56 protein-coding genes (2 of these 56 only partly in view) are annotated in these 55738 nt (G+C 60.6%); 29 read left to right on the forward strand and 27 right to left on the reverse strand.

The features are described 5' to 3' along the window. The 3 genes in view from paoC to paoA are tightly spaced (each overlapping or abutting the next) and all read right to left on the reverse strand, a layout consistent with a single transcriptional unit that may run on beyond the window. A protein-coding gene (gene paoC / locus AC3ZVB_RS19960; RefSeq protein ID WP_490147517.1) for an aldehyde oxidoreductase molybdenum-binding subunit PaoC crosses the window boundary here: on the reverse strand, positions 1 to 76 show its beginning. The gene continues 2123 nt to the left of window position 1, outside the view; 76 of the gene's 2199 nt are visible here — the first part of the coding sequence; it begins with the start codon at positions 74 to 76; its stop codon lies beyond the left edge, outside the window. Next, positions 73 to 1029 (reverse strand): FAD binding domain-containing protein, encoded by a 957-nt coding sequence (locus tag AC3ZVB_RS19965; RefSeq protein WP_490147518.1) that lies wholly within the window; start codon positions 1027 to 1029, stop codon positions 73 to 75. Before AC3ZVB_RS19965 ends, paoC begins: the two co-directional genes overlap by 4 nt. Continuing rightward, complete coding sequence (paoA, locus tag AC3ZVB_RS19970) at positions 1026 to 1667, reverse strand: aldehyde dehydrogenase iron-sulfur subunit PaoA (protein ID WP_490147519.1); 642 nt, start codon at positions 1665 to 1667, stop codon at positions 1026 to 1028. The genes AC3ZVB_RS19965 and paoA overlap by 4 nt, the downstream gene beginning before the upstream one ends. 520 nt (positions 1668 to 2187) lie before the next feature. Between paoA and AC3ZVB_RS19975 the strand changes: the two genes are divergently transcribed. Then, a complete protein-coding gene (locus AC3ZVB_RS19975) occupies positions 2188 to 2880 on the forward strand; it encodes a GNAT family N-acetyltransferase (protein ID WP_490147520.1) in 693 nt (230 codons plus the stop codon). Between the two features lie 145 nt (positions 2881 to 3025). On the opposite strand, the gene AC3ZVB_RS19980 is transcribed toward AC3ZVB_RS19975, so the two are convergent. Next, positions 3026 to 4330 (reverse strand): ATP-binding protein, encoded by a 1305-nt coding sequence (locus tag AC3ZVB_RS19980; protein ID WP_490147521.1) that lies wholly within the window; start codon positions 4328 to 4330, stop codon positions 3026 to 3028. Beyond that, positions 4327 to 5067 carry a response regulator gene (locus tag AC3ZVB_RS19985; RefSeq protein ID WP_162439511.1) on the reverse strand — a complete coding sequence of 247 codons (741 nt, stop codon included), beginning with the start codon at positions 5065 to 5067 and terminating at the stop codon, positions 4327 to 4329. Before AC3ZVB_RS19985 ends, AC3ZVB_RS19980 begins: the two co-directional genes overlap by 4 nt. Before the next feature lie 306 nt (positions 5068 to 5373). Between AC3ZVB_RS19985 and AC3ZVB_RS19990 the strand changes: the two genes are divergently transcribed. The 3 genes from AC3ZVB_RS19990 (at position 5374) to AC3ZVB_RS20000 (ending at position 7356) form a co-directional block, all read left to right on the forward strand. After that, entirely contained in the window at positions 5374 to 5637 is a 264-nt protein-coding gene (locus AC3ZVB_RS19990; RefSeq protein WP_490147522.1) for a DUF2790 domain-containing protein, read from the forward strand. A 43-nt stretch (positions 5638 to 5680) separates the two neighbouring features. Then, positions 5681 to 5977: a hypothetical protein gene (locus AC3ZVB_RS19995; RefSeq protein WP_490147523.1), complete on the forward strand. Its 297-nt coding sequence runs from the start codon at positions 5681 to 5683 to the stop codon at positions 5975 to 5977. A 167-nt stretch (positions 5978 to 6144) separates the two neighbouring features. Then, positions 6145 to 7356 (forward strand): cytochrome c biogenesis protein DipZ, encoded by a 1212-nt coding sequence (locus tag AC3ZVB_RS20000; RefSeq protein ID WP_490147524.1) that lies wholly within the window; start codon positions 6145 to 6147, stop codon positions 7354 to 7356. A gap of 136 nt (positions 7357 to 7492) precedes the next feature. Here AC3ZVB_RS20000 and AC3ZVB_RS20005 read toward each other — a convergent pair whose 3' ends face one another. Beyond that, positions 7493 to 7954, reverse strand: a complete 462-nt coding sequence (locus tag AC3ZVB_RS20005; RefSeq protein WP_490147525.1) for a GNAT family N-acetyltransferase — start codon at positions 7952 to 7954, stop codon at positions 7493 to 7495. A gap of 117 nt (positions 7955 to 8071) precedes the next feature. Beyond that, positions 8072 to 9046: an AraC family transcriptional regulator gene (locus AC3ZVB_RS20010; RefSeq protein ID WP_162439516.1), complete on the reverse strand. Its 975-nt coding sequence runs from the start codon at positions 9044 to 9046 to the stop codon at positions 8072 to 8074. Positions 9047 to 9236: 190 nt separating this feature from the next. Here AC3ZVB_RS20010 and AC3ZVB_RS20015 point away from each other — a divergent pair, with 190 nt between their 5' ends. Together AC3ZVB_RS20015 and AC3ZVB_RS20020 are read left to right on the forward strand one after the other, a co-directional pair. Continuing rightward, positions 9237 to 9506, forward strand: coding sequence for a DUF4242 domain-containing protein (locus AC3ZVB_RS20015; RefSeq protein WP_162439517.1), 270 nt, complete (start codon positions 9237 to 9239; stop codon positions 9504 to 9506). A gap of 35 nt (positions 9507 to 9541) precedes the next feature. Then, positions 9542 to 10354, forward strand: coding sequence for a class I SAM-dependent methyltransferase (locus AC3ZVB_RS20020; protein ID WP_490147526.1), 813 nt, complete (start codon positions 9542 to 9544; stop codon positions 10352 to 10354). A gap of 142 nt (positions 10355 to 10496) precedes the next feature. Here the strand turns inward: AC3ZVB_RS20020 and pcsA are convergent, their stop codons facing one another. Beyond that, the gene (gene pcsA, locus AC3ZVB_RS20025; protein WP_162439519.1) at positions 10497 to 11219 is read right to left on the reverse strand and encodes a phosphatidylcholine synthase; all 723 of its coding nucleotides are present in this window, start codon (positions 11217 to 11219) and stop codon (positions 10497 to 10499) included. A 298-nt stretch (positions 11220 to 11517) separates the two neighbouring features. On the opposite strand from pcsA, the gene AC3ZVB_RS20030 reads away from it, so the two are divergent. The 4 genes from AC3ZVB_RS20030 to ligD all read left to right on the forward strand — a co-directional run bounded on the left by AC3ZVB_RS20030 (position 11518) and on the right by ligD (position 17720). Next, entirely contained in the window at positions 11518 to 12243 is a 726-nt protein-coding gene (locus tag AC3ZVB_RS20030; protein WP_490147527.1) for a tellurite resistance TerB family protein, read from the forward strand. A 415-nt stretch (positions 12244 to 12658) separates the two neighbouring features. Next, complete coding sequence (locus AC3ZVB_RS20035) at positions 12659 to 14041, forward strand: iron-containing redox enzyme family protein (protein WP_490147528.1); 1383 nt, start codon at positions 12659 to 12661, stop codon at positions 14039 to 14041. A 10-nt stretch (positions 14042 to 14051) separates the two neighbouring features. Continuing rightward, positions 14052 to 15044, forward strand: a complete 993-nt coding sequence (locus AC3ZVB_RS20040) for a methyltransferase (RefSeq protein WP_490147529.1) — start codon at positions 14052 to 14054, stop codon at positions 15042 to 15044. Positions 15045 to 15047: 3 nt separating this feature from the next. Beyond that, positions 15048 to 17720 carry a DNA ligase D gene (gene ligD, locus AC3ZVB_RS20045; protein ID WP_490147530.1) on the forward strand — a complete coding sequence of 891 codons (2673 nt, stop codon included), beginning with the start codon at positions 15048 to 15050 and terminating at the stop codon, positions 17718 to 17720. Positions 17721 to 17722: 2 nt separating this feature from the next. Here ligD and AC3ZVB_RS20050 read toward each other — a convergent pair whose 3' ends face one another. After that, the gene (locus AC3ZVB_RS20050; RefSeq protein WP_490147568.1) at positions 17723 to 18508 is read right to left on the reverse strand and encodes a transporter; all 786 of its coding nucleotides are present in this window, start codon (positions 18506 to 18508) and stop codon (positions 17723 to 17725) included. A gap of 171 nt (positions 18509 to 18679) precedes the next feature. Between AC3ZVB_RS20050 and AC3ZVB_RS20055 the strand changes: the two genes are divergently transcribed. Next, on the forward strand, positions 18680 to 19942 hold the full coding sequence (locus AC3ZVB_RS20055; RefSeq protein ID WP_490147531.1) for an OmpP1/FadL family transporter: 1263 nt from the start codon (positions 18680 to 18682) through the stop codon (positions 19940 to 19942). A gap of 88 nt (positions 19943 to 20030) precedes the next feature. On the opposite strand, the gene AC3ZVB_RS20060 is transcribed toward AC3ZVB_RS20055, so the two are convergent. The 3 genes from AC3ZVB_RS20060 to potE all read right to left on the reverse strand — a co-directional run bounded on the left by AC3ZVB_RS20060 (position 20031) and on the right by potE (position 24284). Next, entirely contained in the window at positions 20031 to 20432 is a 402-nt protein-coding gene (locus AC3ZVB_RS20060; protein ID WP_162439526.1) for a hypothetical protein, read from the reverse strand. 160 nt (positions 20433 to 20592) lie between these two features. Then, complete coding sequence (locus AC3ZVB_RS20065) at positions 20593 to 22878, reverse strand: Orn/Lys/Arg family decarboxylase (RefSeq protein WP_490147532.1); 2286 nt, start codon at positions 22876 to 22878, stop codon at positions 20593 to 20595. Then, entirely contained in the window at positions 22878 to 24284 is a 1407-nt protein-coding gene (gene potE, locus AC3ZVB_RS20070; protein WP_490147533.1) for a putrescine-ornithine antiporter, read from the reverse strand. Before potE ends, AC3ZVB_RS20065 begins: the two co-directional genes overlap by 1 nt. 185 nt (positions 24285 to 24469) lie before the next feature. On the opposite strand from potE, the gene AC3ZVB_RS20075 reads away from it, so the two are divergent. Then, positions 24470 to 24799, forward strand: a complete 330-nt coding sequence (locus AC3ZVB_RS20075) for a hypothetical protein (protein ID WP_162439529.1) — start codon at positions 24470 to 24472, stop codon at positions 24797 to 24799. Between the two features lie 84 nt (positions 24800 to 24883). Here AC3ZVB_RS20075 and AC3ZVB_RS20080 read toward each other — a convergent pair whose 3' ends face one another. Next, on the reverse strand, positions 24884 to 25402 hold the full coding sequence (locus tag AC3ZVB_RS20080) for a carboxymuconolactone decarboxylase family protein (RefSeq protein ID WP_490147534.1): 519 nt from the start codon (positions 25400 to 25402) through the stop codon (positions 24884 to 24886). Positions 25403 to 25534: 132 nt separating this feature from the next. On the opposite strand from AC3ZVB_RS20080, the gene AC3ZVB_RS20085 reads away from it, so the two are divergent. Together AC3ZVB_RS20085 and AC3ZVB_RS20090 are read left to right on the forward strand one after the other, a co-directional pair. Next, positions 25535 to 26356, forward strand: a complete 822-nt coding sequence (locus AC3ZVB_RS20085) for an AraC family transcriptional regulator (protein WP_162439531.1) — start codon at positions 25535 to 25537, stop codon at positions 26354 to 26356. Positions 26357 to 26469: 113 nt separating this feature from the next. Next, on the forward strand, positions 26470 to 27123 hold the full coding sequence (locus AC3ZVB_RS20090) for a peroxiredoxin (RefSeq protein WP_490147535.1): 654 nt from the start codon (positions 26470 to 26472) through the stop codon (positions 27121 to 27123). 104 nt (positions 27124 to 27227) lie between these two features. On the opposite strand, the gene AC3ZVB_RS20095 is transcribed toward AC3ZVB_RS20090, so the two are convergent. The 6 genes from AC3ZVB_RS20095 to AC3ZVB_RS20120 all read right to left on the reverse strand — a co-directional run bounded on the left by AC3ZVB_RS20095 (position 27228) and on the right by AC3ZVB_RS20120 (position 32613). Beyond that, positions 27228 to 27749, reverse strand: a complete 522-nt coding sequence (locus tag AC3ZVB_RS20095; protein ID WP_162439533.1) for a cytochrome c — start codon at positions 27747 to 27749, stop codon at positions 27228 to 27230. 288 nt (positions 27750 to 28037) lie between these two features. Beyond that, positions 28038 to 28559 (reverse strand): methylamine dehydrogenase light chain, encoded by a 522-nt coding sequence (locus AC3ZVB_RS20100; protein ID WP_490147536.1) that lies wholly within the window; start codon positions 28557 to 28559, stop codon positions 28038 to 28040. A gap of 18 nt (positions 28560 to 28577) precedes the next feature. Beyond that, on the reverse strand, positions 28578 to 29204 hold the full coding sequence (gene mauD / locus AC3ZVB_RS20105) for a methylamine dehydrogenase accessory protein MauD (RefSeq protein WP_162439535.1): 627 nt from the start codon (positions 29202 to 29204) through the stop codon (positions 28578 to 28580). 3 nt (positions 29205 to 29207) lie between these two features. Further along, on the reverse strand, positions 29208 to 29747 hold the full coding sequence (locus AC3ZVB_RS20110) for a MauE/DoxX family redox-associated membrane protein (RefSeq protein ID WP_490147537.1): 540 nt from the start codon (positions 29745 to 29747) through the stop codon (positions 29208 to 29210). Between the two features lie 12 nt (positions 29748 to 29759). Further along, on the reverse strand, positions 29760 to 30908 hold the full coding sequence (locus AC3ZVB_RS20115; RefSeq protein ID WP_490147538.1) for an amine dehydrogenase large subunit: 1149 nt from the start codon (positions 30906 to 30908) through the stop codon (positions 29760 to 29762). Between the two features lie 226 nt (positions 30909 to 31134). Continuing rightward, entirely contained in the window at positions 31135 to 32613 is a 1479-nt protein-coding gene (locus AC3ZVB_RS20120) for an ATP-binding protein (protein WP_490147539.1), read from the reverse strand. Positions 32614 to 32967: 354 nt separating this feature from the next. Between AC3ZVB_RS20120 and AC3ZVB_RS20125 the strand changes: the two genes are divergently transcribed. The 9 genes from AC3ZVB_RS20125 (at position 32968) to feaR (ending at position 40870) form a co-directional block, all read left to right on the forward strand. Next, positions 32968 to 34131 (forward strand): acyl-CoA dehydrogenase family protein, encoded by a 1164-nt coding sequence (locus AC3ZVB_RS20125; protein ID WP_490147540.1) that lies wholly within the window; start codon positions 32968 to 32970, stop codon positions 34129 to 34131. Positions 34132 to 34156: 25 nt separating this feature from the next. Further along, a complete protein-coding gene (locus AC3ZVB_RS20130) occupies positions 34157 to 34528 on the forward strand; it encodes a hypothetical protein (protein ID WP_162441144.1) in 372 nt (123 codons plus the stop codon). Between the two features lie 3 nt (positions 34529 to 34531). Further along, positions 34532 to 35002, forward strand: coding sequence for a nuclear transport factor 2 family protein (locus tag AC3ZVB_RS20135; protein ID WP_490147541.1), 471 nt, complete (start codon positions 34532 to 34534; stop codon positions 35000 to 35002). After that, a complete protein-coding gene (locus AC3ZVB_RS20140) occupies positions 34999 to 36144 on the forward strand; it encodes an amidase (RefSeq protein ID WP_490147542.1) in 1146 nt (381 codons plus the stop codon). Before AC3ZVB_RS20135 ends, AC3ZVB_RS20140 begins: the two co-directional genes overlap by 4 nt. A gap of 23 nt (positions 36145 to 36167) precedes the next feature. Further along, positions 36168 to 37451: an aromatic ring-hydroxylating oxygenase subunit alpha gene (locus tag AC3ZVB_RS20145; protein WP_194693460.1), complete on the forward strand. Its 1284-nt coding sequence runs from the start codon at positions 36168 to 36170 to the stop codon at positions 37449 to 37451. After that, positions 37448 to 37948, forward strand: coding sequence for an aromatic-ring-hydroxylating dioxygenase subunit beta (locus tag AC3ZVB_RS20150; RefSeq protein WP_194693459.1), 501 nt, complete (start codon positions 37448 to 37450; stop codon positions 37946 to 37948). Before AC3ZVB_RS20145 ends, AC3ZVB_RS20150 begins: the two co-directional genes overlap by 4 nt. A 10-nt stretch (positions 37949 to 37958) precedes the next feature. After that, a complete protein-coding gene (locus tag AC3ZVB_RS20155) occupies positions 37959 to 38699 on the forward strand; it encodes an SDR family NAD(P)-dependent oxidoreductase (protein ID WP_490147543.1) in 741 nt (246 codons plus the stop codon). Positions 38700 to 38847: 148 nt separating this feature from the next. Next, positions 38848 to 39798, forward strand: coding sequence for a PDR/VanB family oxidoreductase (locus AC3ZVB_RS20160; protein ID WP_490147544.1), 951 nt, complete (start codon positions 38848 to 38850; stop codon positions 39796 to 39798). 151 nt (positions 39799 to 39949) lie between these two features. Then, on the forward strand, positions 39950 to 40870 hold the full coding sequence (gene feaR / locus AC3ZVB_RS20165) for a transcriptional regulator FeaR (RefSeq protein ID WP_490147545.1): 921 nt from the start codon (positions 39950 to 39952) through the stop codon (positions 40868 to 40870). A gap of 196 nt (positions 40871 to 41066) precedes the next feature. Here feaR and AC3ZVB_RS20170 read toward each other — a convergent pair whose 3' ends face one another. Next, positions 41067 to 41696, reverse strand: a complete 630-nt coding sequence (locus tag AC3ZVB_RS20170) for a response regulator transcription factor (protein WP_162440369.1) — start codon at positions 41694 to 41696, stop codon at positions 41067 to 41069. Between the two features lie 259 nt (positions 41697 to 41955). Here AC3ZVB_RS20170 and hpaC point away from each other — a divergent pair, with 259 nt between their 5' ends. Further along, positions 41956 to 42468, forward strand: a complete 513-nt coding sequence (gene hpaC, locus AC3ZVB_RS20175; protein WP_162440370.1) for a 4-hydroxyphenylacetate 3-monooxygenase, reductase component — start codon at positions 41956 to 41958, stop codon at positions 42466 to 42468. Between the two features lie 609 nt (positions 42469 to 43077). Next, positions 43078 to 43392 (forward strand): DUF6124 family protein, encoded by a 315-nt coding sequence (locus AC3ZVB_RS20180; RefSeq protein WP_490147546.1) that lies wholly within the window; start codon positions 43078 to 43080, stop codon positions 43390 to 43392. A 257-nt stretch (positions 43393 to 43649) separates the two neighbouring features. On the opposite strand, the gene AC3ZVB_RS20185 is transcribed toward AC3ZVB_RS20180, so the two are convergent. Beyond that, a complete protein-coding gene (locus AC3ZVB_RS20185) occupies positions 43650 to 44972 on the reverse strand; it encodes an alginate export family protein (protein WP_490147547.1) in 1323 nt (440 codons plus the stop codon). 281 nt (positions 44973 to 45253) lie between these two features. Here AC3ZVB_RS20185 and AC3ZVB_RS20190 point away from each other — a divergent pair, with 281 nt between their 5' ends. The 4 genes from AC3ZVB_RS20190 to AC3ZVB_RS20205 all read left to right on the forward strand — a co-directional run bounded on the left by AC3ZVB_RS20190 (position 45254) and on the right by AC3ZVB_RS20205 (position 49098). Further along, on the forward strand, positions 45254 to 45643 hold the full coding sequence (locus tag AC3ZVB_RS20190; RefSeq protein WP_162440373.1) for a c-type cytochrome: 390 nt from the start codon (positions 45254 to 45256) through the stop codon (positions 45641 to 45643). A gap of 47 nt (positions 45644 to 45690) precedes the next feature. Beyond that, positions 45691 to 47181, forward strand: a complete 1491-nt coding sequence (locus tag AC3ZVB_RS20195) for an aldehyde dehydrogenase family protein (protein WP_490147548.1) — start codon at positions 45691 to 45693, stop codon at positions 47179 to 47181. Between the two features lie 278 nt (positions 47182 to 47459). Beyond that, a complete protein-coding gene (locus AC3ZVB_RS20200; protein WP_490147549.1) occupies positions 47460 to 48611 on the forward strand; it encodes an alkaline phosphatase family protein in 1152 nt (383 codons plus the stop codon). A 265-nt stretch (positions 48612 to 48876) separates the two neighbouring features. Further along, positions 48877 to 49098 (forward strand): hypothetical protein, encoded by a 222-nt coding sequence (locus AC3ZVB_RS20205; protein ID WP_194693447.1) that lies wholly within the window; start codon positions 48877 to 48879, stop codon positions 49096 to 49098. Positions 49099 to 49111: 13 nt separating this feature from the next. Here the strand turns inward: AC3ZVB_RS20205 and AC3ZVB_RS20210 are convergent, their stop codons facing one another. The 6 genes from AC3ZVB_RS20210 to AC3ZVB_RS20235 all read right to left on the reverse strand — a co-directional run. After that, on the reverse strand, positions 49112 to 49489 hold the full coding sequence (locus tag AC3ZVB_RS20210) for a RidA family protein (RefSeq protein WP_490147550.1): 378 nt from the start codon (positions 49487 to 49489) through the stop codon (positions 49112 to 49114). 34 nt (positions 49490 to 49523) lie between these two features. Further along, positions 49524 to 50225: a DUF3726 domain-containing protein gene (locus AC3ZVB_RS20215; RefSeq protein ID WP_490147551.1), complete on the reverse strand. Its 702-nt coding sequence runs from the start codon at positions 50223 to 50225 to the stop codon at positions 49524 to 49526. Beyond that, the gene (locus AC3ZVB_RS20220; RefSeq protein WP_490147552.1) at positions 50225 to 51931 is read right to left on the reverse strand and encodes a hypothetical protein; all 1707 of its coding nucleotides are present in this window, start codon (positions 51929 to 51931) and stop codon (positions 50225 to 50227) included. The genes AC3ZVB_RS20215 and AC3ZVB_RS20220 overlap by 1 nt, the downstream gene beginning before the upstream one ends. A gap of 26 nt (positions 51932 to 51957) precedes the next feature. Continuing rightward, positions 51958 to 53511 (reverse strand): BCCT family transporter, encoded by a 1554-nt coding sequence (locus AC3ZVB_RS20225; RefSeq protein WP_162440380.1) that lies wholly within the window; start codon positions 53509 to 53511, stop codon positions 51958 to 51960. A 106-nt stretch (positions 53512 to 53617) separates the two neighbouring features. Further along, complete coding sequence (locus AC3ZVB_RS20230; RefSeq protein WP_490147553.1) at positions 53618 to 54604, reverse strand: dipeptidase; 987 nt, start codon at positions 54602 to 54604, stop codon at positions 53618 to 53620. A 13-nt stretch (positions 54605 to 54617) separates the two neighbouring features. After that, positions 54618 to 55738: the 3' portion of an aldehyde dehydrogenase family protein gene (locus AC3ZVB_RS20235; RefSeq protein WP_490147554.1), read on the reverse strand. 322 nt of this gene lie beyond the right edge of the window; 1121 of the gene's 1443 nt are visible here — the last part of the coding sequence; the start codon falls outside the window, past its right edge; it ends in the stop codon at positions 54618 to 54620.

Genomic DNA, 55738 nt, shown 5'->3' on the forward strand with positions numbered 1-55738 from the left:
CGATGCGCGTCGTGGGCTTGCCGACCACGTTCATCTGGTCGATGGGATTGGTGGTGGCGGGGGTATCGAATTTCATGCGTGAGCCCTCGCTTGGGCCATCACCGAGGCGAGCGTGCGCTCGACCAGTGTCAGCTTGAATGCATTTTGCTCGGTGGGCGTAGCGCCTGCGAGCAATTGATCGGTGACGGCTTTTGCGCCTTGGGACATCAGCGATTCGGCCGCTTCCACGCGCCACGGCTTGTGCGCGACACCGCCGAGTGCGACACGCCCCGAACCGTCCGCTTGAATCACTACGCCGACCGACACCAGCGCGAAGGCGTAGGACGCGCGGTCACGAACCTTCTGATAAATGTGCGTGCCGCCCAGTGGCGCCGGCAGCGTGACCGCCGTAATCAGCTCGTGGGCGGCCAGTGAGGTTTCGATGTTGGGCGTATTACCGGGCAACCGATGAAAGTCGGCCATCGCGATGACGCGGGTGGTGCCGTCGGGGCGGACGGTTTCCACCTGGGCATCGAGGGCGCGCATGGCCACGGCCATGTCGCTGGGGTGCGTGGCGATGCAGGCCTCACTGACACCGATGATGCCGAGCGGGCGACTGAAGCCTGCGATGGCGGCACAGCCACTGCCGGGTTGGCGTTTGTTGCACGCCTGGTGGGTGTCATAGAAGTAAGGGCAGCGGGTGCGCTGCAACAGGTTGCCAGCGGTGGTCGCCATGTTGCGCAATTGGCCGGAGGCGCCGGCGAGCAGGGCGCGGGACAGCAGCCCGTAGTCCTTTCTGATCCGCGAGTCGGCGGCGAGGTCGGTGTTCCTGACCAATGCGCCGATCCTCAATCCGCCTTCGGGCGTGGCGTCGATTTTGTCGAGGGCCAGGCCGTTGACGTCGATCAGGTGCGTGGGTGTTTCGATGTCCAGTTTCATCAGGTCCAGCAGATTGGTACCGCCGGCGATGAAACGTGAACCGTCCACTTGTGCCGCCAGCGCGGCGGCTTCTGCGGGGGACTTGGCGCGTAGATAGGTAAAGGGCCTCATGCGCTGGCCTCCGCGACTTCGATGATCGCGTCGATAATGTTGGAGTACGCGCCGCAGCGGCAGATGTTGCCGCTCATGCGTTCCTGGAATTCACTGGCGATCAGTTGCGGTTTATCCGTGAGACTCGGGCTGGCATGGCTGGGTATACCGTCGCGAATTTCACCCAGTACCGCGACCGCCGAACAGATCTGCCCAGGCGTGCAGTACCCGCACTGGTAACCGTCGTGCTTGATGAAAGCAGCCTGCATCGGGTGCAGTTTGTCGGGGGTGCCAAGGCCTTCGATGGTGGTGATGTTCGAACCTTCGTGCATCACCGCCAGCGTCAGGCAGGAGTTGATGCGCCGGCCATCGGCAATCACCGTACAGGCGCCGCACTGGCCGTGATCGCAGCCTTTCTTGGTGCCTGCCAGTTGCAGGTGTTCGCGTAACGTATCGAGCAATGTGGTGCGGGTATCGAGGTCGAGCTTTCTTAGCTGGCCATTGACAGTGAGGGACACCGTCGACTTGATCGGGCGCGCCGCGTTGGCGGCGCTGGCCTCGGCGCAGATGAAGGGCGGGAGCGCGAGTGCCGTGGCCGATACGGCGCCGACAATCAGGAACGTGCGTCTGGATATCGAATGCGGGTCACGGTCGTCCATTGGTTCGATTCCTAAGGTTTGTCGTCGTCGAGGCTCACAAGAAAGAGTGACACCTTCAGTGGCTGAAGGTTTTGCGTATTTCGGCTATAGAGTTATGCGTGTGATTCATGAATCGAGCAAAGCACTTGATTGGACACCCTGGTCTGATGTTGTGACGGGCGGCCCCATCGCGAGCAAGCTCGCTCCCACAGGTAATGCTGTTCACTTAAGCCCGGACTGTAACTGTGGCGAGGGAGCTTGCTCCCGCTGGGTCGCGAAGCGGCCCCAAATGAGGGGCTGCTGCGCAGCCAGCGGGAGAAAGCTCCCTCGCCACGGGTTTCAATTCAGCTCGAAATTTCTTAAGTGAACAGCATTACGCTCCCACAGGGGTTTCCGTATGACGCAGATCCCTGTGGGAGCGGGCTTGCTCGCGAAGAGGCCATCCGATACCGCTGAGATTCTCTGCTGACCCACCACCCACGCCCAGCGCGTTATGATAGGCACCCCCAGCGAACACGCCCGCCCCAGAGTCAACACCACAATGCCCCAGATCACCCATTTCAAAACCCCGTGCCCCGAGCACTTCAACAGTCAGATCCTGCAGATGGTCGTCGACAACCTGACCGACATCAGCATGATCGCCATCCCCCCCAGCAACCTGCTGTACAACGTCTACCAGTACGCGATCGGCTTTGAGGTTCATCTGTACCTGGAGGCGTTGAACGGGGCGAAGGGGATTGCGGTGGAGTTACTCGTTGCCACCGACGAGGACGATCCGCAACAGGTCATTGGCTTCCTGTTGTACCTGCCGATCCAGGACGATCCCGAGGCGTGCGGCGTGGCTTACATGGCGGTTCACGCTAACCATCGGCGCCAGGGTGTGGCCCGGCGGATGCTGCGCGAAATGGTCGGCCGTTACCCGCACGCCGAGCTGACGTGCGCCGTGGCGAAAGTGCCGTGGTTCGAGTCCATGGGCTTTCAGGTGGTGGGTGTGCGCGGCACCCAGGTGCTGATGAACACCCGTGACCATAGCAGTGACGGGTTGATGGGGTTGCTGGATGTGGGACCGATCTACAGTTCGCTGGAGGTGCGGCAGATCCACACCTACCTGCTGCAACTGCACGGCAAGCGGGCGATGGTTGACGCGGAGAAACAGCGTGATCGACATCTGGATCAGCTGACGTACAAGGCCAACGAGTTTGTTCGCGGGCGTAATGCGAAACCCCAGGGCTGACACCCTTGTGGCGAGGGGATTTAGCGAAACGTCGCACCGCCCCGTTCGGCTGCGTAGCAGTCGTAAATTTTGGGGCCGCTTCGCGACCCAACGGGGATAAATCCCCTCGCCACAGCTTCGCCAGCTGCTACAGGGGGTGTGAGGTTCACTGACCCGTCGGGAGCCGAAGCTCCGCACACAATCCACCCCCTTCACGATTACTCAAGGTCAGCGACCCACCCAATGCCAGCGCCAGTTGCTGGGCAATCGCCAGGCCCAGGCCCGTGCCACCGGTGCTGCGATTGCGCGAGTTTTCCACGCGGTAGAACGGTTCCAGCACGTGGGCGAGTTCTGCCTCGGCGATGCCCGGCCCCCGGTCCATGACTTTCACCGACAGGCTGCCATCCACTTGCGCTTGCACCTCCAGCTGCGCCGCACCGGCAAACTTCAGGGCGTTGTCCGTCAGATTGACCAGCACCCGCCGCAGCGCGTGGGGGCGGGTGTTGATCACTGCAGCGCTTTTGCCGTCCAGTGACACGTCCTTGCCCATGTCCTGATAGTCGAACACCAGGCTGTCGAGGAACGAATCCAGGTTGGTCCGGCAGATTTCTTCGGTAGCGCCATGCACGCTGCGCGCATAAGCGACGCCTTCGCGCACCAGATGCTCGATCTCGCCGAGGTCGTTCCAGAGCTTGTCCTTCTCGCTGGAATCGTCCATGAATTCGGCGCGCAATTTCATCCGCGTGATCGGGGTTTGCAGGTCGTGGGAAATGGCCGCCAGCAGCTGCATGCGTTCTTTCAGATAAGCCGCGATGCGCGCCTGCATGGCGTTGAACGCCTTGGCGGCATGGGCAACTTCGGTCGGACCTTTTTCGTCCAGATGGACCGGGCGAGCGTTGGGGTCGAGGGTTTCGACTGCTTCCGAGAGGCGGGTGAGGGGACGAATGGCGATCCTCACGGCCAGCCACGTGCACAAAATCAGCAGCGCCAGTTGCCCCGTCAGCACCATCGGCAGCCACGGCGACAACGGCACCATCGCCGGTCGCACGTCGATGGTCACCGGGTTGCCATCCGCCAGCTTCAGGTGCACCTGAAAGTGTTTTTGCGGGCCGGGAATATCGCTGTAAGTCATCGGGTAATCCTTGCCGATGGCTTCCTTGATCGAGGTCATGGCCATCGGCGAGTCGTGCATCGGTTCGCCCGTCGAGCCTTCATTGAGCAGGTATTGGTAATTGCGCCGATTCAGTTGTTGCAACCAGCTGGCACGCTCGTCGGCGGGCAGGCGGTCGAGAATCGCGATGGAGGTCGACACGTCGGTTTCCAGGTTGCCGAGCATGGTGGTTTTCGCGGTTTGATAACGCTCGTAGTACTGCGCACCAAAAGACAGCCCCTGCGCCAGGATCAACCCGATCAGAAAGATCAGCGAGAGTCGCGAGGCGAGGGTGCGGGGCCAACGCATCGACAGGCTCATGCGGGCGCCCCGATGATTTCGACCGGCAGGGAGAACACATAGCCTTCACTGCGCACAGTCTTGATGTAGGCCGGTTCACGGGCATCGTCCAGCAGGCGCTGGCGCAAGCGGCTGACCAGCAAGTCGATGGAGCGGTCGAACAGGTCGGCGTCGCGACCCTGGGTCAGGTTCAGCAATTGATCCCGGTTGAGCACGCGCTGGGGATGATCGAGGAACACCCGAAGCAAGCGGTACTCCGCGCCACTGAGCGCGACCATGGTGCCGTCCTCATCCAGCAGATGCCGGGCCGAGGTGTCCAGGCGCCAGCGTCCGAAGGCCAGCAGGCGACCACTTTCAGTCACCACCAGGTTCGGCGGCAGCATTCGCGTGCGGCGCAGCACGGCGCTGATTCGCGCGAGCAACTCACGGGCGGCGAACGGTTTGACCAGGTAATCGTCGGCGCCCATTTCCAGACCAATGATGCGGTCGGTTTCATCGTTGCGGGCGGTGAGCATCAGCACCGGAGTGGCCTTGTGTTTACCGGCGCGCAATTCGCGGCACAGCGTCAGGCCGTCGTCGCCCGGCATCATGATGTCGAGCACGATCAGGTCCACCGGCGTGGACTCGAGGAACGAGCGCATCTGCCGGCCATCGGCGACGACGGTGGTGCGCAGGCCGTTCTTCTTCAGGTAGTTGCCGACCAGCTCGCGAATCTCGCGGTCGTCGTCGACGATCAGAATGTGATCAACGTGTTCCATGGGGCCAGGCCTCTGTGAATAGGGAATATCGCGCAGTCTATCGAGCCTTCGCGCGCGCGACTTCTGCCCTTTGTATTGCAGTGTATCTGGCCTTTGGACGGATACACGCGGACGTAAAAATCCCGATTTTCAGGGGGTTTGTATCGCTGTGTATCAAGAGGCGGTTCAGATACGTAGCGATTAATCCACGCCGGTTTTCGACACAGAGGGGATACCTCACGCGCTTTTAATGGGTTCCATCGAGGCAAACCAAACCGCCTCGGCTCAATAGAACGATTGACCCATTGAAGCCTTGAGGAAACCGCCATGAACACCAAAGCCATCTACGTCGCTTGCCTGTTTGCCGCCCTGAACATCTGCACCCTGTCGGCCCGTGCCGAAACTGATGTCACCCCTGAAACTTACACCTACGGCACCCACCTGGACATCAAGAAAGTGATCTCGATGAAGCAGGACGCCACGCCTTCCTGCGGGATCGTCAACGCCCAACTGACCTACCTGGATTCTCAAGGCAAAACCAAGGTCCTGGACTACCGCAAATTTGCTGACGGCTGCCAGGAAGACAACTGAGTCTCGCGATCACCCATTACCCTTTTTCAACAGGAAGAACGCCATGAACAACGTCACCCGCTATTTGACCGCATTCGCCTTTTCCGTCGCCGGCGCGGCCGCTCACGCCAACGCGTCGGTTGAACAAAACACCTGTGGCAGTGCCACCTGCTTTCAACTGACGCCAGTGGCGGAGAAGGGCGGTAGCGCCTTGCTGGCCGCAGATGGTTCGAGCCGTACGCCACAAGGGCAGATGGTGGCCGCAGATGGTTCGAGCCGTACGCCGCAAGGCCAGATGGTGGCGGAGAACGGCGGGAGCCGGACACCTCAGGGGCAATTGCTGGACAGCCAGATGGCTTAGGCCCGACTCATTTATGCAGCCCACACCGACCACTGTGGGAGCGAGCTTGCTCGCGATGGCGGCTTATCAGCCAACGTTGATGTCGACTGACACGGCGCAATCGCGAGCAGGCTCACTCCCACAGGGGAATGTGTTAACCCGACTCGCTCAGTTCCAAGGTGACTCCCATGTTCCTCATCGCTTTCCTGGGCGGCATTCTGACCGTCCTCAGCCCCTGCATCCTCCCGGTCGTGCCGTTCCTGTTTGCCGGTGTCGAACGCACACGCTCCTCGATCCTGCTCACCCTCGGCGGCATGGTCCTGACCTTCGCCCTGATCTCCAGCCTGGCGGTGGTCAGCAGCGAATGGGTAATCCAGGCCAACAACACCGGTCGCCAGGTGGCACTCGTGGTGATGGCGCTGTTCGCCCTGTCGCTGATTTCCGCCCGCGTCGGCGGATGGCTGGCCCGACCTTTTGTGCTGCTGGGTAACCGTCTCGACCCCAACACCCGAAAAATGTCCGGACCGCTGGGCTCGATCATGATCGGCGTTGCGACCGGCCTGCTGTGGGCACCCTGCGCCGGCCCGATACTCGGCGTGATTCTCACCGGCGCCATGCTGCAAGGCGCCAACGCCGGCACCAGTCTGTTGCTGGTGGCCTACGGCTTGGGCAGCGCCTTGTCGCTGGGAACATTGATCTTCGCCGGTCGCGGCCTGGTTAACCGCCTCAAAGCGTCGATTCCAGTCACCGGCTGGCTACGCCGAGGTGCCGGTGTGGCCGTGCTGGCCGCTGCCGCAGTGATCTCCACCGGCGCGGACAAAACATTGCTGGCGGGCACCTCGTCCGAAGGTGTCGCCAGCGTCGAAAAAAGCGTGCTGGAAACGGTGCCAAAGGTTGTCGATTACTTCGTCAGCAAGGTCAAGGCCGACGCGACGATGGACAACGCCAAAGGCGCCATGCCATCGCTTTCCGGCGCAGTGGAATGGCTCAACTCGCCTGCACTGACCACCGACTCCTTGAAAGGCAAAGTGGTGCTGGTGGACTTCTGGACCTACGACTGCATCAACTGCCAGCACACCTTGCCGTACGTGAAGGACTGGGCGAAGAAATACGAGAAGGATGGCCTGGTGGTGATCGGCGTGCACACCCCTGAATACGGCTTCGAACGCATCATCGACAATGTCAGGGATCAGGTAAAAAAACTCGGCATCACCTACCCGGTAGCGATCGACAACAACTACGCCATCTGGCGCAACTTCGACAACCAGTACTGGCCGGCGCACTACCTGATCGACGCCAAGGGCCAGGTGCGCTACACCCACTTTGGTGAAGGTCGCTACGAGACGCAGGAACAGATGATTCAACAGTTGCTGCAAGAGGCAAAAGCACCCGCCCAGTAACCCTGCATATGCAACCCTGTAGGAGCTGCCGAGTGAAACGAGGCTGCGATCTTTTGATCTTTGGTAAAGGTTAAAAAGATCAAAAGATCGTCCGAACGCGGCCCGAGCCTTCGGCAGCTCCTACAGGGTTCGGTGTTTACAGCTCCCGCGCCATAAGCCATTGTTGTTTTTCCCATGCCTCAAAGCTTTCCAGCACCGTCCACCCGCGTTTGCCGTAGTAGTCGCGCTTGTCCTGGGTGTGCAGATAAATCCTCGTCACGCCATTCGCCTTTGCCTGCGCACAAATGCCCTCGATCAAACCTTCCGCCAATCCCTGGCCGCGCGCTTCAGGCGTAACGAAAACGCAGGCGAGCCATGGCCCGAGCTCCGGCCGGTGCGCGAGATCCGCCTTGGCCAGCGCCGCGCCGCCCAGCAGTTGATCGTTGTCCAGTGCGATCAGGCAATTCCAGTCACCATTTGCTTGGCCATCGGCAAACTCCCGTTGCCAGTCGGGCAGGGGCTGCTCGGCGTATTCATAGTGGAACTGCTGGTGGATCCAGGCGGCGTAGGTGTCGCTGTGGTGCGGGTGGTGGATGAGCCAGTCAAGGGTTGGTTGCACGGGGTGAGTCCTTTCCAGAGTCGTGGGCCCATCACAGCGCATTAGTCCACTGGCGGCAATCCCCGGGAGATCGTTGATAGCGACTCTCGGCACGAATGCTGGCGAAATTCTCGTTACTCAATGCCGTTGCTGCAACGCGGCAGCCTGGCACCGGCGCCACGCCGCTGGCGGCGATCCGAACTCACGTCTGAAGGCTCGACTGAAGGCGGTGTCCGTCTGATAACCCACCTCTTCGGCGATACGGGCCAGCGAGGTATTGCTGCGGCTCAACAGATTGGCCGCCAACAACATCCGCCATTGCGTCAGGTACTGCATCGGCGAGCTGCCCACCAGTAGCTGAAAACGTTCGGCCAGTACCGACCTTGAGGTGCCGGCCGTGCGCGCCAGCTCTTCCAGGGTCCAGGCGTCTGCGGGGCGTTTGTGCAAGGCATTCAGGGCTGCGCCGACGATGCGGTCACTGACCCCCGCCAGCCATCCGGTGCGGCCTTCGCCATGTTCGTTCATGTACAGGCGCAGCACTTCGATGAACAACACTTCGGCCAGCTTCGCCAGCACACCTTCGCCGCCGGGCCTGGGCGAACGGGCTTCTGCCAGCGCATAGCGAACCGAGGATTCGAGCCAGATGCCGGCGTTCGAGCCGCGCACATTGACCCTGACCACTGCCGGCAACCCGGTCAGCAGCATGCCCGCCAGTCGCGTATCGCACGCCAGGTACCCACACACCAGACGCGTGACGGCGCCGCCTCCGCCGTAACTCAATTGCCGCGGGCGGCGCGCCAGGACCGCATCCAGCCGCGCGCCACTTGCGGGTGGAAGGCCTGGTCGGGAGCTCATGCGATGGGCATCGCCCTGGGGGAAAACCACCACGTCGCCTGCGGTCAGCAGCAGCGGTGGGTCATCACCGAGCTCGACGTAACACTCGCCTTCGGTGATCAGGTGGAAGATCACCACCCGCTCGGCACTGGGTTCAAGAAAGGGCGCAGCGGTATCGGCGCTCGGCGACTGATAGCACCAAGGCGCGGTGAACCTGGCGTTGATGAAAATCGCGCCGACCAGGCGGACGACGCGCAGGGTCTGGGACAGGGCGTCCATGGTGAGTTTCTCGTTAAAGCGCCCATGCACGAAGGGTGGTTTAAGTGTGGCCCCCTCACCGCGCAATGCGAATTCTCCGGACGATCGGACAAGCCTGGCCGACGATCGGGCAGGACGGCGCCGTCCGTCAGCGCGATAGTTTGCACACAGGGCGTCAGACCCTGTCCCAAAACAAGAATGAGAGGTTGTCATGCCAAAATTCGTTATTGAACGGGAGATTGCAGGCGCAGGAGCACTGTCGGAACGGGATTTGAAAGCCGCTGCGCAAAAGTCCTGCAGGACCCTGCGTGACTTGCCGCAGGTGCAGTGGCAGCAGAGTTATGTCACTGGTGACAAGCTCTATTGCGTGTACATCGCGCCGGATGAAGAGCAGATCAGGGAACACGCCAGGCTGAGCGGCTTTCCGGCCAATCGCATCTCCCAGGTGATGAACATCATCGATCCCACCACGGCTGAATAAGCCGCTGCGTTTCAACCCGCAACGGAGCGCAATTTATGAGTACACCCATTGATCTGACTGCCTTGAAAAACCGTCAAATGGCCTCGTGGGCCAGTGGCGACTACGCCGTGATCGGCACCACCTTGCAGATCGTCGGCGAGCAACTGGCGGAAGCCTGCGATTTGCTGTGCGATGAGCGCGTGCTGGATGTCGCGGCGGGCAACGGTAACGCGACACTGGCCGCCGCGCGTCGGGGCTGCAATGTCACCTCCACCGATTATGTGGCCGCGTTGTTGGAGCGCGGCGAAGACCGGGCCAGGGCGGAGCGGCTGGAAGTGACGTTTCAGGTCGCCGACGCCGAAGCGTTGCCCTTTGAAGACGAGAGCTTTGACGCCGTGCTGTCGACCTTCGGGGTGATGTTCACCCCGGACCAGGCCAAAGCAGCCTCGGAACTGGCGCGCGTCTGTCGCCCCGGAGGACGGATCGGTCTGGCCAACTGGACGCCCGAAGGCTTCGTCGGCCAGGTGTTCAAGATCCTGGGCCGGCACATGCCACCGCCTGCGGGCGCGCAACCGCCTTCGCTGTGGGGAACCGAGGCGTGGCTGCATTCGCACTTCGACGAACGCGACTTTCTGGTCCAGGTCACGCGCCGCACGTTCAACTTCCGCTACCGCTCGGCCGCGCATTTCATCGACACCTTCCGCACCTGGTACGGCCCGGTACACAAGGCCTTCGCCGCATTGCCGCCGGAGGGGGCCAAGGCGCTGGAAAGTGACCTGACCGAGTTGTTGAACCAACTGAATCGGGCGGGGGAGAAGTCGTTGGTGGTGCCGAGTGAATACCTCGAGGTGGTGATCACGAGGCGCTAAGGAAAAACGCGGTTCCCCCCGTAGGAGCTGCCGCAGGCTGCGATCTTTTGATCTTCAAGCTTTAAGATCAAAAGATCGTCCGATCGCGGCCCGAACCTGCGGCAGCTCCTACGGGGGGACCGTATTCAAGATACTGGTGTGATCACTTGTGACGCGCCCCGTCAAACCACTCCAGCGCCGTACGCCAGATGCAGATGCCCAGGAAGTACGCCGACATCAGCAGCCAGAGCCCCATCACCAACGGGTTGATGACCGGGTGATTGATGACCAGCGACAAGCTGCACAGCAACCAGATGGCGGTGACGGCGATGTTGATCGGCATGAATTTTCGCACGCGGAACGGGTGCAGGAATTTCATCCGGGTGACCGTCAGCAGTGCCAGGCCAATCACCGCGAGCAAGGTGATCCACGGCGACGGCGCAATGATGTACAGGCACAGCGCAACGACGTTCCAGGCGGCGGGGAAGCCCTGGAAATAGTTGTCCTTGCTCTTCATGTTGACGTTGCAGAAGCAGAACAGCGACGAGACCAGAATCAATGACACTGTCAGCAGCAGTGTGTATTCCGGCAGCGGGATGTAACGGTAGATAAACAGTGCGGGGATAAATACGTACGTCAGGTAATCGATCACCAGGTCGAGGATCGAGCCGTCGAAGCTCGGCAGCACCGATTGCACGTTGACCTTGCGCGCCAATGCGCCATCCAGACCATCGACGATCAGGGCGACGCCCAGCCACAGCAGGCAACTGGTCGGCTGGTTTTCCAGCAGGGCGAGGGTCGCGAGGAAGGCGGTGACCACGCCAGTGGCGGTAAAACCATGGGCGCCCCATGCTTTGAGCCTGGCGATGTGTAGGGTCGATATCACGGGGGCGTTCTCCAAAAAGTGAAGCAAGCCAGGCATCACCCTCAAGAGTGAGGGCGGCGGCAAACCGGTTCGGGTTGCAGGTATCGACCGGAAATCCGGGAATAAGGTTCACCCACTGTAAATCTTAGCTGCGCCGCCAAAACATACGCGGGATAAATCCACGTGTTTTCTTCCCTCGCCACAGGAACCTCTGCCATGGATTCCTTGTTTGCACCAGACAGCCAGACGGTGGTGGCGAATTGGCCGGTGAGTACTATCTTTTCTTCACCGAATTACTCCCTTTATATAGGACGACGTCATGAACACCAGCGATCTGCTCGAACAACTGTTGCGGGCCGGTCAAGGCTCGGCGCAGCAACGTGGTGCCGCTCCGTCACAAGGCGGGATCGACGGCGGTCTGGGTGGATTGCTCGGTGGCCTGCTGGGCGGCGGTGCCGGTTCCAGCATGGGCGGCGGTGGCTTGGGCGGTTTGCTCGGTGGATTGCTGGGCGGTGGATCACCTGCGTCCACATCACCCCGGAATCGGTCGAGCAGTGGCGGCATGAATTATGCTGCGCTGGCGTCATTGGGCATGATGGCATTCCAGGCGTATAAGGCCTGGCAGCGTAACCAGGCGTCGGCACCACAAGAGGCGCCACGCACCGTGGATTTATTGTCCGGCCCGGAAGTCGAGGACCACAGCCACGCAATCCTGCGCGCATTGATCGCAGCGGCAAAGGCCGATGGCCGGATCGACGACAGCGAGAAACAGTTGATCAGCAATGAACTCGCCCGCCACACCGACGATCCGCAATTGCAGCAATGGCTGGACGACGAAGTCGCGCGCCCACTGGACGCCGCCGATGTTGCGCAATCGGCGACGGACACTGGCATGGCTGCGGAAATGTACCTGGCCAGCGTCATGCTGGTGGACGACCAACAGGACGCCGAGCGCGCCTACCTGGATGAACTGGCCGCGGCGCTGAAAATAGAGCCCGAACTGCAAGTACACCTGGAACAACAGGCCAAGGGTGGCGTGGCGTAACCGTCAATTACAGGGTTGCGCAAGTACGGCTAGCGAGTTTCCCCTGACTCGCCGCAACCGCAAATTCTACTCAATAACCCTGTAGCAGCTGGCGAAGCCTGCGTCCGGCTGCGAAGCAGTCGTAAAACCAGCGCATGCGGTGGGTCAGGGAAAATGCGTTAGCCGGGTTTACGACTGCTGCGCAGCCGGACGCAGGCTTCGCCAGCTGCTACAGGGTATGGGGATCTCACTGGAGGATCGGTATTAGCCGGGGCCTCGGCAAAAAGCGTTAAACACCTCCTGTTCACCTCCGTAAGCCCGTTTGTCCGGGCAATTTCAACGCCGATTGAATTTTTTTCCTGGCGCATCGCTCTGCTGAAGTAGAGACGTGTTGATTCAGCGTCCTGCCACTGGCCATAGACCGAGAGATGCGCCCATGACTGCCCTGACAAGACTTGAATCGCAACCCGCCCGCGAACACCTGATTCCGACAGCCGGTTGCCTCAAAAACACCTACGAACAGCTGCTGCTGAGCACCGACGAAACGCAGCGTCGCGCGCTGGCTGAGACTTTCCTGACCGAGCAACTCGAACTCGCCGCTGGCCTGCCCGAAGAGATGCCTCAGGACCTGTCCGCCCTGCAGGAATTCGTCGAACATCACTGCGTCGAAGTCGCTCATCAATACGCCGACTATCTGCAACAACGCAAAGCCGGCGGGCCGCGTAAGTTTTTCAGCAACAAAGCCCATGCGTTGTTTTTCCTGCAGGCGGTGGGCCCCACCAAACTGGTGGACGGCGCGTGGCTGTACGGCCTGCTGCCACACTGGCGCGATCCGCGATTTGACGGACTGATCTGCACCTATCTCGAAGAATTGGGCGACGGTAATCCCGCGCAGAATCATGTGGTGATCTACCGAAAACTGCTTGCTGAACACGGCCTGCAGGACACCAGCGCATTACCTGACGAACGTTACCTGCAAGGCGCGATTCAACTGGCGCTGGGCGAACGCGCCGACAGCTTTCTGCCGGAAGTGATTGGCTACAACCTCGGCTACGAGCAGTTGCCGCTGCATCTGTTGATCAGCGCCTATGAGCTCAGCGAGCTGGGGATCGATCCGTATTACTTTACCCTGCACGTCACCATCGACAATGCCAGCACCGGTCATGCGCAGAAGGCCGTCCAGGCAGTGCTGGACCTGCTGCCGGTAGAAGCTGATCGCGAGGCGTTTCTGCGCCGGGTTTCGGCGGGCTATAGGCTTAATGATCTGGGGCAGGGCAGTCGCGCAATTATCGAATCCTTCGACCTCTACGACGAGCTGCTCGGCATGCTCGAACGCAAACGCCCGTTTGGCCAGCACATGCATTCCGACTACTGCCGCTTTGAAGGCAAGACCGTCAATCAGTGGTTGTCATCGCCGGAACAGTTGCCCGGTTTTCTCGAGGCCATGGAAAACAAGGGCTGGATCAAGCGCCACCAGGACCCGCAAGCCAGTCGTTTCTGGCAGATGATCGTCGGTGACGGCGCGGCGATGTTCGGGGTGTTCAGCCCTTATGAAAAACAACTGTTGCACGACTGGATCGCCGGCGACTGGACGCCCGAACGAACCCCCGCTTATCGACGCGTCACCCGAGTCAATAACACCCCGGCGTTGCCCGTTGGCGATCCGGATGTCCAGACCCTGCAAGCGTCCCTGGAAGGGTTGGACGATCACGCCCGGATGCAGGTTTTGATTCCGTGGTTGTCAGCCCATCGACATGCTCATCCGGCCGGCCTGTTGGCTACCCGGCGCTTCATCGAACTCAAATCCAGCCTGCGCTAGGGAGCCACTCATGAATCAGGAAGAACAACTGGGCGCTGACGAGTTGGTGCTGCTGCAATTGGGGCGGCGATTGCAGGCAGACGGTTATCGATTCATTACACCCACGCCAGTGACCCACCAGCGGGTCAATGACCGTGCGGCCGGGCAACAGGCTCGAACGATGCGCGACGTATTTGGGTGGTCGCGGCCATTCGAGCCCGGACTGTTGCCGGCAGAAGAGCAAAAGCAATTGCAGCAGGCCGGTGTGCTCGAAGCCAACCACGGGCAGCTGAAAAGCCGCGTGCGCTGGTCCAGCCTGGATGACCTGCTGTTCGTGCATTCGGGCTTTCCCACCGAAGCCGCCGATTCGGTGTTCTTTGGTCCTGACACCTATCGTTTTGCGCAATTGATTCATAGCCATCTGCAGCACAGTTTCGCCCCGATAAGGCGCGCCGTGGATATCGGCTGCGGCGCTGGCGTCGGGGCGATCGTGATTGCCCGCGCACGCCGTGAAGCCGAGGTGCTGGCCGTCGACATCAACCCGGCGGCTCTGCGACTGACGTCGGTCAATGCGGCGCTCGCCGAGGTCGCCAACGTCACGGTCGAGGCCAGTGATGTGCTGCAGGACGTTGACGGAAACTTCGACTTGATCGTCGCCAATCCGCCTTACATGGCCGATCCCGCCGAACGTGCCTATCGCCACGGGGGCGGTGCTTTTGGCGCTCAATTGTCCCTGCGCATCGTCGAACAGGCCCTGTATCGCCTGGCACCCGGTGGATCACTGGTGTTGTACACCGGTGTGGCGATGATCGACGGGCGTGATCCGTTTCTTGAGGAACTGAGCTCACGCCTGGAATCACCGATGTTCGGCTGGACCTACCGCGAACTGGACCCCGATGTCTTCGGTGAAGAATTGTTGACGCCCGGTTATCAGCGAGTGGAGCGCATCGCCGTGGTCGCGCTGATCGTTACGCGCACGGGTCCAGGCATAGGGGGCTGCGTTGAATCGATAGCAGGGGAATGAGCGATGAACAAGAATCTGGACGATTACAACCGCATGCGCGATTTTTCGGCGACTTCTGAACCGGCGGCGAAACGCTCACGCAAGAAAATCGCAAAAGACCATGCCCTGCAGTTCTGCATCCAGAAGCATGACGCCTCACGCCTGCACTATGACTTTCGCCTGGAACTCGATGGCGCGCTGAAAAGCTGGGCGGTGCCCAAGGGGCCGTCGCTGGACCCCAAGGTCAAGCGTCTGGCGGTGCATGTCGAGGACCATCCGATCGACTACGCCACGTTCGAGGGCAGCATTCCCGAGGGGCATTATGGCGCAGGTGACGTCATTGTCTGGGACCGTGGGGTGTGGATTCCCCAAGAGGATCCGGCCACCGCCTATGCCAAGGGCAAGCTCAAGTTCGAACTGCAAGGCGAGAAGCTCGCGGGGTTGTGGAACCTGGTGCGCACGCACATGCCGGGCAAGCAGGAGCAATGGTTTCTGATCAAGCATCAGGACAATGCAGCCAAGCCCGAGAGCGATTACGACGTCGTCGCTGCCGAGCCCGACAGCGTGCTCAGTGACAGGACCATCGTGGCGAAAAAAGCGAAAGCGCCCGCCAAACCCAAACCGGTCAAGAAGCCTGCTCCCAAGGTCGCCACCCAAGCGCGTTCGGCGCAGTTGACGGGGGCCCACAAAGCCAAATTGCCCGACCTGATCAAACCCGAACTGGCCACCCTCGTCGAAAAGGCGCCGGGGGGTGAATGGAGCTACGAGATCAAGTTCGATGGCTACCGGATCATGGCGCGCGTCGACCACGGCGCCGTCACGTTTTTCACGCGTAATGGCCATGACTGGACCCACAAATTGCCAGCCCAGGCCGAGGCGGTGGCGGCGCTGGAACTCGAATCGGCCTGGCTCGACGGTGAAATGGTGGTGGCCAATGAGCAGGGCGTGCCGGATTTTCAGGCGTTGCAGAACGCGTTTGATTCGGGCGCCAGCGCCAACATTCTTTACTACCTGTTCGACATGCCTTACCTCAACGGCGTGGATTTGCGCGAAGTGCCGGTCGAGGAGCGGAGGGTGGCGCTGGCGACGGTGCTCAAAACCAGTAAAAACCCTTTGCTGCGCTTCTCAGATTCCTTTGGCGAAGCACCGGAGGCACTGCTCAACAGTGCGTGCCAGATGCAGATGGAGGGTTTGATTGGTAAGCGCCTGGGATCGCCCTATGTCTCGCGTCGCAGCAGTGACTGGATCAAGCTCAAGTGCAAGCATCGCCAGGAGTTTGTGGTGGTCGGTTTCACCGATCCGAAAGGCTCGCGCAATGCCTTCGGCGCCTTGTTGCTCGGTCTGCATGACCGCGACAGCGGTGAATTGCGCTACGCCGGCAAGGTCGGCACCGGGTTCAATGAAACCACGCTGAAAAGCATCTACGAACAGCTCTTGCCCTTGAAGGCGAAAAAGCCGTCGGTGGTGAATCCTCCCACCGGATTCGACGCCAAGGGTGTGCACTGGCTCAAGCCCGTCCTGCTCGCGGAAATCGCCTTTGCCGAAATGACCAAGGACGGCTCCGTGCGCCATGCCGTATTCCATGGGCTGCGTGACGATAAGCCTGCCAAAGACATCACCGAGGAGCGCGCGACCGTGGTGAAGAAAACCGCTGCAGAAAAACCGGCTGCGAACGGTAAAAAGACAGCTGAAAAACCCGCTGCGGCGAGTAAAAAGACCGCTGCAGAAAAACCTGCACCTGCTGGAAAAAAGACGGCCAGCAAAAAAGCATCTGACGAAAAGGCTGCCCCCGCACCGTCACAGGCCGGACTGGCAGAGGGCAAGGTCCGTATTACTCATCCGGACCGGGTCATCGACGCCAGCAGTGGCACCACCAAGATGCAGTTGGCCGAATACTACGGTCGCGTCGCCGAATTCATCCTGCCCGAACTCAAGGACCGCCCGGTTGCGCTGGTCCGTGCACCAGACGGCATCGCCGGCGAACTGTTCTTCCAGAAAAACGCCGAACGCCTGGCGATTCCGGGTATCACCACCCTGGACAAGGCGCTCACGGGGCAGCCGGTGATGATCATCAACAACGCCGAAGCGCTGATCGGCGCCGTGCAGATGAGCACCGTGGAACTGCACACCTGGAACGCCACGTCGGACAACCTCGACAAGCCGGACCGCTTCGTCCTCGACCTCGACCCGGACCCGGCGCTGCCGTGGAAAAGCATGGTCGAGGCGACGCAGCTGACGCTTTCGGTGCTGGACGAACTGGGGCTCAAGGCGTTTCTCAAAACCAGCGGCGGCAAAGGCATTCACCTGGTGGTGCCGCTGACACGCAAGCTCGGGTGGGACGAGGTCAAGGACTTCAGCCACGCGATTGTCAGCCACATGGCCAAACTGCTGCCGGAACGGTTTTCCGCCGTTTCCGGGCCGAAGAACCGGGTTGGCCGGATCTTCATCGATTACCTGCGCAACGGTCTGGGTGCCACCACCATTTGCGCTTATGCGGTGCGCACGCGGGAAGGATTGCCGGTGTCGGTGCCGATCTTTCGGGAGGAAGTGGGCGAGTTGAAGGGCGGTAATCAGTGGAACGTGAACAACGTCCATGAGCGGTTGGCTGAGGTGGGGCATGAGCCGTGGGCGGACTTGAAAAAGACCCGTCAGACGATCACGGCCGAGATGCGGCGGCGGGTGGGAAACCTGACTTAAATCTACTTGGGAAACAACAGCGTGAACGCTACCCGAAATCCCCAGCCTTCAGCGCCGTCTTTCGGGCTGTCGGCCCAGTAGCGCGGTCCGGCCTGCAAGCTCATGGGTTGATGACCCACTTTGAGCAACTGGGTTACGAACAGATTGATCGGCACCGACCATTCGCGGGTTTGCCAGTCATAGGTGGACTCGGTGTTGATGCCAAAGGTTGTGTAGGTATGGGTGGTGTAGCTGAAGAATGGTTGCAGAAACGTCTGATTGATCTTGTCCTTGTCGTCGGGTGGGCTGCTTTCCACTGACCAGATGTGGTTGGCCAGAATGCCGCGAGTCCAGCCATGGCTTTGTTTAAGCGCCACCACCGTAGGCCCGGCGCCCCATTGCTCGGCGCTCAGCAGGTCATCACTGCCGGTTGGCACCAGAATCACCGGGCCGGCCCCCAGAATCCAGCCGCTGGCGGTGGGTTCCTTGGGTGAAAAGAAGAAGCTCTGAGTGATATCACCCATACCGGATTTGTCGGCTTGCCCGCCGGGTACCAGGCCATGTTGGTCAATGACCGGCAGGATGGTTCGGGAAATCAGGTTCCATTGATCATTAAGGCTGAATGGCAACACAGGCTGGATATTGGTGACGCTTTGATAACCCTCGCCGCTGGGCCCGAGCTTCTGGTTCCAGTTGTATTGAATGGGCACGCTGTAGAGCGCCGCCACCGGGTTTAGCGACTGTTTGGCCAATTCCGCCTGGCTGTCGGCCGAGAACCCGATGTGGGGCCAAGTGGTTGCCAACGCCATCACGGGTATGAATTGAAGAGTTTTATTCATTCGCACACCTTTCCGATTTCGAAAACATGAACTACCACTTAATGGTCTGTTCCCCCCCCCGGCCCTGTTCAGCGTAGTTCAGACTTTATTAATCAGGACTAATTGGGGTACTCGAGGAAGCTTTCTTGTCGAGATAAGTCCATGCAGCTAAGAAAATCTGCGATTCCGGCTGTGCTTGTTCTGTTCTGCCATGAAGTGCAGGCAGGCGGCATCATGCTCTACGAAATCGGCACCGATAATGCTGGCCTGGCCAACGCCGGTGCCGCTGCCCGAGCACAGGGCCCCTCGACCATTGCCTCCAATCCCGCGGGCATGAGCTACCTGCCGGGCACGCAAGTAACCGCTGGCTTGCAGGTACTGTACGGCCACATGGAATTCGATCGCGACGAGAATACCAACGTCGCGGGCAGTAGCAGTGGCAGCGCCCTGGACCCCATTCCCGGTGCCAGTTTTTTCGTCAGCCATGAACTGGACGATCACTGGAGCGTCGGCTTCGGTCAGTACGCCGACTTCGGCCTGGCGGTCAATTACGACAACGAATGGTCTGGCCGCTACTTCTCCCAGAACGCCAGCCTCGGTGGTGTGTCTTTCGTACCGAGCGTGGCGTATCGCCTTAATGAACAGTGGTCGGTCGGTGTCGGCGTCAAGGCCATGTACGGCATGCTGCAAGCACAAACCGCCATTGACCGGGCGCCGTTCGGTTTCACCGATCGCAGTGACGGACAATTCAAGTACAAAGACCAGGATTGGGGGTTCGGTGCGAACGTGGGCGTGATCTATGCCCCGCAATCCGGAACCCGTATCGGCCTGACGTATACCAGTAAAGTCGATCTGGATTTCGAGGATGGCCTGGACATCAAAGGTAACGGCCCGGCGCTGGATCGCCTGGATGGCGCCAAGACCAAATTGGACATGACGGTGCCGCAAACCGTCACCCTTAGCCTGTTCCAGCAACTGGACAGGCAATGGGCCTTGCTGGCTTCGGTCAACTGGCAGGACTGGTCAGAGTTCGGCGAGATTGCCGCCCAGGTCGACACCACAGCGGGCAACGCCCGTTCAACCACCGTGGATGCCAACTTCAAGGACACGTGGCACCTCTCCCTTGGTGCGCAATACCAGGCCACACCGCAACTGCTGTGGAACGTCGGCGTGGCTTACGACAGCAGCGCCGTGTCGGACGGCAATCGAACGTTCACCGTGCCCATGGACGAATCCTGGCGCGTTGCGACAGGCGCCACCTATGCGTTGAACAAAGAGACGGACATCAACGTCAGTTGGGCCATGATCTGGATCGGTGACATGTCGGTGGACCAGACCAAATCCGTGTCCGGCAATCGAACTTCCGGTCAGTTTGACAATGCATGGATTCAAGCGCTGACCGGGAACATGACCTGGCGATTCTAATGTCCTGCCATAATGCGCCACTCCGACTCCTTCGGCGTGGCACCGGAGGCGCTGCTGGCGCTTACCGGAATCTTAAATCTCCAGCCCCTCAAGCATCCCGCAACAAGTCATTGGCATTGAGCAGCTCGTAAGCCACTTCAGGGTTCTTCTCCAGTCCCCGCCGAATCGCCGCCGGGATCGACGCCCGCGTCTTGCGGCACAAGCCTGGCAATTCGTTGATGGCGATGGCGATGCCGCGCATGGTGCGGACTTCGTTAAAACCAGGGGCGATGTCGACACGGATACCCAGTTGTTCATGCATCCGCCGCTGCAGGCGCTCCAGATCGCTCAGACTCTGGAGGTTTTCCAGACGCTCGATCAGGCGCTTTTCCTCGGCACGGGTCAGAAACAGGATGCGCACATCCGCGCCCGGCGTTTCCAGCAGCGGGTCGCGCCCGCAATCGCAGGCGCCGGGTGGGCAGGGTTGGCGGATCACAGGTGTGGTCGTCATGGGGCAATCATAGAGCGCCACGGTCGGATTTGCCCATAGGGTCTTGAGGCCGCCCAGTAAAATGTCAGCTGACACACCGCAATCAACCGATCCCACAACGAAAAAGGCCGTCGCATCACACGGTGATGGACGGCCTCGTTCACTGGGGGAAAGCGTTACCTCACTTCAACACCAGCAAGCTATAAACCCCATCCTCCGCTTCAATCCCGTGGGTGTCATGGGTGAAGCCCGGGAAGGATTTGTCGAAGTTTTCCAGTGCCTTCAGATAAGCCAGCAACGGCCCGTCCGCAGGCCCTGCGTTTTCACCGGGCATCAGCAATGGAATGCCAGGTGGATACGGCACGATACCGGTGGCGGCGATGCGGCCGGCGGCCTGGTCGAGGGTTACCAGTTCGACTTCGTTGCGGACCAGTTTTTCGTACGCTTCCACCGGGCTGAACTCGGCTTGCGGAAGCGTGCCGAAGGCCTGGGCCATGGCGGCCGTGGTCTTGTTCTTCTTCATGGCGGCGAAAATTTCGTTCGCGAGGTCCTTGAGGCCCATGCCCGCGTAGCGCTGCTGGTTGGCGGCCAACAGATCCGGCAGGCACAGCTCGAGTTCGACGTTGTCATCGTAATCGCGCTTGAAGTCGAGGAGGGCGTTGACCAGCGTGCCCCATTTGCCTTTGGTGATGCCGATGGAGAACAGGAAGAGGATGGTGAAGTCGGTGGTCTTCTCGACCACGATCCCCTGGCGTCCGAGGTAGGCGGTGAGCACGCAGGCCGGAATGCCGAAGTCGAGCAAGTTGCCGTCGTCGCCCATGCCCGGGCTCAGGACCGACACCTTGATCGGGTCGAGCATGCAGTAGCCTTCTTCGATGTCGCCGAAGCCGTGCCACACGTCGTTCGGGTGCAGAACCCAGCAGTTCGGCTCGGTTTTCAGCAAGACCGGATCGACTTCATGGAAAGGCACGGCTGCCGCGCCAACCTGCACGGTCGGTGGCTGCCAGCAGGTGAAAAACCACTGGTCGTTGCTCGCCATCTCGTGGTGCATGCGCGAGATGACCTGGCGGAAGCTGATGGCTTCTTCGATGGATTCAGTGGTCAGGATCTGCCCGCTGGGCGCTTCCATCATCGCCGAGCTGACGTCGCAGGACGCCATGATCGCGTAATTGGGCGAGGTCGAGGCGTGCATCATGTACGACTCGTTAAAGCGCCCGTGGGGGATCGGATTGCGGCCATTGCGCACGTGAATCATCGATGCCTGAGAGAGCGCGGCGAGCAGTTTGTGGGTCGATTGCGTGGCGAAAACGGTCGGCCGCGATTCGTCGTGATCCTCTGGGTTGCCGTGCATGGCGAAGCGTTCACGGTACAGCGGGTTGAAGCGCGCATAGCCGTACCAGGCTTCATCGAAATGCAGACGGTCGACGCTTTCCCCCAGCAGCTCTTCGACGCGGGTGACGTTGTAGGTCAGGCCGTCATAGGTGGAGTTGGTGACGATGGCGTGGACCGGCGTCGGGTCGATGCCTTCCTTGACCAGCGGGTTGTTGGCGATGGCAGCTTTGACGCCTTCAGCGCTCAGGGTTTGCGGCAGGATCGGACCGATGATGCCGTAGCGGTTGCGCGTCGGAACCAGGTAGGTCGGAATCGCACCCGACAAGGTCATCGCATGCTCGGCGGACTTGTGGCAGTTACAGTCGCACAGGGCGATCTGATTGCGCGTCACGCTGGCCATCAGAATGACGCGGTTGGACATCGACGAACCGTTGGTCACGTAATAGGTGCGATGCGCGCCAAACACCTTGGCGGCGTAACGCTCACCCTGGCCGATCGGGCCACTGTGATCGAGCAGCGAACCGAGTTCACCGACCGAAATCGACAGGTCGGAACGCAGCAGGTTCTCCCCGAAGAATTCGTAAAACGCACGGCCTGCGGTACTTTTCAGAAAGGCTGTGCCGCCGGCATGGCCTGGCGTGTGCCACGAGTATTCATAGGAGCGGGAGAACTTGACCAGCGCGCCGAACATCGGCGGCAGTGCAGCCTGGCGATAGCGTTCGATGGCGGCCATGATGCGGCCGCTGAGGAAACGGCTGGTGTCTTCCGGCAGCCAGATAAAGTCGTCGGCGTGCTGCATGACCACCAGCGGAATGTTCGACGCGGTGCTGCGGTCGCTGATCAGGAAGACCGGCACGCGGGTGTTGCGCTCGCGCAGGGTGGTCAGCAGCTTGATGCATTCCTCGTGGCCTTCGCTTTCGTCCATTTCCCAGCTCAGCAGGACGCACTGGATGGCCGAGTCCGAGCGCAGGATCGACGTGGCGTCGCTCAGGCTTTCAGACATCAGCACGCTGATGGAGCGTTGTTCCACGTCGTGGATCAGCTGGTCCAGGGCACGACCGAAAACGGTACGCTTGTCCGGTGGTGTACCCACCACCAGCGCGAGCATCCCGAGTGAGTGTTTATATTCCGTCATTATCTAACCTCCACAGTGGCCGTTTGCAGATTGTTCACCGGCACAGCTACGCCAGTGATGTGCTGAGCGCTGACAGTTTGCGTCGGTACGCTGTTGTTGTGCGCTTCAAGTGCGATCAGGCGGTTGTTGACGAAGCTGAACAGGGTGTACCCGAAGATCGTCGCGACACCGCCGAGCATGAGTGCCTGCTCGCCGGAACTGTATAGCGCCAGGTAGCTGTAGGCCGTGGCGACCCACGCGATGATGTTGGTCGCCAGCGCCTTGCTTGGTGGCACGTTGGGGACCTTCTGAATCGTCATCAGGGCCGCCATGGACAGGATGTACGGCACCAGGTTGGTGACCACGGCCAGGTTGACCAGGGTGTCGAACTGCTTGCTCAGGTCCGGACTGATGGTGAGCAGGCCGATCGCGGTCTGCAGGGCCAGCAGGATCAGCATGCCGACAATCGGCGTGCCGGTTTTGGTGGCCTTGGCGAAGATCGGCAGGAAGTAACCGGTGTCCGCCGAGCTTTTGAACACCTGGGCAATGGTGAACTGCCAGCCCAGCAGCGAACCGATGCAGGCGAGGACCATCGCCCCCATCACGATGTCACCGATAACCGGGGTAAACATCTTGGCGAAAACCAGACCGAACGGCGCGGTGGAGGAGACGAGTTCCGGGTTGCTGACGATGCCGGCAATCACGTTGGTGGACACGATGTAGATCACCGCCGCACCAAGCGTGCCGCCCAGCACCGCAATCGGTACGTTCTTCTCCGGGTTTTCCACGGCGTCGGTGTTGGCGCACGCTGATTCAAGACCCAGGAACGCCCACAAGGTGATCGCCACCGAGGCGCCTGCCGCTTCCAGATACCCCATGTTGTGCGGGTTCCAGCCGGCGGCGTAAACGCTGCTGTCGAACCAGAACCAGCCGATGGTGGACACCAGTACCACAGGCGCAATCACGCCCCAGACGGTGATCGAACCGATCCTGCCGGTGATCCGCGCGCCGCCGAAGTTGGCGAACGTGGTGATCCAGAGCAGGGCGATGGTCGCCAGGCCTACTTGCAGCGAATCAAGCTTTATGTCGAACAGCGTCTGTATGTAGCCGACTGCCGTGATACTGATCGCCACGTTGGCAATCAACAGCGAGACGCCGTAGGTGTAGTTCGTGAGGTAGTTACCGGCTTTACCGAAGGTGTACTCGGCATAGCCGCCCATGCCGCCTGTCTTGCGACTCAGCATCCCGCAGCGCGCAAACGCATAGGCAAGAGCCAGGGAACCGGTGGCTGTGATCAGCCAGGAGAGGATTGAAATACCGCCGACCTCGGCGAGTTTGGTTGGCAATAAAATAATGCCTGAGCCCAACATGTTGACGGCCGTCAACATTGTCAGTTGCCCCACTGTCATCTTTTTTGCGACTGACATTCCGTTGCCTCTCATTTACAGAACCTAGGGATTATTAGCTATAGCTAAGAATTTAAATGTAGCAAGAAATGTAATGCGCATATCGAGAAGTATTCTCATATGACCGTAAGGCATTTTACTGGCCCCGAAACCTGCAACATTTGATCAAAATCAATGAAATTTCAGGTTGTTAGGATCGAATCTAAATGCGCAATGTGATGATTGGGCTACTGTCGTGCGGTTTGATGGGCATGGCAGCGCAAGGCGAGGCGAGAGCGCTGGTGCAGAATGATCGTTATATGTGCAGCTGGGGCGCGGGGACGGCTGCCAAGGCCCAGGAATTGAAGCTGGCGGGCGTCTCGCTGTATGCCGCGCGACAGAAGTTGCAAACCTACAAATTCAGCAAGCCGTGGATGCGTATGTTGGCGATGGGCATTACGGAACAGACCTACGACAGTCCGTCACGCATCAAGCCGGCGGCGATCAAACAGAGTTTTTACGACGATTGCCTGCGATACAAACTGGCGCGTAAGTAAGTAGGCGCGGGACCGGACCTGATGACCAAGGGCTCATGCCCTTGGCCTGCAACCTGTCACGTGGGCTCAGGGTGATTTTTTCGTTCAATTCTCAATGGCAGGAAAATCGATCTCCGTCAGCGCAAGGTTGTTGAGGTAATTCGTCAACGTCTGCGAAGCCACGTGCGCAACCACTTCAATAATCTTCGCGTCATCAATACCCGCCAGCCGCGCTGCATTGATTTGCTCATCGCTCAAGTGACCGCGGCTTTCAGTCACCTGACGGGCCAGCGCGGCGAACGCGTTCAGTTCCCCCTGTCGGGCTTTGAGAATGTCCTGCCCGGACAGCCCGGTTTTGCCAGCAAACAACGTATGCGCTGCAAGGCAGTAGTCACAGCCATTCACCTGCGAGGTCGCGAGAAAAACCGCTTCCTTCTCGGTAGCGCTTAGCGACGTTTTGCCCAACGCCACCGAATGTTGTAAGTAGGCCGACAGGACCGCCGGTGCATGCGCCAGTGTCTTGAAGACATTGGGCAGAAAGCCGATTTTTTTTTGCACGCCTTCCAGCAGTGGACGGGTGGTGTCGTTGGCGTGATCAAGACTCAGGGCAGTGATACGAGGCATGGTGTTTCTCCGTCGATTCAAGCGCGAATTGCGCTGGTACGGTGCCTATCCTAATGATCGAACCTGGACTTCAGGGTGCTAATCGTCGAGGATATGCGACAAATCGTCCAAAACCTTTTCGGAAGTCATCCAATGGATCGTTTGTCCACCTTGCTCACGCACTTCGGTGTCAGCGCCGGTACTTTCCATAGTGGAGCGTTTTGCGGCACCACGGCCTTTGATGGCAATCAATCCGCAGGCCACCTGCATCTGCTTCAGGCCGGTGAAATCACCCTGGCCCTCGGCGATGAGCGTCCTCTCACGCTCACTCAGCCAACGCTGATTTTTTTTCCACGTCCTTACCGTCACCGACTGTTCGCCAGCGAAGCGTTCGATGCGCAGCTGGTCTGTGCCTCGCTGACGTTTGACGGCGGGGCAGGCAATGCATTGGCCAAGGCATTGCCGGATTTCCTGGTGCTCGAACTCGATCAGGTCCCGGAACTCACGCACACCCTGCAATGGCTGTTCAACGAGGCTTCCAACGGGTTGTGCGGTCGCGAAGCAATGATGGACAGACTGTTCGAGATGCTGGTCATTCAGCTGTTGCGGCACCTGTTGAGCCGTCACGATCAACGTCCAGGGATGCTCGCCGGGCTTGCCGATCCACGCCTGGCCCGGCCAATGAGCCTGATGCACGACAGCCCTTCCAAAGCCTGGACCGTGGCCGAACTGGCCGCCGCTGCCAATATGTCTCGCGCCAGCTTTGCGGAGTACTTTCGAACAATAGTGGGGCAAACGCCGGTGGATTACCTGGTGAGCTGGCGTATCAGTCTCGCCCAGAAGCGCCTGCGTGAAGGCAGGCCAATCGCACTGATCGCCGAGGAAACGGGGTACGAAAGTCCATCGGCACTGGCGCGAGCGTTCCGCCGCAAAACCGGCACCAGCCCGCGTGAATGGCTGCAGGGAGCTAAATGACCTGTCGGACCTCAGCGCAGCAGGCGTGACGCCTGTGTTCGGGTAGTTTTTAAACGTCTCCTATACTGATTCGTCCAACAGTTTCCCAACCCTTCACAGCGAGGAGAACGCACATGGCCATCCGTATTGGCGACGAAGCACCGGATTTCACCGTCGAGAGCACCGAAGGCACCCTGCATTTCCACGAATGGATCGGCGACAAATGGGCCATCCTGTTTTCCCATCCTAAGGATTTCACCCCGGTGTGCACCACCGAGCTGGGCTACATGGCCGGACTGAAGCCCGAGTTCGACAAGCGCAACACCAAAATTGTCGGACTCAGCGTCGACCCGGTCGGCAACCACCAGAGTTGGGCCAAGGACATCGAGGAAACCCAGGGGCATGCGGTGAACTACCCGATGATCGGCGACGAGAACCTGGTGGTCGCCAAGCTCTACGACATGATCCATCCCAACGCCAGTGGCGGCACCCGGACTGCCGTCGATAACGCCACGGTACGCTCGGTGTTCATCATCGGTCCGGACAAGAAAATCAAGGCAATGCTGGTGTACCCGATGAGTGCCGGGCGCAACTTCGACGAAGTGCTGCGCCTGCTTGACGCCATTCAACTGAACGCCAAACACACCGTGGCAACCCCGGTGAACTGGCGTCCGGGGGATGACGTGATCATTCCGACGTCGGTCTCGGATGAGGACGCGAAAAAGAAATACCCGGACGGCTTCAAGACAGTGAAACCGTACCTGCGCACTGTGGCGCAACCCAAGTAACGTTCACTCAATGGTGTTGATCAACTCGGCGCAGGTTCTGTCTTTGCAGAACGGCGCCGAGACTTTTTTTGCCATCCCTTCAGGCCAGTGGCGAAGCTTTGGCCTCAGTTGTTCATCCCGTCTTCAATCGCGATACCTTGTGCGCGCATCGCCTTGATCAGCTCGGCACGGGTGCCGGGCAGGTTGAGCATGGTTTTTGCGCGCAGCTGCGTGACTTCTTCAGCGCTGTAGGGCTGGTAGTCGTCGGGCAGGCTTTTGCCGGCCATGCCGTCTTTGCGCATCAGCCAGTTGAGCAAATCCGCCAGCTGGGCATTGTTCAGCGCCGACTGCGACATACCCGGTACGCGTACGAGGAATTCGCGGCCGCCCGGTACTTTCAGGAAATTGCCAACGAACCCGGTCATCCGTGGCGTGTCATTGGCGGGGGAACCCATGCCGTTGCCCAGGTGACACCCGGCGCATTGCAGCTGGTAATTCACACCGACGCTGTAACCGGCGTCGGCGATGGGTTTTTGCGCTTCTTCGTTGCCCGGTGCGTGGCGTTGCGCCGGGTTGGGAATGGCGCGGGCGTAGGCCTGCGGCGCGGTCATGACGCAAACGAGACTAAGAAACAGCAAACTACGCATGAAAAACACCTCTGCAATTAACCTCGCTTTATGTAGCAGCTGGCGAAGCCTGCGTTCGGCTGCTCTGTGGCGAGGGGATTCATCCCCGTTCGGCTGCGCAGCAGTCGTGAAAATTAGGGGGCCGCTGCGCGACCCAACGGGGATGAATCCCCTCGCCACAGGGTTCTGCAGCTGCTACAGGGATAAACCCCCTCACCACAGGTTCGCCAGTTGCTACAGGGGTACATCGTTTGCCGCGTGGAACGAAAAATGCCGTCGATTGGCAGAGCAACCGACGTCCAGTTCACACTAAACAGCGACGCCGCGGATGATCGAAACGGTGCAGTGATAGATGTGCGATTTGGCGGCCAGGCACCAGTTCACATCGTTGTTGTTGAACGGGCGATAAGCCGGTTCTTCACTGTCGTTACGGGTGCAGGCGCATTGGGCGCAGCTTTGTTTACCGCAGCAGTCGTTGTACGAAATGATGTAGTCCTTGCCATCCGCCGGGTTGCGGCAGGTGCCGATCCAGGTGACTTGCGACGCTTCAGTGCCCGGCGGGCACGACGTCACCGAACCACCGCAGCAGCTGCACAGAAAGCCGTCGATGGAGCAGTAGCGCCAATAGTCGCAGCTGTTCGGATCGCCGGGATCGCCGGCTTTCGGGTTATCGGCGGCCAGGGCCTTGCTGGTGCGATCCAGCGGCAACAGCAGGGGCAGCGCAGCCCCGGCGACCATCAGCGAGCCCATGCGCGCCAGCAGTTTGCGGCGTGACGTGGTGTCGGCGACGCGGCGCGACGAGCGTTCAAACAACAGATCCAGCAATTTCATAACAGTCTCCCTGCCTTATCAGTGGCTATGGCCGTGGCTGTGGTCATGCGCGTGGGGATGCGGCTGGCTGTTCAGGTAGTCCTGCAGCGTGGCGCTTTTCAGATGCTCGACTTCGAACAGGCTGTCCAGATGTTCACGGGAATTGACCAGGCCCTTGGCGCGCAGGGTGCCAGCCTTGTCGATCAGCGCGGCGTACGGCAGCTTGCCGATCTGGTAGGTCATGCCCACTTCCGGCCCGACCACGTAGGTGACGTCGTCGAGTTTGTGTTCGCGGATCAGTGCTTGCTGGGCGTCCATGTCGCCGTCACTGATGAACACCACGTCGAGACGATCAGCCTGTTCCTTCGCAATGGATTTGATGGCCGGCAACAGCGACTTGCAGATCGGGCAGGTCGGCGAGAGGAAGAACAGCAACTGAGATTTTTCACCGGCGTAACCGAAGTTCACCGGGCGCCCGTTACGGTCGGAGGCCGTGACTTGTGGCGCAGGCTCGTTGACGGCCACGCCTTTGTCGACCATCAGAGCGCCTGCCGGGGCGATACGGCCGTGCAGTACGCCAATCTGACGCACCAGACCCATCACGGCGAATGCCAGGGCCAACAACAAAATCCAGAGCAACGCGTTGGAAACGATTAAGCCTTCCATTGATCACCTACCAATCAGTTTGTGCAGAAGAGGGGAGTTCGCCAGCAAGCCATCGGCTGCGGCGTATATCAGCAGTGCGACGGCGCTGGCGAAGAGGGTCACAAAGCCGTCGAAAACGTTCAAATCGCGGACAATCGGCGCTACGCTGGCAAGCAACGCAAGGCCGACCAGCACGCTGTTACGCAGCAGCAGGACGGGGCGCAACGGTTGCACCTGGTCCGGGCCGGCACAGCCGCAGTCGATGTCGCGACGACCGCGCCACAGGTTGATGCCGATAGCGGCGGCGTACAGCGCAATCAGGCTGGCGGCCGTCAACGCCGCCCATGACCGGCTGACCGGCACCAGCAGCGCGAAGGCGATTGCCAGTTCAACCACCGGAATCAACCGTGCGCTCGGACGCACCAGCGCCTCGGGCAACAGCTGATAGTCCGCCAGCTGTTTGGCAAAACGTGCCGGCGCACGCAACTTGTGGGTCGCGGCGCTGGCCAGCAACACCGCGATGGCGAGTGCGCTGGCAATGATGAAGATCGGATCGATGTGCATGGCCGAACCTCGTTAGTAGCTCATGACCTGAGTCGCCGTCTTCGCGACTTTCGGCATGCTGCCAGTGAGCGTGTTGGATGTGAGGTCGAAGATCTGCAAGCCGCCTTCAACGTCGGCACCGAGCAACAGCGGTTTGTCGTCGCCGGTCGCCTGCATGCTCCACACCGGCACCGGGGCTTGCAGGGTCGCCACTTTTTTCCGGGTGTTCAGATCGAAGACCCAGATCAGCGGGCTGGGGTCTTCCCACTTCATCGGTTCATGGGCGTCGTGCATCAGCACGTACAAGCGGTTGAGTTTTGGAGCGACTGCCATCAACTGCCAGCCACCCGGCGCCCAGCCGGCTTTCTTTTCTTCATCGTTGGTCAGCGACCAGGACGGCAGGATCTTCGGCGCGTCGCCGGCGAAATCCACCGGGCGGACGGTGCCGGTCGTGGTGGTGAAGTAGTAGGTGTCGCCGACGTTGACGGCGCGCTCTACCAGCTTCTCCGCATTGGGGTCGAAGAACGGCGTGCGGCTGCGCGCGATTTCCAGGCCCTGATCATTCAACGTGACCAGCTGCAAACTGCCGTCGCCGCACAACGAGGCGAAGCGGCGGTTACCAACCGGGTAGTTGAGGACGCAACCGGGAATGGCGATCTCCGAGGTCACTGCCTTGGCCAGGGTGTCGACCACGGTGACCGAGGTCGATGGGGTGAAGTTGTAGACGTAGACGAAGCGGTCATCGCTGCTGGTCTTCAGCCCGTAACGCTGGGTCAACGACTCGGCGCGCTTGGTCGGAATCAACAACTCCCAGGCGGGCGAGAGGGTCGAGCTGTCCCAGGCGGTCAGCACGTCGGTGCGTGTTCCACGGGTGCCACGGGAGTAGAAGATGTCGGCGCTGTAGAGGGTTTTCTGATCGTGGCTGAGCGTCGAGGGCGCCGCAAAACCGGTCGGGACCATGCCAAGGATGCGTTTTTTGTCGGGGTCGACCACGGTGACACGGCCGACCACGAAACTTTCGAATTCGACATCGACAACAAAGGCCCGGTGGGCCTGCGGCGGAAATGGCAACACAGTCTGGCCGATCGTGTCAGCGGGTAAGTCCGCGCTGGCATTGTTCAAACCGAGTACGAGCAGGCTGATACTCAGCGCTGACTGTACGGTGATCCTGGTGGCTCGCATTAGGGGGAACTCCCTGAATTATTGTTCACGCGAATCGCGGGTGCAGAGGCAGATTTTTGCAGTTCGATTCTGCCCTGCCGGGGAAACGGGAGAATTGCTGTGGCTGCCAAGTGGTTGTGTGTCTGTGCCAGTCTTCAGGGCCGCCTTTCGCCGAGCCGAAATTGCACCGGCTTCGCGAGCTCGCCACATGGGCAGTGCAGGGTGAAAGGGGGGGCGGTGCGGGACGTCAGGGAGTGGCGAGGGGAAGGGAGAAGGTGAATACCGCTCCGCAAGGTGTCAGGTTCTGTGCCCAGATGTCGCCGCGGTGGCGCCCGATGATGTTTTTGCACAGCGCCAATCCAATGCCATTGCCACTGACCTTGGACGAGAAAAACCCGTCGAACAGCTTTTCCTGCGCCTCGGCCTGGATGCCCCGGCCGCTGTCTTCGATGCGCACCAATGCTACGTCATTACCCTGGCTGGCATGGATGCGCAGCAGGCGGCGCTCGACGGGCAGGTCGCTCATTTCTTCAATCGCATTGAACGCCAGGTTCAATATCACCTGGCCGATCAACACTTTCTCGCAACTCACCCACAGCGGCCTGTCGCTGGTGACAATCTCCACCCGGACGGCACTCGGGTCCGCCCGCAAGCTGATGAAGTAGCGGGTCTCGCGTAACAGCTCATTGAGGTCGATCCGCTCTTCGCTTTGCTCCAGTTTCACCACGTAATCGCGCACGCTTTTGATGATCAGCGACGCATGCTCGATCTGCCTGACGGCGTTTTGCAAACCCCAGGCCACGCCCTGGTCGCCGGATTGATCCTTGCCCAGCCGAATCACCGCGCCCTCGATGAAATTGCGGGTTGCCGCCAGTGGCTGACTCAGTTCGTGGGCGATGGCCACGGCCATTTCACCCATGGCGTTATAGCGGGCCAGGTACTCGAGTTTTTGCTCGCTCACCCGCCGGGCCTCTTCAGCGCGTACCTGTTCGGTGACGTCGCGAAACAGCAGCAGGTGGCCCACCAGATCGTCTTCAATCTCGATAAAACGGCACGTTGCCTCGTGCCAGCGCCATTCACCGTCGCGCCGTTGCACGTGGTAATGCACGCTGAACGGCGCGTGCTCCGGCGTTTCGCTGGCCAGTTGCGCGAGCAGGCGTTGATGCGAGGCATCGTCACACCAGTCGAGGAAGTTCTTGCCGATCAACTGGCGCTCTTCGCCCTTGAGCAGGTGCGCGCCGGAGTCGCTGATAAAACGGATATCACCCTGCGGACCGAGCACGGCAACGCCTTCGGCCAGGTCCTGCATGAACGCCTTGAGCCGGCTTTCGAAGCGCTTGAGATCACGCTTGACCTTGTCTTCCCTGGAAATATCGCGGAACTGCACCATCAACACATCGCGCCCGTCCAGGTGGACCAGGGTCGCGACCGCCTCGGAAAGAATCTCCACCCCTTGCTTGGACCGATAACACCATTCAATGGCGCGCTGGCCGGTGCGTGCGGCGCCTTCCAGCCAGCGTAAGCCCACCGAGCGCCGGTACTTGGGCGCATCACGGGTCATGTCCGGCGCTTTGAGCGGCGTCAGTTCTTCCAGGGTGAAACCCAGCGCGTTCAAGGCGGCGGTGTTCGCCCACAGAATCTCCTTGTTGTGGGCATCGTGAAGAATGATGCACAGCGGCATGGCTTCGATGAGGGTGTAGAAATCATTCGGTTTTGGCAGGTACATCGCGCGGCCCTTGGAGGCGGAAGGTTCCACTACGGGTGAACGTGGAAGTATGGCTTTTTATACCGGCTTGCGCGTGGGGATGCGCTCAGAGGTTATCGGGGGAGGGCTAGGGGATTTCTTTAGCCGGGGGGTGACACGCACCAATAGTGGCGGCCCAAGGTCGTTTTTACACTGAGCCTCAATGCAAGGGCAGCGACCCCCGACCTTGTAGGAGCGAGCTTGCTCGCGATGGACGTTAACGATAACGCGCTCTGTCTGAATGACCGCGTTGTGCACACGCTTTTCGCGAGCAAGCTCGCTCCTACAGGAGGCGGGTCATCGCCACTAACAATAATCAAAACGGAGAACTAGCCCATGCTGCGTGCAGCTGTCGCCCAGAAAGACCCGCGGCCAGGTGTCGATGAGAGCCTCGTCGACGCTCATGCCTTCGAGCAGGTGCTGGAAGAAGTGCGCCAGCGTCGGGATGAATTCGACGCCGGCTCCCATGTGCCACGGGACATGATCGAGCGCTTCAAGCAGGTCGGCATCTACCGTGCGGCCACGCCCAAATGCTTCGGTGGCGACGCGTTGGCGCCGGCGCTTTTCCTTAAGATGATCGAACGCATCTCCGAAGCCGACGGTTCGGCGGGCTGGGTGGCCAGCTTCGGCAGCGCCGGTGTCTACCTCGCTGCTTTGCCGCGGGACACCCTGGCGGAACTCTACGCAGAAAGCCCGGACCTGGTGTTCGCCGGCGGGCTGTTTCCGTTGCAACCGGCCGAAGCCGTCGAAGGCGGCTGGCAGGTCAACGGCACCTGGAAATTCGCCAGCGGCTGCAAAGGCGCTGACCTGCTGGGGGTTGGCATCGGTGCCGCTGGCGGCAAGCCTCGCACCGCCGTATTCCGCCCGGAGCAGGTCGAGATCGTCGAAAACTGGGAGGTGGTCGGCCTCAAAGGCACCGGCAGTCACGACTTGCGCGTCAGTGATAAACGCGTCGATGAACGCTGGACCTTCATCCGTGGCGGTGCCGCAACCATCGACGAACCGCTGTTCCTCTACCCCTCTATTGCCTATGCCGCGCAAGTGCTGGCAGTGGTCAACCTCGGCCTGGCCCGTGCGGCGCTGGACGAAATCAGCCGCATGGCGGGCGGCAGCGGCATCACCGGCGCGCCGAAATTGTCGGACCGCGCTTATGTGCGCATCGAAATCGCCAAGGCCGAAGCGCAACTGGCTGCCGCACGCAGCTTTTTCTACGGCGCCACCGAACAGGTGTGGAACTCGATCGTCGCCGGCAACCCGGTCACGCCTGAACAGACCAGCCTGTTGCGCCTGTCCGCGATTCACGTGTCCCAGGCCGGTGCGCAAGTGGTGCAAAGCGCTTACAGCCTGGCCGGCACCACCGCCATTTACCTGCGCCATCCACTTCAGCGCTACCTGCGCGATTCGATGGTGGTCACCCAGCACGCCTTTCTCAGCGAAGGCCTGTACGACGGCGCCGGCTCGGTGTTCCTCGGCGTACCACCGTTCCCTGGTTACATCTGAATTTTCCATTCAAGGATAAACACCCATGTCCCAGACCACCCAAGAACCGTTGCGCGTCGTTTTTTGCATCGGCATCACCCAGAATTTTTTTGACCTGCCGACCGGCGAAGGCCTGAGCGTGTGGAAAGGCTTCAGTCAGATGATGGGCGATCTCGGCGCCATGCCGGGCATCACCGTGCTCGGCGCCATGGACGATGACCGCCTGATGGTGGGTCCGTCCACGACGTCGCCCTGGACCGTCTACATCATGGCCGACGTCGACTGCCACCAAACGGTGATCGACGCCTGCAACCTGTTCCGCACCACGCCGGTGAACGAGTACAGCCTGTGGCGCTATGCCAAGGTTGAAGCACGCATCGGACGCCCATTGACCATCCCTGAAGCAGCCCGGGTCTGAGCCATGAACGAGGCCTTGCTGCAGCGTCTTGAGACGCTCGAAGGGGAAAGCCAGGTGCGCCGTTTGATGGCGCGCTACATGGACCTGTGCGATGTGCCGAGGGCCGTGACCCAGGTTCATGAACTGGCGCAATTGTTCACCGTCGACGCGATCTGGGAAGGCGTCGGCAGCCAGACTGCACAGACCTTCGGCCAACACCGGGGGCGCGACGCCGTGGCCGCGTTTGTCGGGGGTTACCTGCCACCGTCGGATCATTTCCGGCTGAACCTGCATTACCTCACCAGCGAGTCGATTGTGGTCGACGGCAGCGGGGCGCAAGGGCAGTGGATCATGCAGCAGATCTCCACCTATGCCGATGGTCGCAACGCGTTGTTCGGCACGCGCTTGAACATCGATTTTCGTCGCGTCGACGGTGTCTGGCTGATTGCGCATTTCCGCACGCAACGCCTGTTCAATACGGAGCTGGGCGCATGAGCATCTTTATCAGCGAATTCCTCCTCGGTGGCAGCGGCAAGCGCGTCGCCATCAAGGATTCCATCGACATTGCCGGCCACGCCACCCAATCCGGCAGCCGGGCCTTTGCCCACGCGTTGCCGGCCCTGCGCAACGCCGCGGTGGTCGACTCGATCCTCGCGGCGGGTTGGCAAATCGTCGGCAAGACTAACCTGCACGAACTGGCGTTTGGCGTCACCGGCATCAACGACTTGACCGGCACACCGATCAATCCGCAGGCGCCGGACCGGGTGCCGGGCGGTTCGTCCAGCGGTTCGGCTGCCGCTGTTGCCGCGGGGTTGGCGGACATCGCCATCGGCACCGACACCGGCGGTTCGGTACGGGTGCCAGCGGCCTGTTGCGGCATTGCCGGGCTGAAACCGACCTACGGCCGCGTCAGCCGCCTGGGTGCACATCCGGCCGCCTCCAGCCTCGATTGCGTGGGGCCTTTTGCGGCCAGCATGGATGACCTGATCGCGGCAATGGAAGTGATTTGCCCTGGTTTCCAGGCTCAGGGTTTGCCGTCGAGCAACGCCTCGGTGGGCTTTCTCGACGTGGCCTGCGATGCGCAGGTGCGAGCGTGCCTCGTCGCAGCCGCCGACCGTGCCGGCTGGCGCCGCAGCAGCCTGCAATTGAGTGAATTCGAAGCAGCGTTTGCCGCCGGCCTGACAGTGATCAATGTTGAAAACTGGGCCGCGTTCGGCCACCTCACCGGCCAGGGCCTGATCGGGGCGGATGTCGAGATGCGCCTGTTGGCCGCCAGCCGCACCAGCGCTGCCGAACTGGCTGCAGCCGTGCAGGTCCGCACGCGCTTCAGCCAGCAGGTGGATGCCGCGCTGGAGCAATTTGAAGTGTTGCTGTTGCCGACGATGCCCAGCCTGCCCCCCACGCTGATCGAAGCCCGTAGCGCAAGCAAAGCCGTGGCCGGCATGACCCCGCTGGTTCGACCTTTCAACCTCAGTGGCCATCCGGCGCTGACGGTGCCGGTGGAACTCGATGGCGGCGGGTTGAAAGTCGGCCTGCAAATCGTCGGTCGAAAAGGTCAGGACGAACGGGTCTGCGCCTTCGGTGCGCAGCTGCAACAAAGCATGGCCGGCGAACGTCCAGCCTCCCAAAAATCATAAAAACAAGCCATGAGGAGAACCACATGAGCACTCATGAATATCGGCTGATCGCCTCGTCGAAAAGCCCGGATGACCTGGTCCAGCATGACCGCGTCGACGTCTCGCTGTACAACGATCCCGCGCTGTTCGAGGCCGAGCTGGAGAAGATTTTCTACCGCACCTGGGTGTGGGTTGCCCACGAAAGCGAAGTGCGTAACAGCGGCGACTTCAAGACCGCGACCATCGGCCGTCGTCCGGTGATTGTGGTACGCGACAAGAAGAACACCATCAATGTGCTGGAAAACCGTTGCCGCCACCGTGGCGCCACCGTGTGCGAAAAGCACAAAGGCAATGCCACCGGTTTCACTTGCCCGTACCACAGCTGGTCCTATGGCCTGGACGGCAAGCTGCGTGCGCTGCCGTATCCGGATGGCTATGAAGGCATTCTGGAAAAGTCCGAGCTGCCACTGACCAGCCTGCGCGTGGAAAGCTACGCCGGCATGGTGTTCGCCAGTTACAACGACGAGATCGAACCGCTGGAAGATTTCCTGGGCGGTGCCAAACACTGGATGGACCTGTTCATGAAGCAGGGCGCCGGTTACCCGATCAAGACCCAGGGCGAACACAAGTTCAGCTTCAAGGGCAACTGGAAGATCCAGCTGGAAAACACCACCGACGGTTACCACTTCCCGATCGTGCACAAGTCGTTCATGTCGTCGGTGGATGAAGAAACCTCGGAAATGCTCTCGTTCATGACCGATGAACAAGCGGTGACCCATTCTCTGGGCAACGGTCACAGCGTGATGGTGATGGTGCCGGAGCACGTCGATCTGGATCACGACGACGGTACCGAACAGTTGCAGGAACGTTTCGCCCACGTCACCGAAGAGCTGTCGAAGACCATGCCGGCGGATCAGGTGCGGCGCATCGTGCGTTCGTTGCACGGCGCGGGTTTCAACCTGAACCTGTTCCCGAACGTGGCGATGTCGATGTCGTTCTTCCGCGTGCTGCGTCCGGTGTCGGTCACTGAAACCGAGATCCGTCACGTGGCCCTCGGCATGGACGGCGGCCCGGAAATCGCCAACCGCGAGCGCATGCGCATTCACGAACACTTCCAGGGCCCGTTTGGCTTCGGCAGCCCCGACGATGCCGAAGCCTGGGATCGCGTGCAGCGCGGCTCGTATGCCGGCGTCGACGCGCCAATCCTGGTCAACCGCGGCCTGAACCGCGAAATCACGGCTGAAAATGGCGACAAGGTCAGCCACGCCACCGACGAGGGCGGCATGCGCGGTGCCTACGACATGTGGAAAAGGATGATGAGCCAATGAGCAATCACGACACCCTGAACGGTTTTTCCGGCCCGCTGGCCCAGGCCATCGAATTCATCTGGCGCGAAGCCGAACTGCTCGACCGCAAGCACTACGCCGAGTGGGCGACCTTGTGGAGCGAGAGCGGCCTGTACATCGTGCCGATCGACCCGGAGACCGAAGACTTCGAGGCGAACCTCAACTACGCCTACGACGATGCGCGCATGCGTGACCTGCGCATCGAGCGCCTGACCGCCGGTTACTCGCCGTCGGCCGTGGACGCGGCGAAAACCATTCGCAGTGTCTCGCGCTTCCGTCTTGTGGAAGCGGCGGGCGACCTTGTCGAGGTCAACTCGGCGCAGCTGCTGTACGCCTACAAGCGCGGCGTGCACACGCCGTTCGTGGCGGACCTGAACCATCGCATCCGCTTCACCCATGGTGTGCCGACCCTGGAACGCAAAGTCGTGCGGCTGATCAATTCCACCGACAGCCTGAGCGCGCTCGGCTTCCTTCTGTGAGGGCACCATCATGAGTCGAGTAGCCCTCGTAACGGGTGCTTCACGCGGACTGGGCGAGTGCATCGCCCGGCGTCTGCACGCGGCAGGTTATCGCGTCGGTCTGGCCGATGTGCGCCTCGACGGCGTGCAGCGTCTGGCTGCCGAACTGGATAGCAGCGGCGCGAGTGCCGTCGCCATCGAACTGGATGTGCGCAACAAGGCCGATTTCGTCCGGGCGCGTGACCTGCTCACCGAGCGTTGGGGCGGTACGGACATCCTGGTGAACAACGCCGGCGTATCGAAGGTGGCGGCGCTGATGGACATCACGCCCGAAGAGTTCGATGAGTCGATGGCGATCAACCTGCGCGGCACTTTCGTGGCGTGCCAGGTGTTCGGCGCGCATTTTGCCGAGCGTGGGTTTGGGCGCATCGTCAACATCGCCTCGCTGGCCGGGCAGAACGGCGGCACCGCCACCGGCGCGCATTACGCGGCAGCCAAGGGCGGTGTTGCGACGCTGACCAAGGTGTTTGCCCGTGAACTGGCGGCACACGGCGTGACGGTCAACAGCCTCTCGCCGGGTCCGCTGGATTTGCCGGTGGTGCGTGAAAGCGTGGCGCCTGAGCGTCTGGAACAGATTCTGAAAATGATCCCGGCAGGCACCCTCGGTGACCCTGGGTTCATCGCCGACGGCGTGTTGCTGTTGATCGCCGATAACGCTACCTCTGTCACGGGCGCGTGCTGGGACATCAATGGCGGGTTGTTCATGCGCTGATCTCCTGGCGGAAATCGAACCTGTAGGAGCTGCCGCAGGCTGCGATCTTTTGATCTTGTTTTTAAAGATCAAAATCAAAAGATCGCAGCCTTCGGCAGCTCCTACAGAGTGCAGTGTTAAACCAAAAGTAAGTATTTCAGGTGACTCAATGATGAAGGTGAAGATCGAAAGGATCGTCGACGAAGCGCTGGATATCCGTTCCTTTCGCCTCGTGCGCAGTGACGGCCAGCCGCTCGACACTTATGAACCGGGCGCCCATGTTGACCTGACCGGGCCGACCGGGGTGACGCGCCAGTATTCGCCGTGCAGCCCGCCGCAGGATCGCCGGGCGTACCTGGTGGCGGTCAAGAAAGAGGCACAATCGCGTGGTGGTTCGCTGGCGTTGCACGAAAACGTGCAAGAGGGCATGGAGCTGGAAATGGGCGCGCCGCGCAGCCTGTTTCATCTCGACCCGGGTGCCACCGAGCATGTGCTGTTCGCGGCCGGGATCGGTGTCACGCCGCTGTTGAGCATGGCCTATCGATTGACAGAAAGCGGTCAGCCTTATCGTCTGCATTATTTCGCTCGTTCACCGGAATACGCCGCGTTTACCGAGCTGTTGGCCAGTACGTTCGCCAATCATGTGCAGTTTCACTACGGCGTCGAACCGGCTGATCTGGACGCCGCGTTAAACGAGTGCCTGGACCAGGCGGGTAGCGCCGCCCACGTCTACACCTGCGGCCCGGCGCCGTTCATGAACAAAGTGGTGGAAGTGGCGGCTCGAAGCCGCGGCGATGACGCCATTCACCTCGAACACTTCGCCGCCGATCCGGCCGCCAATGCCGGCCCCAGCGGCGGTTTTGAAGTCGAACTCTCCAGTTCGGGCGTGGTGCTTCAGGTGCCCGCCAACACCAGCCTGGTCGATGTGCTGCAGGCCCATGGCTGCGACATTGATACCGAGTGTCGCGAAGGTATTTGCGGCACGTGCATCGTCGAGGTGCTGGACGGCGTACCCGAGCACCGCGACAACTGTTTGTCGAACAAAGAAAAGGCGTCCAACAAGCAGATCTGCGCCTGTGTTTCCCGCGCTGTTTCCGCTCGTCTGGTATTGGACCTGTAATTGCATTGAACACTGGCAAGCGTAAGCCTGAGCCGGAAGAATAGCGCTCCGGCGGCTGTCGAAGGAGGAGACAGCCAGGGATGACTATTTGCCGAACCGCTCGACGAAGCGGTCGAAAAATAACAATAAATACGCGTGAGGCTTTGCAGTGATGATGACTTCTTCGGCGGTTCGCAACGAGGCGTTCGAACATTGGTTAAGCCAGGTCAACCAGGCGTGTGGGCGCTTCGATGCCCGCGCGCTGGACACGGATTTCTACGGTGAACTGGCGGAGTTTCGCAGTGGTGCGATCAACCTCAGTGTCGTCGATATGGCGCACGTGCACCTGTATCGCACCAGCAAGGACGTCAGTGTCAGCAGCGATGGTCATTACTACGCGGTGTTCCAGATGCGCGGCAGTTCGCAGCTGGAGCAGGGCGGCAACCGCGCTCAGTTGGGGTGTGGCGACATCGCCCTGATCGACGCCTGCCGCCCGAGCGACATGACCTACAACGACGATTCCCGGCAGTTGTCGTTGATTCTGCCGCGCCAGGTGGTCGAGCGTAGCTCGCACCTCAAAGCGCTCAACTGCGCCACCCGTATCTCGGCCAGCACACCGCTGGCGGCGATGGCCAACAAGCTGGTACTGGAAACCCGGCAGCAGGAAGGCCTGGACATGCAGGAAAGCGAGGCGGTCCTCGATGCGCTGGTCAGCCTGTTGTTGCCGGGGATCAGTGCTCACGACAGTGGTGGGGACGCCCATGAACGGCAGTTCCGCAAGATCATCGCTTACATCGACGAACACATCAGCACCGAAGAACTGTGCCCCGAACTGATCGCGCGCGAGGTGGGAATATCGGTGCGCGGTTTGTACCGGATGTTCTCCAAGCGCGGCCTGGTGGTGGCGCAATACATCAAGCACCGCCGCCTGGATTTCTGCGCGGAAAACCTGCGCCGCTCCCGCGATGAACAGAAGCTGTCGGCGCTGTGTTACGCCTGGGGTTTTTCTGATTCCAGCTACTTCTCTTCAGCGTTCAAGTCACGCTTTGGCGTGTCACCCGGCGTGTATCGCAAGCGGTATAGCCAGAACTGACCACACATCCTCTGTAGGCGCTAGCCTGCTGGCGATGGCGGAGTGTCAGGCGGCATTGATTTTGGATGTGATGGCCTCATCGCTAGCAGGCTAGCTCCCACATTGGAATGGGGTAACACTGATTCTGTGTACATCCCCGATCTCTCGTGGGAGCTAGCCTGCTGGCGATGGCGGCGTCATGATCGCCGCCAATCACTTAGTGCCGCACAGGCTCATCAGCCGGCAGATGCAGCACTTCTCTCACCAGCATGGCGATGCTGGTCACGCCCATTTTTTCCTTGATTTTGGTCCGGTGTACATCAACGGTTTTCACGCTGATGTTCAGTTCCCGGGCGATGACTTTGCTGGCCTTGCCATCCACCACCAGCATCAATACTTCGCGTTCCCGGCTGGTCAGCAGCGCCAATTTGCCTTGCATGTGCTGGCGCTGCTGCTGATCGGCCTGGGCATGCACGGCGACCTTCAGCGCAGCCTGGATACGATCGATCATCTGCTGCGGGTTATAGGGCTTTTCGACGAAGTCCAGCGCGCCGTTCTTCATGGCGGTCACCGACATCGGAATATCGCCATGGGCGGACACGAAGATGGTCGGCAAGGTGCTGCCGCGCTGGTTGAGGATTTCCTGCAGTTGGAAGCCGCTGGTCTCGGGCATGCGCACGTCCAGCACGAGGCACGCGGGCTGTTTGGGATCGTATTGGCTGAGGAACTCTTCAGCGCCGGCAAAGCATTGCGCTTGCACGCTCACCGACTCCAGCAACCACGCCAGTGAGGTGCGCAGGTCTTTGTCGTCATCAACGATGTAAACAATCGGTTTGCGGTTTTCCATCAGGGACTGCCACGAGAATTTCTAATTATTGTTTTCGCACGCGAGCACGCTGCGGCGGACATCAGCTCTCATCGGAGCCAGTCTGCAGAATACCCACTGCGAAGGGCTGTGACGATAAAGAAACCACCTAGTCGACTAGCGGAAAGCCAACCTCGTCATGGGGATCGTCAGGATAGTTGTGCACGCCGGCGGGCTTTAGTCTTGTTCCATCACCTACGGGCCGCGAACGGGCGGTCCTCCTGAAGGAAGGGGCATCGACATGGCCGACCTGAGCCAGCAGCAAATCGACTTTCGCAACGCCATGGCGCAGTTGCCTGCCGCGGTGAACATCATCACCACCAACGGCCCCGGCGGACGCTGCGGCATCACCGCCAGCGCGGTGTGCTCGGTGACCGATTCGCCGCCGACCGTGTTGGTGTGCGTGAACCGTGGCAGCGCGACCCACGATGTATTTCGCGCGAACGGGCGCCTGTGCATCAACGTCCTGTGCGGCGAGCAGGAAGAGCTGGCCCGGCACTTTGCCGGGATGACTAAAGTGTCGATGGAGGAGCGGTTTACCTGGGATTTGTGGGACGGCGGTGAAACGGGTGTGCCGGTGCTGCGAGATGCGCTGGTGCAGCTGGAAGGGCGGATCAGCGAGTGCAAGGAAGTGGGGTCGCATTCAGTGATGTTTGTGGAATTGTCGAAGGTCGGCATGCGTGGGGAAGGGGATAGCCTGGTGTATTTCAATCGGCTGTTTCACCGATTGGAGCATGCGGCTGCGGCCTGCTGAATCCACGCCGATCCATGATTCAACGCCGCCACACCACCGCACCACCACCGAACCGCTCTATGTAGCAGCTGGCGAAGCCTGCGTTCGAGTGCGAAGCAGTCGCCAAACCAGACAACGCGGTGTTTCAGGTGAACCGCGTGCTCAGGTTTTACGACTGCTGCGCACTCGAACGCAGGCTTCGCCAGCTGCTACATAGAGCGGGTCGGCGGCGAGATGAATAGACGTTTCGTCGTGGGCAAAAGGGGGGTTTTGCAGTGCGTGTTTAATTGCGTTTAAGGATACGTCCTGAAAGCTACGCCAGCTTGCGTAACGACCTACGACTACGCCAGAATCCGCCGGCTTGTGCGCCTTGGACGCCCTCGGTAACTTGATTCGCGTCACTGCCATCAGTGATCGGGTTTCGCAGCCTGGGTCAACTCTAGATGCACAACGTCTACCGTCCGAGAGCAGATCATTTCCTGATCTGTTGTCAATGTCATGGCGGCTGTGCGTGGGAGGTCTTCGGGCCTGCCGGGTTCCTAGAGTCCTGGTCTGCGAACCCGCGTACAGTTGCCACCTTTTTTCGTTTCGCAGCGAATGTTGGCAGCTCCATTACTCTAGGAGTTCACCATGTTCAAAGTCACACCCAATCCGCCAGACACCGACCCAACCGTCAACCGCCCCTCAATCGCCGACATCAAAGCCACTCCTCGCACACTTCCCTCCATGTTCATCGTCAACCCCGAGCTGGACGTCGAAACCCTTCTGGCTCACGCCTGCGAATCGCTGGCCTCGGCCAATGTCATGGCCATCGACCTGGCCGATCATCTGGAAGGACCGAGCCGCAACTCCCTGCTCGGCATCGCGCAAGTCATCATGCTGGGGGAGCTGGCGGTGAACCGGGCGCTGGATCGATTCGAACCGCCCGCAGACTTGAATACCTGAACGCACCCTCACGGCACAAACCCTGTAGCAGCTGGCGAAGCTGCATCCTTGTGGTAAGGGGATTTATCCCCGTTGGGTTGCGAAGCAACCCCAATCAGGACGACCAGGTGAATCAAGCATTCTGCGTGCGCTGGTTTCGCGGCGACTACGTCGCCGAGCGGGGCGGTGCGACGTTCGCTAAATCCCCTCGCCACAAGGACGCAGCTTCGCCAGCTGCTACAGGGGGGCATAGTGCGCCACTGATATGAAGGGCTTGCTTAGAACGTCGTGGCGAAAATCACCTGGCTGTAGAGGTTCTTGTCGTTGTTGCCCAACTGCGTACCACCCTGATCGGCGCTCTTGTCCGGCTGGAACAGGCCGATCAGCGGCATCACGCTAAGATTTTCATTGACGTGCCATTCGGCGTACAGGTCGGCTTCGTGGCCATCGGCGTTACCCAGGTTGCGATCGATGGTGTCGAAGTTGAAATACATCGCACCCACCGTCAGGTTCTCCAGTGGCGAGACGCTGAACTTGACCTGCTGGATGCGTGCGTTGCTGTTGAACGGACCGGCATAGTTGCCCGCCACTTCACCCTGGAACCAGGTGCCGAAACCACGGCTGAAACCATAGAACAACGTGTCGTAGCCTTCCGAAAAACGGCTGTAGCGGTAGCTGACGTACGGCGACCAGGCCACGTCGGAAAAGGTCCAGCCGGCTTCCAGGTACCAGGCGTCCTCAGTGGACGTGTGAGGCTTGTCCTGTTTGGCGTATTCACCGGAGAGGAACAGGTCCTTGACGCCGGCGTTGCCGGTGGCACGCAGGCTGTAAGTCTTCATGCCGTCGCGTTCGAGTTGAATCGGCGAGGCGTACTGCTCGTCGACGTCGGTGGTGTCGATGTAGGTCAAACCGACGGTGCCGATGTCGGACACGTGTTCCAGTGTGCCAACGTACATTTCGGTCATGGCCTGGGCGCGGTTGTTGGATTTCAACCACATCAGGTCGCCACGCCAGCCTTCCTTGCCACCGATGCGCAACACGGCGGTCTCATCGAACGCTTTGCGCGCGGCCAGCCAGTAGGCGCCGCCACGGTTGAACTCGCCGTCGGCCAGCCCCTTGCCCATGTTCAACGCGTCGCCATCAATCAGGAAACCATCACCGACCACAATGTTCTGGCGGCCGAAGGACAGGTCGATACCGTCGTCCCCAAGGACCGGGAACAGGTCTTTCGAACGCCAGCCCAGGTAAGCGTCTTCGAATTTTGTGGTGCGTTCCGAACCATCGCTGAAACCCGCGGCATCGCCGTCGCCCCAGGTGCCGGAGCTGAGCAGGTTCGCGGCGCCATACGCGGTACCTGCGCCAGCCAGACCCTTGTCAAAACTCAAACCGTATTTGAGATAGCCCTCGCGCCATGACGATGAGCCCTCGTCGAGACGGCCCGACAGCGCATAGTTTTCCTGGCTGTGGAAAATGCCGAAAACCGCTTCCAGGGTGGCGTTCAGGTGGGTGTCGTCGTCGGCATACAGTTCATAGGCGCCGGCGTGACTGGCGCTGATCATCAGCGCGAGCGTCGAGAGGCGAAGCAAGGGGGACTTGAGCATCGTGTGGCATCCGTTCTTGTTCTTGAGCGCAGGGTTGCGGTCTCTTTCGATACTACGGCCGTGAACTTTTCCACCCTTTTGTGTGGTTGCCAAAGAGTTGGTTGTGCTTGCCAAAATGCCTGGTTTGGCAGCCCCGCCAATACGACTGGCACGCAGGGAAAATCCTGCGCATCGATGACCATCGACAATCCGTACCAACCCAGCCGATGCCTCCCGCACCGGCCTTATCAGTGTTGGTGTTCGTCGCCTGACGAGCACGCGGATTTCAAGGTCGTTTTCTTATGTTCACCTCGCTGCGATTGCCTCTTTTCGGTCTGCTTTCAATCACCCTGGCCAGCGCCGCGTTCGCCGCAGACTGCACGCCGGACCAGGGCCACGGCGCCCAGGTGTTCGCCAATGAATGCGCGGTCTGCCACTCGGTGACCCAGGGCGCGACGGGCATGATGGGGCCGAATCTGGCGGGTGTGGTCGGGCGCAAATCCGGTTCGCTGGCTGGCTTCAACTATTCCCAGGCCATGCGCAACAAAGACATCAACTGGCAAGCCGAGAACATCGCGCAACTCATCACCCAGCCCCAGGCATTCGTGCCGGGGACTTACATGCCTTACATGGGGCTGGCCTCGGCGGAAGACCGTCAGGCGGTCGTGTGTTTCCTCAAAGAACAACAGTAATCAGCCGGTTTTCCGGTTGAATCACTCGACTGAGTCAAAGGTGATTTATGAGCAACGTTGAAATTCTGCCGCAGGTCGCTGCATTCCTTGAGCGTCGTCATGGCTGCTTTATCGATGGCCAATGGGTGTTTGGCGAAGGGCAAAGCATCGCCGTGGTCAACCCGGCGACCGGACAAACTTTGTGCGAAACCCTCGATGCGCCGCTGGAAATCGTCGAGCACGCCGTGCAGTCCTCCCACAAGGCTTTCAAGTCCGGCGTCTGGTCGGGTTTGCGCCCGGCCGACCGCGAACGCATCCTGCTGAACTTCACCCGTCTGGTAGAAGAGCACGCCGAAGAACTGGCTCAGCTGGAAACCCTCAGCCAAGGCAAGTCGATCAACATGGCCCGTGCACTGGACCTGAATGCCACGGTCGAGTTCATGCGCTACATGTCCGGTTGGGCGACCAAGATCGAAGGGCAGACCTTTGACGTGTCGATTCCGCTGCCACCCGGCGCCAAGTTCACCGCCTTCACCAAACGTGAGCCGGTGGGTGTGGTGGTCGGGATCGTGCCGTGGAACTTCCCGCTGTTGATCGCCGCCTGGAAACTCATGCCGGCCCTGGCCACCGGTTGTACGGTGATTATCAAACCCGCGATGGAAACCCCGCTGACTGCCATGCGCCTGGCCGAACTGGCGCTGGAAGCAGGTATTCCAGCGGGCGTGTTCAACGTTGTGACCGGTGGCGGCGCCTCGGTGGGCGGCGTGCTGACGGCGCATCCGCTGGTGAGCAAAGTCTCTTTCACGGGCTCTACCGCCGTGGGCAAAAGTGTGGGGGTGGCATGCATGGCAAACATGACGCGCTTCGCCCTGGAGCTGGGCGGCAAGAATCCGATGATCGTGCTCGCCGATGCCGACATCGAAAAAGCCGTTCAGGGCGCGATCCTCGGCGGTCTGCTGAACAATGGCCAGGTCTGTGCGGCGGCTTCACGTTTTTACGTGCACCGTTCGATCCACGACCAGTTCGTCGAGGGCCTCGCGGCAGCGGTATCGGCCATGCCGATTGGCGCGGGCATGAATTGCGACGCGGCCATCAACCCGCTGGTGTCGCGCAAGCAGCAGCAAGGCGTGCTCAAACACATCGAACTGGCTCGACAGGAAGGTGCGCGGGTGGTGTCCGGGGGCGAGTTGATTGAAGGCGATGGCTTCTACGTGCAGCCGACCATCCTCGCCGACATCGACCACAGCATGACCGTGGCGCGGGAAGAAGTGTTCGGCCCGGTGTTGGGCGTGATGCCGTTCGACGATGAAGACGCTGTCATCGCCCTGGCCAACGATAACCGCTACGGCCTCGCGGCGAGCTTGTGGACCAACGACCTGAGCAAAGCGATGAACCTGGTACCGCGCATCGAAGCCGGTACCGTGTGGGTCAACGCCCACGTCCTGCTCGACCCGGCGATGCCCTTTGGCGGGGTCAAGCAATCCGGCATGGGCCGCGAGTTCGGCCGTGCGGTGATCGAGGCGTATACCGAGTTGAAATCGGTGTGTATTGCCCATTGATCTGGCTACCTGCGAGAGGCTGGTTTAGCGGCTGTGCATGAAGTTGTGGCGAGGCTAGTTCCCGTTGGGGCGTACGGCTCTGTGGGAGCAAAGCTTGCTCGCGATAACGTCGGAGCATTCAACAGGGAGGTGACCGACAATCTGCTATCGCGAGCAAGCTTTGCTCCTACAGAGCCGGGTGCAGAATGAACGCCTAGGCATCATCTCCCAAAACACTTAGTGTTCCTTTAGCGGGTGCATAAGCACCAAGGGCTGAGGTTCGTTAAGGGAGATCCATCATGCTTGCGCCAACAACGTCCGGCTTGGCTGTTTTGACTCAGTCAATTTTCAGTTCGCTCGGTGTCGGCGCCTATTCGGGAGGTTTTGCCTTGCCACCGTGTCGGCATGCGGTGGTGTGTCTAGTCGACGGACTGGGCGCTGACCTGCTGAGTCGTTATGCCCACCGGGCGCCGTATATCGGGTCGTTGTGGAACCGTGCACAAGGGAAGGTGCTGCGCTCGGGCTTTCCGTCGACCACGGCTGCAAGCCTGGCTTCGCTGGCCACGGGAATAGATAGCGGTGGCCATGGCATAGTCGGCGCGGCGTTCAATCTGGATGAGGGCCAGTTCAATCCGTTGTCCTGGCAACTCTGCGAACCGGGTACGGGTTTGCTCCGTGGGCCAGCTGGCGAGGATGACGTCGTGTTGGGCCGTTCGGCCTGGTTGGAGGGCGTGGCGAGCGGTGTGTCGATCAACGCGTTTTTGCCTGCTGCCATTGCGGATTCGTCTTACACACGAAGGGTGTTCAATGGCGCGGACGTGATTCCGGTTCGGGGTACTGACCATTTGATTGAGTGTTTTCGGTCACTTCCCGAGCGCACTCAACCGCAGATGTCGTATGTGTATTTCAGTGAGCTCGATCATGTCGGGCATTTGCAGGGGCCGGGATCGGAACCTTGGCAGGCCGCGCTTCAAGACATTGATCGGCGGATTCAGCGTTTGCGTGAGTGCCTTGATCAGGACACGGTACTCATCGTGACCGCGGACCATGGCATGACGACGCTGGATGAGGCCCGGGTGGTGGATTTTGATGTGAACCCCGACCTGCAGCGGGGCGTGTCCAGCGTTTGTGCGGATATTCGCGCGAGGCATGTTTATCTGGAAGCTTCCGCGGGGGCTGAAGTGTTGATGCGGTGGCGCGATGTGCTGGGGCCCCACTTCAGGGTGCATGCGCGAGAAGAAGCGGTTGCCCTCGGATTGTTCGGGGCGCAGGTGGCGGACTCGGCTTACAGGCGCATCGGCGATCTGGTGGTGATTGCGGGTCAGGGCGCAGGGTTGGTTCGATCCGTGCGGGAATCGTTTCAAACCTCCTGGATCGGGCACCATGGGGCGCTGACGGATGAAGAACAGGTTGTGCCATTGATCGTCACTAGTCCTGGCGGGCGGTTGTGACCTGACACGGCCCTATCGCGAGCAGGCTCGCTCCTACAGGGGATCTGTGTTGAACACAAATTCTGTGTCCTCTGCAGATCAAATGCAGGAGCGAGCCTGCTCGCGAAGCGGTGGTAAATTCAGCATTGATGCCCCTGGCACGGCGCTGTCGCAAGCAAACATTGAACCAACAGTTTCCGGGCACAAAAGGGCTGCCGTATGTCGGGATCAAGGAACCGCGTCGAGTGGCAAACGCCCAACCATTACTACTGTTGGGAGTCTGGCCATGAGTGACGATCGAAAGAAGCAAGCCCTGGAAGCCTGGTACCAACTCCTCAAAGAGCCTGGAATCCGCATGGACAGCGAGGAGCAGTATGACGAATTGCTTAAAGCCGCCGATGAGATGGAACGTGCCGGGCTCATTACCAGCAGCGAATGGCGCCGGTTGGTGCGTGAAGCAGGAACGGCGTTTGCGCAAGCGACCGAGGGCGTCGGCGGGGGCACCTGATCGCTGTACGTATTTACGTTTCTACGCAGGCGTACACCACCAACTCCACCAGCATCTCCTCCCTGGCCAGTCCCGCCACCACCACGGCAGCCCGGTTAGGGTAGGGTGCGTTGAAGTAGTCGGTGTACAGCGCATTCACCGTCGCCAGATAACTGCGGTCGGTGACGTAAATCAGCACCTGAGTCACCGCATCAAGCGAGCTGCCAGCGGCTTTAAGCGTATGACGCAGATTGTCCAGGGTCTGTCGGGTCTGGGCTTCGATGCCGCCCGTCACCACCTGGCCTTCACGGTCGATGGGGATTTGCGCGGTGTACAGCGTGCCGTTGCCGACGACGGCCCATTCCATCGGTGCGCGGGAGGCGAAGAGGTCGGTCTTGATCGCATATTTCATTGATGAATCCCTGAAGCGTTTTTAAAGAGTTTGATCAAGCGTCGCTGCTTTCACCGGCGCCCCGGCGCCGCGATTCTTCGGTGCTTTCCACCAGCACCCGTTCCCCCAGTTTTTTCAACATCCCCCATACCTCGTCATCCACCTCCAGACCGTCCGCGAGCGACTGGCTGTGTTTGCCAGCCAGGCTGAGGCGTGGCAGCAGGGTGAAGTGGCGTGATATCAGCACATTGATGCTCTGCTCATCGCTCATGGCCGGTTGCGGCAGCTCATGCACCCGCAGTGAAGGCTGGCTGTCGCCGGCACTGAATGTAGCGACCAGCTCCTGACGCGCATCCCGCCAGTACACGCAAAAATTCAGACCCTGATCGGCGCAGCGGGCTAGGTAGCCGAGCAGCAGGATGCGGTTATGGCAGTGATGAATACGGATAAACGCGCTGCCGCCACGCAAGGCTTTGCTCACACCCAGCTCGACGGCCTGGGCGGCGCAGCGCAACACACTCTGGCCGTGAGCATCGAGGGTCAGTTGCGCGGCGTCTTCGTAGCAGGTTTCGATCGGTCGATCGACCTCGTCGTGAAGGAAGGCGAGGGCTTTTTTCAGCGCGCCGATGCCGTCGAGCCCTTGTTGTTGCAGGCGGGCGATCATGTCGGCGGCGTCGTCGCAATCGCCCGGCGCAAAACCCAGCCCTTCGAACGCCTTGCGGCTGATCACCTGCACTTCGTTGAACGAAACACGCATCAGACTTCTCCGCTCAGTGTGGGCATGACGGCAAAATTCCAGTCATCGCTAAAAGGCTGGCCGATTTCACTCACTAAGGGGGCGCCCTGGAACAGGGTGATCCGTACCCAGCGGCTGGATTTCGGATCGAACTTGCCCGCGCCGAAGAACGCCAGCTTGCAGCGCAGCAGGTCAATCGGCAGCATGCTGCGGTCCATCAGGTTGGCGCGGATTTCCCCGTAGGCGCAGCGGGCCATGCCTTGCAAGCGGCAGACCGTGCCTTTGAAATGCGGTCGGGCCAGCAGAAAATGTGCGGTCTGCTGCTGCGGATGCTGCTCCATGTAGGCGAGCAGCGCAGCGTGGCAGCGCTGGATATTGTGCGCAATGCCCAGCTGCATTTCCTTTTCGGCGCCGGGCTCCATGGCGCGCTCGCCCAAGCGCGGCTCTTCTTTTTCCGCCGAGCGATACCAGAAAAAATGGTTGGCTTCGGGGTCGTTCAAGTCGAAATCCAACGCCCAGCGGTAGTGGTCTTCGATCAGTGCGCGCAGCTCGGCCAGGGGCATGTCGGCGTTGAGTCGAAAGCCTTCCTTGACGGCCATCTGTTCGGCCAGCGGGTCTACCTGTTCCGGGTACAACTCCAGCAGCAGGCTGACCAGCAATTCCTGACAGCCCTTGCTGGCATGGGTCTGGGCCCAGGCCTGGACACGCGGCCAGAGGTCGGCGCAGACCGGCTGACTGTCGAACCACTCGACCAGCAAATCCAGATCCGCCAGGGTGCGCTGATCGATCACGCTTTGGCGCTGATCGTCAGTGACGCTCTGCTGCACATGCCGGTGTGCCCGCTTCAGCAATGCCCGCATGCGCTGAACCTCGGGAAGATCGGCAGCTTGCTCCATGACCCGCGCCAAGGCGGTCTCTCTGGCCCATACCCATTGATTGACCAATTGCGGGTGATTAACCAGAAACGGCGCCATGCCCAGCCCGGTGGAGTTGCCCACCCCAAGATAACGCTGCAGGGCAACATCCAGCCCGACCGCCCGTTGCGGATTGCGCGCCCGTGCCATGTGTTCGATCTGCTCGATGCTGAAGTGCCTCAGCAAGTACACGGTGAACATCTGAGCGCTGAACGGTTGCGTGAAATCCGCAGTGCCTTGCAGGCAGCTGAAATCGGCGATACCGAACTTGCCGTTGCCGTACACGGCGGTGGTGCGATACAGGTAGCCCACTTCGGCGAGCTGTTGCGGCTGTGGCTGAACACCCTCGGCGAGGGCGCCGAGGAAACGGTCGAAGTTGCGCAGGCTGCGGTTGGCCCGGGACAGCACCAGCACGCGGGCATCAAACCGGCCGGCTTCCTGCAGCGGAACGTTGCGTCGCAAGTCCGCCAGTTGTTGCTCATCCACATCACCGGCGACCAGCACAAAACTGACGTCCCACTGATCAGCGATCACCCGGTCGCTGCGTTTTTCCGGCGGTAAATAGGCAGAGAAGATCACGCAATGGTAGTGCGCGTGAGGGGTGTCGATTCGATAGATCGCAGTGCCGAAGCCGTCGGCATCCAGGTCGAAACAGCTGCGCTGGATGCGCCATTGCTCGTTCATCATGCGGCGCATGCTGCTGCGCACGAAACTCAAGCGACTCTGGAAATGGCTGCCCAGCCGATCAAGGTCCATGACCTGATCGGCAGGGCGCAGGGCCGGCGGCGTGGCTTCGGAAGGGGAATACGACATCGTGGTGATTCCTGAACGATTCATGGTCAGACTGCCTGTTCACGGGCCATGTGCCGGGCGATCTTCAGCGCATCCCACAGGGACGGCAGGATCAGCAGCGACACCGGAACGGCGGTGATCACGATAAACGATTGCAGTGCGGTGACGCCGCCTGAACCGATGGTGATCAACACGACAGCGGCCAGGCCCATGCCAATCGCCCAGAACGCCCGCAGCCATTTTTTCGGTTTGTCATTGCTCGACATCGCCATCGCCACGGTGAACGCCATGGCATCACCGTTGGTGGCGACCGAGATAAAACTCAAGAACAGGAACAGCGCCGAGACCAGGCCGCCCAGGGGCAGGTTTTGCGTGACGCCCAGCAGCAGCGACTCGGGTTGCGCGCCGTTGGCGGTGACGATACCCGGTGTTTGCAGTTCCATGCCGATGCCGGTTCCGCCAACCACGGTGAACCAGAACATGGTGACGATGGGCGCGATGATCGACAGGGTCATGATGACCTCGCGGATCGTGCGGCCACGGGAGATCTTGGCCACGTAGAGCGCCACCATCGGCGCGTAGCCAATGAACCAGCCCCAGTAGAACACCGTCCACCAGTCGAGCCATTTCGGATCGGCGCGGAACAGCGTCATCGGGATGAATTGCTCCAGGTGCAAGGCGAACGCGGTGGGGAAGCCGCCGAGGATGAACGCGGTCGGACCGAACACCACCATGAAAATCGCCAGGCCGATCATCAGCCATACGTTGATTTCACTGACGAAACGGATGCCCTTGAGGCCTACCAGGCAGGACGTGGTGTACATCACCGTCACCAGAATGATGGTGATGGCCTGGGTGGTCAGGTCGTTCTGGATGCCCCAGACCGAGTGCAGCGCGCTGCTGATTTGCAGGCCCAAAAAGCCAATGGGCCCGATGGTGCCGGCGACCACGGCGATGATCGAGGTAGCGTCTGCCAGCGTACCGATCGGGCCTTTGAGTGCGCGTTCACCCAGCAGCGGGTAGAGCAGGGTGCGTGGCGCCAAGGGCAAGCCTTTGTCGTAATGCAGGTGCATCAGGACGATCGCCAGCAGGCTGCCCAATACCGCCCAGGCGAGAAAACCCCAGTGCACGAAAGATTGCGCCAGTGCGACATGCGCTGCGGCTTCGGTGTGCGGCTGCACCCCGACGAACAGTGGCGGCGGGCTGGCGAAGTGCATCATCGGTTCCGCGGCCGCCCAGAATGCACCGCCACCGGCGAGCAGCGCGCACATGATCACGGCGATCCAGTTGAAGGTGCTGGTGTCGGGTCGCTGGTCAATGCCACCCAGACGCACACGTCCGCACTTGCTGAAGCAGATGAACAGGCTGACAGCGAAGGTCAGCAGCATCAGGATTTGCCAGTACAGGCCGAAGAACTTCGTCGACCAGGCGAACAGTGTGTTCACCAGATTCGAGGTGCCTTCGATGTCGACCAGCGCGGCAATCAGGAAGGCGCCCAGGAACCCGCCACTGATCAGGAACAGCGGCCAGTCGATGTCTTTTTTCGGCGTTGCAAGGGCCAGCGGCTGGCCGTCGGCTTGCAGTGTGGTGGATGTTTTCATGATGCCTCCAAAATACGCGCTTGAGGCTGTGCATCGCCGGTCGGGGAGATGAACGGGAGGCTATTGTTTTTGTTGTTCATGGTGTCCTCACGGTGGATATCAGGGGTCAGACGATTGCAGAAGTGGCGGTTTCCAGCAGACGCAGCCAGTTGAGTCCCATGATGTTGCGCACATCGTCATCGGTGAATCCGCGCGCGCGCAGGCCCTGGGCGATCACCGGGAAATCCCGGCTGTCGCGGAACCATTGCAGCGGTGACGGCCAGTTGGCGTTGTCGGCCGATCCTTCGCCGTAGTCCTTGTCTTTGCTCCAGCGTCCATTGCGCATCCATTCCAGTACGCTCAGGGGTTGTTGCTGGCACAGGTCGGTGCCGATGCCTATGTGCTCGACGCCCATCAGGTCGGCGGTATTGGCGACCATGTCGCAGAACGACTCGAGGGTGCAGCCCGACGCGCCCTTGAGGTGGAACGGATAGGTACTGAAACCGAGCAGGCCGCCGGATTCGGCGATACCGCGCAACACCGCGTCGGATTTGTTGCGCTTGGCCGCGTGGAAACTCGACGGGTTGGCGTGGGACACAATGACCGGCCGGCTCGACAACTCGATCGCTTCCAGGGTGCTGCGCTCGGCGCTGTGGGACATGTCGATCAGCATGCCCACACGGTTCATTTCGCTGATCACCTGGCGGCCGAAGCGGCTGATGCCGTTGTCTTCAGCCTCGTAGCAGCCGCTGGCCAGCAAACTCTGGTTGTTGTAGGTGAGCTGCATCACCAGAACGCCCAACTGACGGAAGATCTCCACCAGGCTGATGTCGTCTTCGATGGGTGAGCAGTTCTGGAAGCCGAAGAAGATCCCGACGCGGCCCTCCTGGTGCGCCAGACGAATATCAGCCGCCTCGCGGACCGGACGGATCAGCTCGGGCCAGGTCTCGAAACGGCGGTTCCATTCACCCAGTCGCGAGAGTGTTTCCCGTGCGTTCTCGTGGTACGCGATGGTCGCGTGCACGGCGCTCAGGCCACCGGTCTGCATCTGGCGAAAGATGTCTTCGCTCCAGTTGGAATATTGCAGGCCATCGATCATCAATAAGTCGTGCATGGTGATCTCCGATTCAGGGACGCACGTATGTGGTCTTGACCACGGTGTAGAACTCGCGGGCGTACTGCCCTTGTTCACGCGGGCCGAAGCTCGAGTTTTTGCGACCGCCGAATGGCACGTGGTAATCAGTGCCGGCGGTGGGCAGGTTGACCATCACGCAGCCGGTGCGGGCACGGCGCTTGAAGTCACTGGCATGGCGCAGCGACTGGGTGATGATCCCCGCCGTCAGGCCGTACTCGGTGTCGTTTAGCGTGGCGAGGGCTTGTTCGTAGTCGCTGACCCGGATGACACAGGCAATCGGCCCGAAGACTTCTTCGCGGTTGATGCGCATGTCGTTGCGGCTGTTGATGAACAGCGCCGGGCGCATGTAGTGCCCGGCAGGTTCCAGTGCCAGCAACTCACCGCCTTCGACCAGCGTGGCGCCTTCGGCCTTGGCCAGTTCCAGGTACTGCAGGTTCTGCTCCAGCTGGCGGGCTTCCGCGACCGGGCCGATGTGCACGCCTTGTTCGAGGGCATGGCCGACTTTCAGTTGGCGCATACGTGCGGTCAGCGCCGCGACGAAGCGATCGTGAATCCCGTCGCAGACGATCAGGCGTGATGAGGCGGTGCACTTCTGACCGGTGCCGAAGAAGGCGCCGTTCAAGGCACATTCAACGGCAATTTCCAGGTCGGCGTCATCGAGCACGACCAAAGCGTTCTTGCTGCCCATTTCCAGCTGGCAGCGCACCAGGTTGGTGGCCGTGGCCACGGCGACGCGACGGCCGGTTTGCAGCGAGCCGGTGAACGTCAGCGCATCGATATCCGCTGACTGGATCAGGCTTTCACCCACGACACTGCCGCTGCCCATGACCAGATTGAACGTGCCCGCTGGCAGCGCCTGGCGGCTGATGATTTCGGTGAGTGCCCAGGCACTGGCCGGGACCAGGTTTGCCGGTTTGAACACCACCGCGTTACCGAAGGCCAGGGCCGGGGCGATCTTCCAGGCGGCGGTGGCCATGGGGAAGTTCCAGGGGGTGATGATGCCGACCACACCTATCGGTTCGCGCTGCACTTCAATGTCTATACCAGGGCGCACGGACGCGGCGGTCTCGCCCATCTGGCGAAGCACTTCGGCGGCGTAGTAATGGAAGAACT

This window comes from Pseudomonas sp. MDV22-iso1 (genome assembly GCF_058145095.1).

Coding starts and splice junctions, on each gene's coding strand:
- AC3ZVB_RS19965 (WP_490147518.1), bottom strand. CDS start 1,029: ATGAGGCCCTTTACCTATCTACGCGCCAAGTCCCCCGCAGAAGCCGCC.
- paoA (WP_490147519.1), bottom strand. CDS start 1,667: ATGGACGACCGTGACCCGCATTCGATATCCAGACGCACGTTCCTGATT.
- AC3ZVB_RS19975 (WP_490147520.1), top strand. CDS start 2,188: ATGCCCCAGATCACCCATTTCAAAACCCCGTGCCCCGAGCACTTCAAC.
- AC3ZVB_RS19980 (WP_490147521.1), bottom strand. CDS start 4,330: ATGAGCCTGTCGATGCGTTGGCCCCGCACCCTCGCCTCGCGACTCTCG.
- AC3ZVB_RS19985 (WP_162439511.1), bottom strand. CDS start 5,067: ATGGAACACGTTGATCACATTCTGATCGTCGACGACGACCGCGAGATT.
- AC3ZVB_RS19990 (WP_490147522.1), top strand. CDS start 5,374: ATGAACACCAAAGCCATCTACGTCGCTTGCCTGTTTGCCGCCCTGAAC.
- AC3ZVB_RS19995 (WP_490147523.1), top strand. CDS start 5,681: ATGAACAACGTCACCCGCTATTTGACCGCATTCGCCTTTTCCGTCGCC.
- AC3ZVB_RS20000 (WP_490147524.1), top strand. CDS start 6,145: ATGTTCCTCATCGCTTTCCTGGGCGGCATTCTGACCGTCCTCAGCCCC.
- AC3ZVB_RS20010 (WP_162439516.1), bottom strand. CDS start 9,046: ATGGACGCCCTGTCCCAGACCCTGCGCGTCGTCCGCCTGGTCGGCGCG.
- AC3ZVB_RS20015 (WP_162439517.1), top strand. CDS start 9,237: ATGCCAAAATTCGTTATTGAACGGGAGATTGCAGGCGCAGGAGCACTG.
- AC3ZVB_RS20020 (WP_490147526.1), top strand. CDS start 9,542: ATGAGTACACCCATTGATCTGACTGCCTTGAAAAACCGTCAAATGGCC.
- AC3ZVB_RS20030 (WP_490147527.1), top strand. CDS start 11,518: ATGAACACCAGCGATCTGCTCGAACAACTGTTGCGGGCCGGTCAAGGC.
- AC3ZVB_RS20035 (WP_490147528.1), top strand. CDS start 12,659: ATGACTGCCCTGACAAGACTTGAATCGCAACCCGCCCGCGAACACCTG.
- AC3ZVB_RS20040 (WP_490147529.1), top strand. CDS start 14,052: ATGAATCAGGAAGAACAACTGGGCGCTGACGAGTTGGTGCTGCTGCAA.
- ligD (WP_490147530.1), top strand. CDS start 15,048: ATGAACAAGAATCTGGACGATTACAACCGCATGCGCGATTTTTCGGCG.
- AC3ZVB_RS20050 (WP_490147568.1), bottom strand. CDS start 18,508: ATGGCGTTGGCAACCACTTGGCCCCACATCGGGTTCTCGGCCGACAGC.
- AC3ZVB_RS20055 (WP_490147531.1), top strand. CDS start 18,680: ATGCAGCTAAGAAAATCTGCGATTCCGGCTGTGCTTGTTCTGTTCTGC.
- AC3ZVB_RS20060 (WP_162439526.1), bottom strand. CDS start 20,432: ATGACGACCACACCTGTGATCCGCCAACCCTGCCCACCCGGCGCCTGC.
- AC3ZVB_RS20065 (WP_490147532.1), bottom strand. CDS start 22,878: ATGACGGAATATAAACACTCACTCGGGATGCTCGCGCTGGTGGTGGGT.
- potE (WP_490147533.1), bottom strand. CDS start 24,284: ATGTCAGTCGCAAAAAAGATGACAGTGGGGCAACTGACAATGTTGACG.
- AC3ZVB_RS20075 (WP_162439529.1), top strand. CDS start 24,470: ATGCGCAATGTGATGATTGGGCTACTGTCGTGCGGTTTGATGGGCATG.
- AC3ZVB_RS20080 (WP_490147534.1), bottom strand. CDS start 25,402: ATGCCTCGTATCACTGCCCTGAGTCTTGATCACGCCAACGACACCACC.
- AC3ZVB_RS20085 (WP_162439531.1), top strand. CDS start 25,535: ATGGATCGTTTGTCCACCTTGCTCACGCACTTCGGTGTCAGCGCCGGT.
- AC3ZVB_RS20090 (WP_490147535.1), top strand. CDS start 26,470: ATGGCCATCCGTATTGGCGACGAAGCACCGGATTTCACCGTCGAGAGC.
- AC3ZVB_RS20095 (WP_162439533.1), bottom strand. CDS start 27,749: ATGCGTAGTTTGCTGTTTCTTAGTCTCGTTTGCGTCATGACCGCGCCG.
- AC3ZVB_RS20100 (WP_490147536.1), bottom strand. CDS start 28,559: ATGAAATTGCTGGATCTGTTGTTTGAACGCTCGTCGCGCCGCGTCGCC.
- mauD (WP_162439535.1), bottom strand. CDS start 29,204: ATGGAAGGCTTAATCGTTTCCAACGCGTTGCTCTGGATTTTGTTGTTG.
- AC3ZVB_RS20110 (WP_490147537.1), bottom strand. CDS start 29,747: ATGCACATCGATCCGATCTTCATCATTGCCAGCGCACTCGCCATCGCG.
- AC3ZVB_RS20115 (WP_490147538.1), bottom strand. CDS start 30,908: ATGCGAGCCACCAGGATCACCGTACAGTCAGCGCTGAGTATCAGCCTG.
- AC3ZVB_RS20120 (WP_490147539.1), bottom strand. CDS start 32,613: ATGTACCTGCCAAAACCGAATGATTTCTACACCCTCATCGAAGCCATG.
- AC3ZVB_RS20125 (WP_490147540.1), top strand. CDS start 32,968: ATGCTGCGTGCAGCTGTCGCCCAGAAAGACCCGCGGCCAGGTGTCGAT.
- AC3ZVB_RS20130 (WP_162441144.1), top strand. CDS start 34,157: ATGTCCCAGACCACCCAAGAACCGTTGCGCGTCGTTTTTTGCATCGGC.
- AC3ZVB_RS20135 (WP_490147541.1), top strand. CDS start 34,532: ATGAACGAGGCCTTGCTGCAGCGTCTTGAGACGCTCGAAGGGGAAAGC.
- AC3ZVB_RS20140 (WP_490147542.1), top strand. CDS start 34,999: ATGAGCATCTTTATCAGCGAATTCCTCCTCGGTGGCAGCGGCAAGCGC.
- AC3ZVB_RS20145 (WP_194693460.1), top strand. CDS start 36,168: ATGAGCACTCATGAATATCGGCTGATCGCCTCGTCGAAAAGCCCGGAT.
- AC3ZVB_RS20150 (WP_194693459.1), top strand. CDS start 37,448: ATGAGCAATCACGACACCCTGAACGGTTTTTCCGGCCCGCTGGCCCAG.
- AC3ZVB_RS20155 (WP_490147543.1), top strand. CDS start 37,959: ATGAGTCGAGTAGCCCTCGTAACGGGTGCTTCACGCGGACTGGGCGAG.
- AC3ZVB_RS20160 (WP_490147544.1), top strand. CDS start 38,848: ATGATGAAGGTGAAGATCGAAAGGATCGTCGACGAAGCGCTGGATATC.
- feaR (WP_490147545.1), top strand. CDS start 39,950: ATGATGACTTCTTCGGCGGTTCGCAACGAGGCGTTCGAACATTGGTTA.
- AC3ZVB_RS20170 (WP_162440369.1), bottom strand. CDS start 41,696: ATGGAAAACCGCAAACCGATTGTTTACATCGTTGATGACGACAAAGAC.
- hpaC (WP_162440370.1), top strand. CDS start 41,956: ATGGCCGACCTGAGCCAGCAGCAAATCGACTTTCGCAACGCCATGGCG.
- AC3ZVB_RS20180 (WP_490147546.1), top strand. CDS start 43,078: ATGTTCAAAGTCACACCCAATCCGCCAGACACCGACCCAACCGTCAAC.
- AC3ZVB_RS20185 (WP_490147547.1), bottom strand. CDS start 44,972: ATGCTCAAGTCCCCCTTGCTTCGCCTCTCGACGCTCGCGCTGATGATC.
- AC3ZVB_RS20190 (WP_162440373.1), top strand. CDS start 45,254: ATGTTCACCTCGCTGCGATTGCCTCTTTTCGGTCTGCTTTCAATCACC.
- AC3ZVB_RS20195 (WP_490147548.1), top strand. CDS start 45,691: ATGAGCAACGTTGAAATTCTGCCGCAGGTCGCTGCATTCCTTGAGCGT.
- AC3ZVB_RS20200 (WP_490147549.1), top strand. CDS start 47,460: ATGCTTGCGCCAACAACGTCCGGCTTGGCTGTTTTGACTCAGTCAATT.
- AC3ZVB_RS20205 (WP_194693447.1), top strand. CDS start 48,877: ATGAGTGACGATCGAAAGAAGCAAGCCCTGGAAGCCTGGTACCAACTC.
- AC3ZVB_RS20210 (WP_490147550.1), bottom strand. CDS start 49,489: ATGAAATATGCGATCAAGACCGACCTCTTCGCCTCCCGCGCACCGATG.
- AC3ZVB_RS20215 (WP_490147551.1), bottom strand. CDS start 50,225: ATGCGTGTTTCGTTCAACGAAGTGCAGGTGATCAGCCGCAAGGCGTTC.
- AC3ZVB_RS20220 (WP_490147552.1), bottom strand. CDS start 51,931: ATGTCGTATTCCCCTTCCGAAGCCACGCCGCCGGCCCTGCGCCCTGCC.
- AC3ZVB_RS20225 (WP_162440380.1), bottom strand. CDS start 53,511: ATGAAAACATCCACCACACTGCAAGCCGACGGCCAGCCGCTGGCCCTT.
- AC3ZVB_RS20230 (WP_490147553.1), bottom strand. CDS start 54,604: ATGCACGACTTATTGATGATCGATGGCCTGCAATATTCCAACTGGAGC.